The sequence below is a fragment of the Brevibacillus daliensis genome (genome assembly GCF_021245735.1).
Lineage (GTDB): Bacteria > Bacillota > Bacilli > Brevibacillales > Brevibacillaceae > Brevibacillus_B > Brevibacillus_B daliensis.
In genome coordinates this window covers 1-43,464 of the sequence record NZ_JAJISB010000015.1, presented here as the reverse complement: position 1 = coordinate 43,464, position 43,464 = coordinate 1, and the positions used below count along the sequence as shown (strand labels likewise).

Genomic DNA, 43,464 nt, shown 5'->3' with positions numbered 1-43,464 from the left:
AAGCAGGAACTACTGGAAGATGAATCAGAACTAAAGCAGGAGCTACTGGAAGATGAACTAGAACAAGGACTGGAACTACTGGAAGAGCTAGAGCTGGAATGACGAGGTTTATGGCATTTTGATTCTACAGCAACTACGACGCGGACGATAGCGCTAGAACTGCAGACTGGATCAATAGCAAGGACCGTAAATAAATCTTCTCCTCTAAAACCTTTCTGAGGTTTGTAAATATAACGACCATCTGATACCAGTATAATTCGACCGTGACTAGGTTGAGAAAGTAGTTCGTAAAGTAGTGGATTTCCCCCAGGGTTAGCAATTTTCACATAAGATTTTACAATTTTGCCCTCAGGTACGATGATACCGTTGTTCGTTCCGTAAAGTGGTATGCTTACTCCAGGGAATGGGCTGATTAACTCATTGGATAACACCGAAACAGGAATAGTTATACCGTTCCACAATAGTGTTCCTGATAAAGTTGCTTGAGATTTAATCAGTTCAGGATCAAGGGTTGATACAACCTGGAATTGATAGGAGACACTGATAAAATCGACTGCTTGAGGAATTGCGCCAATATTAATTCCAATTAAAGGCGAGGCTTCAAGCTGTGGAAATCCGTTTATAGTTACACTGTTTGGAACAAAAGTAGTGTCTGGTGGTGCAGGTATTACAAGCGTTGCATCTGTTAAAATCCCATCATTGTCATTAAACACCTGCACGGTATAAGTAATAATCGAACCTATCGTGACAGAAGATGTGTTGGCTGACAGTACGACGCGGATTCCATAATCATGATGTGGTAATTGATGAGAAAAAGATGAGTGACTCACGGGTTACTTTTCACCTCCGAGAATGGTGTTTCTTGTCGATTAGATCATGTAGCATGGGGACTTAATCGACTGCATGAAAAGGAGACTAGTAGTGATCCTATTCCTTGCGATGTTACTGTAAACGGTAGGTAGAGAGTCCCTCTGAACCTCGTCTCATGTCCTAGCTAATTTCATAGCCTAGTAGAGAGTCTAAGGATACATTTCCTACCTACATGAATTCAGTTTATTATGTATATGTGAGCCTTTAGTAGAGCGGTCACGGCCGTTATACAAGGTAAGCAAAAATAGTTCTTTATCCAATATATTGAAAAGAGTAAAAATTGGTTACTTTATTCAAACCTATTGTAGCCAGCAGAATTTGCAGCTTTCTTTAGCAATGCAGTTGCAATAGGCCTCAGGATTGGTTCAGTTACCGTTACTGCACAATTGTATAGTTCATCGACACCTAACAATCTTTTCGATCCTATACATGGAACTGCGGTTGCGTTAACACCTTCGCTCACAGGCCTTGTAAGTGTAGGCGTAACAATCGAATAATGGTGAAGATACTAACACATTAGAATGAATGTAGAAGATATCCCCCTGATTTAAGGGGGATTTTTTTGATTAATAAAAGGCTATTCTTTTTAAAAAACGATATAACATAATTAGAAAATCTAAAAAATAAAAATATTTGTTCGTAAGTTAAACACATCACTAAACTTTAGGTTATTTGTGGATAAAGTATAAAAAATATTGTGTTTTGCTTTTTCTCCTTATAAGATAGTAGATGTGATGAAAATAAAAATAAATAAATGAAATGAAAATAAGAAATCTAATATTTCTAATTTTTAGTTTCGATATTTCCCTCATGTTTATTTATTTTTATTTGTTGAAACCCCTACTTATATCTGTATTTCGACGTTTTTTCGTTTTATTCCTAAGTTCAGTCTATTTTTTGCAATTAACTTTATTAAGTTTTATGTTGAGAGGTGTTCAGATGAAAAAATATGGTTTAGCGGTTCAGATCATTATTGGTCTTATCCTAGGTATCATCGTAGGGGCAATTTTTTATGGTAATCCTAAAGCAGCTGAGTTTCTGCAACCAATAGGAGATATCTTTCTTCACCTGATCAAAATGATTGTTGTCCCAATCGTTATTGCTAGCTTGATTGTAGGGGTTGCCGGAGTAGGCGACATTAAGAAACTTGGAAAAATTGGTGGGAAGACAATTCTCTATTTTGAGATAATTACTACCATTGCTATCGTAGTTGGATTGTTAGCTGCAAACATTTTCCAACCTGGCGTTGGTGTTGATATGAATGCATTAGAAACTACTGATATTGGATCCTATGTAGATTCAGCTGAACAAAAAGAAAACTATTCTACAGTTGATATGATTGTAGATATTGTTCCTACCAATGTGTTCGCAGCTATTGCCAAAGGGGACATGCTAGCGATTATCTTTTTCTCTGTCTTATTTGGTTTAGGCGTAGCAGCCGTTGGAGAAAGAGGAAAACCCGTTTTACACTTTTTCCAGGGTGTTGCTGACGCCATGTTTTGGGTGACGAACCTGATCATGAAATTTGCTCCGTTTGGTGTCTTTGCATTAATTGGAATAACAGTATCCAAGTTTGGTTTGAAATCTCTCATTCCACTTGGACAACTAATGATTTTAGTTTATGCAGCGATGATTTTCTTCGTATTTATAGTATTAGGGATAGTAGCGAAGTGGGCTGGAATCAGCATCTTTCAAATTATCAAGATACTGCGAAATGAAATCTTGCTTGCCTATTCAACAGCAAGCTCTGAAACAGTACTACCAAAAATGATGGAAAAAATGGAGAAGTTCGGTTGTCCTAAAGCGATTACTTCCTTTGTAGTCCCAACCGGCTACTCTTTTAACCTGGATGGGTCTACCTTATATCAAGCTATTGCAGCACTTTTTATTGCTCAAATGTATGGGATTAATCTTTCCATCGTAGAACAAGTAACACTGATGCTTGTCCTGATGGTTACATCTAAGGGGATTGCTGGTGTGCCTGGTGTTTCCTTCGTTGTACTGCTAGCTACATTGGGTTCTGTAGGTATCCCTGTAGAAGGATTGGCATTTATTGCCGGTATTGATCGTCTGCTAGATATGGCGCGAACAGTCGTTAATGTAATCGGGAATTCTTTGGCTGTAGTTGTTATTTCCAAATGGGAAGGCGAGTACGACCAAGAAAAGGGTAAAAAGTATTTAGCAAGTATCTAAATCTAATATTTTGGTGTGAACGATTAAGGAAATGGAAAAAGAAGCTAATTGTTGTAATAATGAAAAGTAGTCTATTAAAGGTTGCCGATATATCTTCCGGCAACCTTTTCCTATTTCAAATCAGCTTCTAAGCTATTATTCTTGCTTATGGTATTTTCCATTCCTAATTGAAAAGGTATGATGGTAAAGGAAAAAGAAGAAGGGATGTCGAGATGGTATGACTATATTAAAAAACGACTGGGCTCCCATTCTGGAGGGTGAGTTTGAGAAGCCATATTACCTCCAGTTGAGAGATTTTTTGAAGAAAGAGTATCAATCGAAAACAATTTATCCAGACAAATACGATATTTTTAATGCACTACACCATACATCCTATAAGGAAATTAAGGTAGTCATTCTCGGACAAGATCCGTACCACGGTCCTAATCAAGCACACGGATTAAGCTTTTCTGTTAAGCCTGGTGTGGCTATTCCTCCGTCCTTGCTTAATATCTATAAGGAGTTACAGAGTGATCTGAATATCTCAATACCTAATCATGGTCATCTGACATCGTGGGCAGAGCAAGGTGTATTAATGTTAAATACGGGATTAACTGTGCGTGCAGGGGAGGCTAATTCCCACCGTGGCATGGGTTGGGAGATTTTTACGAACGAAGTAATCAAAGCTGTGAATGAAAAGGATGAGCCAGTAGTGTTCATCTTGTGGGGAAGGAATGCACAAGAGAAGAGAAGCATGATTGACACGAAAAAGCACTGTGTTCTTGAATCTGTTCACCCTAGTCCGTTATCAGCAAGAAGAGGTTTCTTTGGCTCTAAGCCATTCTCGAAAGCAAACGAATTTTTACAAAGTAATGGAAGAGACCCGATCGGTTGGCAACTTCCAGATTTGTAAAAAAGTTAATTTGCTACAAAGTATTGTCTTGAATACGCTTTCCTGCTACTATTATGACAAATATGTGAATAATATTGATGAACTGGTAGTAATAAAAAAGTTTTTTGATAAGGAATAGGTTACTGTCACCTATTAAAGAGCTTTTTTATAAGGAAGAAACTGTTGGTATAAAGGCAGCGTCCCTGTTTTTACACTAACCGTCCGTAATGCTAGAGTGAGAGGACTCTCATTTTAAGCAATTATGCGACGGTTTTTTTTCTGTGAAAAACGTCTCGACGTTTTTCATAAAATTGGATGTGACCGCTTGCGGTCCAACAAAACGGTTATGACCATTTTGTTTTGGTCTTAATCCAACAGGTTAGAACTAATTTAAAAAGGAGGAATATTATGAATGTTAAGAACCGTTGGTTGATTGCCGCGTCCGCTGTAGGAATCCATATTTCAATCGGCTCGGTGTATGCTTGGAGTGTCTATTCTAAGCCACTTCAGAAGGAATTTGGGTGGAATCCAAGTGATGTTTCCCTCACCTTTAGTATCGCAATCTTTTTTCTAGGTTTATCAGCAGCCTTTCTTGGTCACTTCGTAGAGAAGCACGGACCTCGTAAATCTGGTACGCTATCATCTATCTTTTTTGGAGTGGGTATGATCGGAGCAGGTGTCGCTACTCAATTTGGCAATCTCTATCTTCTTTATCTGTGTTACGGAGTATTAGGAGGTATTGGGCTTGGAGTGGGTTATATTACGCCTGTTTCTACTTTGGTTAAATGGTTCCCGGACCGACGAGGTCTTGCCACTGGAATGGCAATCATGGGCTTCGGATTTGCTTCACTGATTGCAGGTCCGATTATTCAAAAGCTAATTAGTAACGTAGGCATACCTAATACTTTCTATATTCTGGGTAGTATTTATTTTATTGTTATGTTTTCCTCTGCACAGTATCTTGCACCGCCACCTAAGGACTGGGCTCCAGAAGGAATCAAGGAAAAAGTGGAGTCGGGAGCAAAGGAAAAAGTGGCAGATCTATCTCAGTTAACTGCGAATGAGGCGATCAAGACAAAGCGTTTCTATTATCTCTGGCTTATGTTGTTCATCAATATAACCTGTGGAATCGCAATTCTGTCTGAAGCTTCACCAATGGCACAGGAGATTGCCGGAATGACAGCAGTACAGGCAGCTGCGATGGTAGGTTTGGCAGGTTTGTTTAACGGAGGCGGACGAATTGCCTGGGCATCCTTCTCTGACTACATTGGCAGACCTAATACGTACACCGCATTTTTTGCGATTCAAATGGTAGCATTCTTCCTGCTTCCAAGTATTCAGTCAGCACTTTTATTCCAAGTCGTAATCTTTATTATCATGACCTGTTATGGAGGGGGTTTTGCTTCTATTCCAGCTTACATTGGAGACTTGTTTGGAACGAAGCAGCTGGGGGCAATCCATGGTTACATCCTTACTGCATGGTCTGCGGCAGGCCTGGTAGGTCCTATTTTCGCTACATGGGTTCGTGAAACAACTGGCAGTTACATTGGTTCCATGTCCATCTTTGCCGGGATGTTTGTGGTTGCTTTCGCCATCTCTCTATTAATTCGTCTAGATATCAAGAGATTGCGCCATGAAAACAGTAAAATAAAAGCAACAACCCAGACTGTGTAAGGTCTACTGTATGTGCTAGGGACGATTGATATGAATTGCTAATTCTTACGTCTAATGATAATATTTTTATAATATTTGTAAAAAGACGAAGCGAGTTGACTAGAATGGCGAACTATGAAGCAGAATTCAGCAATCTGGTGCGATCGTTCCGAAAAAGGCATATGGGTAAAGGACCCAGTCAGATTAAGACGACCTTCTGTAAAAACTGGGCCATATGTGAAATGCAAGGTAATTTGTCTCCTGTTGAAAAATTTATAGCCACAGCAGATACTGGAAAACAAATGCTTCGTTCTGCTCGGACAGAGATGGTGAAGGATATGTATCACAAAAACAGACCTGTCGAGATGGAAGAGTTATTGGGAGCAACTTTTCAGGATCTATTTGTAGATATTGATATAGAACGAGACTTCGGAATGACCATCTTTGTATTTGATCAGGATCTGGAAAAAAAGTTTAGTTCAGATCGGTAAATGCATGTATGGACTTTTGTCAGCAGTTGGGACTTGGTAGTGTGATCCTGCTAAAGACTAGCCACCGCAAGCATCCTTCCCTCCTGACAAGAAGGGATGCTTGCGGTTTTTTTCTATATAGATTCAAATAACGATGGAATAAATGAAGAGGTGAATGAAGATGTCTAAGGAAATTTCTACAATGCGTCCTATTCATAAATATGATGGGAGCCAGTTTTACACCAAAAATGACGAGATTGCCTCAGAATTTCCGCTTACTTTACAAGTAAATAACATTGAATTTGCTACTATGGTTTGCACACCTGATCAGATGGAAGAGTTGGTAATCGGCTTTCTTGCATCAGAAGGAGTGATTCGTACTGCAGATGAAATTAAATCCTTGTCCATTCAGGAAGAGACAGGATTTGCCTATATTCAGTTGAATAGAGAAGTAGACTTGTCCCCCGTTCACTCCAAACGTTTTATCGGCTCCTGTTGCGGAAAAAGCCGTCAATTTTACTTGCAAAGCGATGTGCGTACAGCCAAAACCATCATGAGCAGGCAGGTAATCACCGTTCAGGATTGCCAGCGATTGATGCGGCAGGTTAACTCCAAGTTTTTTCAGCAGACAGGTGGCGTGCATAACGCAATGCTTGCAAGTAAGGATGGAGTTGTGGTTATCCGAATGGACATTGGCAGGCATAATGCTCTTGATAAGATTTACGGCTATTGCCTGAGTAACCGTATTTCTTTAAAGGATAAAGTTATTGCTTTTAGTGGGCGTATTTCCTCCGAGGTCCTTTTAAAAGTGGCTAAGATCGGAGTGGGTATTATTCTCTCCAAATCAGCTCCAACTGATCTGGCACTAGATCTAGCTGAGGAGCTTGGAATTACTGCTGTAGGCTTTATTCGGGGAGATACCTTAAACGTTTATACCCATCCCGAGCGAATAGAGGGAACCGGACATACCGTTCAACCATAAGAACGAATCGATTAACACCGATACAAGCAGAAAAAGGAAGTGTGATCTTCCATGAACAGGACACATCGATTCAAGCGTACTTCTATAACAGTGACAGAGGCGCAAAAACGTGTACTTCAACATGCAGCCCTCTTGTCTCTATCAGTGGAAGAGATATCGCTTGAGCATAGCCTGAATCGCAGACTGGCAGAGACCATTACAGCCGGGCATCCAGTTCCTTCGTTTCAAAGAGCTGGAATGGATGGCTACGCGGTATGTTGTGAAACAGATGTAGCGGCCAGTCCCAATGAACCTGCTCTTTTTCAGATCGTGGGTGACATTGCTGCAGGTATGATATCTGATCAAACCCTGAAAGTCGGAGAGGCTGTACGAATCATGACAGGTGCGTCTGTGCCAGAAGGGGCCGATGCCGTCGTGATGTTTGAGCAGACTGAGGAGATTACTAAGACACAAGAGATGCGTATTCTGGTTAAAGTGAAGCATTCGATCCGTATCGGACAAAATATTGCCCCTGTTGGGGAAGAGATAGAAGAAGGACAGACCTTACTAAAGGCAGGTTGTATTATTCAACCAGGACAAATGGCTCTGCTGGCTACTTTCGGATACAGTAAAGTACAGGTCTACAAACGACCAAAAGTGGGGATTTTTGCAACAGGTAGTGAGCTTATCCCTATCGATCAACCATTGTCGTATGGTAAAATTCGCAACAGTAATAGCTATATGATTCAGGCACAGGTGGAATGTGCAGGAGCAACAGCGTATCATTATGGCATTATTCCTGATGACATGGCCAAAACCAGAAAAATTCTGGCACAAGCATTGGCTGAGATGGATATTGTAATTACAACAGGTGGTGTTTCTGTGGGTGATTATGACATCATGGCTGATTATTTTCGTATGAATCAGGAGCAGATGTTATTTAATCGTATCTCCATGCGCCCGGGTAGTCCTACATCGGCTGCTTATCTGGAGCAGACGCTTCTGTTTGGTTTATCAGGTAATCCAGGTGCTTGTTTTGTGGGTTTTGAGTTACTGGTAGGACCTGTTATTCGAATGATGTTGGGTGCGACAAAACCTGTAGTCCAGACGATAACGGCTTCTCTGGAACAGGATTATCCCAAAGGATCACCGCATCCACGTTATGAACGTGGGAAGTTAGCTGTTACGAATGGAATCGTTTCCGTTAAAGCGGCAGGTGTGAATAAGTCAAGCTACATGCTCTCTATTCAGGATGCAGATTGTCTGATTCTGTTGCCATCTGGCAAAACGGGTGTAAAACAGGGGGATCAAGTGGAAGTGATTCCTCTCTCCTATCAAGTCACATAGGAAGGAGCTGTTGAAGGTGAATCAGGAGCAAAACAATCAAACAACAAAAGTAGTTGACCAATCACAGCGCCCATTGCGTGATTTGCGTATTTCTGTTACGGATAAATGCAATTTTCGTTGTCGTTATTGCATGCCAGAAGAGATTTTTCATAAGGATTATCAGTTTTTGCAAAAAGACAAACTGCTCACCTTTGAAGAGATGGAACGGATGGTACGAGTTTTCGTTCAGTTAGGTGTGGAGAAGATCAGATTAACTGGTGGGGAGCCATTACTTCGAAAAGACCTTCCTGTCCTAATTGAAAAGATCAATCAGATTGAGCAAATTAAAGACATTGCCCTGACCACAAATGGGTCTTTATTGAAGAAACACGCACAGGCTTTGAAGGATGCCGGATTGCATCGGGTTTCGGTTAGTCTGGATAGCCTGGATGATGAGCGTTTTGGTCGGATAAACGGTCGTGGCATTTCGGTAAGCACAGTCCTTGCTGGCATTGAAGAAGCTGCCCGTGTCGGTCTGGGGATTAAAGTGAACATGGTTGTGCAAAAAGGGGTTAATGATCAGGATATTGTGCCAATGGCCCGTTATTTTGCTGAACAAGGGCATACACTCCGGTTCATTGAGTTCATGGACGTAGGGAATAGCAATAGCTGGGAGTTGAATCAGGTTGTTCCTAGCAGACAGATTCTGGAGATGATTCATGAAGAAATGCCGCTAGAGCCTGTTGCTTCCGATTACTTCGGTGAAGTAGCCAAGCGATATCGGTACCAAGGTTCAGACACGGAAATTGGCTTTATTTCTTCGGTAACACAAGCGTTTTGCTCCAGTTGTACCCGTGCCCGCTTATCTGCAGAAGGTTTTTTGTACATGTGTCTTTTTGCGACGAAGGGTTATGATCTACGTACGTCTCTTCGTGATGGTACATCCGATGAGGGGTTGTTCAGGTACTTGAGGGGATTATGGGACGGACGGACGGACCGCTACTCGGAAGAACGGTTGAGTATGACTAAGGGTATTTCAGATAAAAAAGTGGAGATGTCACATATAGGTGGATGAGAAAAACAGGTTAACCACTGGATGGTTAATCTGTTTTTTTCTATGCGTATAAAGCTTTACCTAAAATAGATCTAACCATTTAAAAAAGGTTTTTCCTACTTTGTGATTCGAATCACAAACATTATCTGGCTCTCTATGTAAAATGAGGTCATCAGTTAACAACATATGCACAGTGTTAATCGTGCTAATCAAAAAGTAGATTCAAGGAGGAAACACTTTTATGATGAAAGATCTTAAGATCTCACAAGATATACACTGGATAGGAAAAATCGATGACAGAGCGGTACCTTTCCACCGTTTAACGTTGGCGAAAGGAACCACATACAACTCTTATTTACTTAAAACAGAAAAACCTACGGTAATTGATACCGTGGACATTGATTACGGACGAGAATTCGTTGAACATTTGAGCCAACTTATAGATCCAGAAGAAATTGCCTATATCGTAATTAACCATACCGAACCAGATCATTCCGGTGGTTTAGCAGCACTTGCTGCTCGTGCCACGAACGCTACGATCGTCTGCACAGAGATTGCGGTTCCAGAACTTCAGGAAATGTACAAGCTTCATCATCGAAACTTCTTGATTGTTCGTGATGGAGACCAACTGGATATTGGCGGTAAAACGCTTTACTTCCGTGAAACGCCGTACCTACATACAGAAGAAACGATGATTACCTACTGTGAAGAGGATAAGATTTTGTTCCCCTGTGACATTTTTAGTACACATGTAGCAGCCTATAACATTTTTAATGATGAAGCAAACGAAGACATCACCGAAGATTATATTTTCTACTACACTGCTATCATGCACCCGCACAGAAGATATGTACGCGCGATGATGAATGTAGTTAAGGATCTTGATATACAGATGATCGCACCTTCTCATGGCTACATCCTACGAAAAGATGTACAGAAATTCATCGATTTGTATGGGACCATGAGCCATGATACCGTTCAGGACAAAAAAGTAACAATCATTTACACCACGATTAAAGGGAATACTCGCAAGATTTCTAATTTACTCGCAAATATTATGACTGAAAATAACATTGAGGCAACTATTTTCAACGTAGATAAAGTAGAAAAAGCAGAGGTTCTGGCAAGTATCCAGGAAGCAGATGCCGTACTGATCGGAAGCTCCACCCGCTATGCAGATATGATCGGCAATTTGGAAGAAATACTTAAAGATTTGAAGGAGATGAACCTGGAAGGCAAATTGGCTGCTGCATTCGGTTCCTATGGCTGGAGTGGAGAATCGATCGAGGTGATCCAGGATTACCTCAATGAGACGAATATGACGGTTCTCAGTACATCCCATGTAATCAAAACAACTGGTATGACACATGTAGAGTTCCCAGTGCGCATCAGATTTGCACCAAAGGGAGACTCCTTGAAAAAAATTGAACATGCCGGAGCATTCATAGCTGATTTACTGCTAAGCTCCTTATAATTAGCAACAAAAAATCCGGACTAACCAGGTGATCACAATGAGTAAACAATATGTCATCATCGGGGGTGGCGTCTCTGCTGTCCATGCAGCCAAAGCCATTCGCGATCAAGATCAGGCGGCAACTATCCTTCTGTTCACAGAAGAATATTCCCTCCCCTACAACCGAATTAAGCTTTCCAAAGATCTTTATTCCGATCTTGGTAGCGAAAAGGTATTAATAAAAAAACAAAAATTTTATCACGATAATCAAATTAATGTTCGTACTAACATCAAAATCGAGAAAATCGACACCGATCATCAAACGATTGTTACTGCTAGTAAGGAGCAAGTGACTTATGACAAATTGCTTATTTGTACAGGTGCTACCAATCGTAAACTTCCCGTAGAAGGCGTAAATCTGAGTGGCGTTTACTCCATCCGTAACATGCAAGAAGCGAATGATTGTAAAGCTTATCTGCAAGACAAAAAGCATGTAGTGGTAATTGGTGGTGGCGTGCAGGGACTGGAAACTGCCTGTTCCTTTTATAAAGCTGACAAAATGGTATCCATGATTGAACTGGACTCACATCTGATGAGCAGACAGCTAGATGAGAAGACTTCTTTACTAATGAAGAAAAAAGTAGAAGATGCAGGCATCCATCTATACCTGAACATAGGCATAAATAGTATTCTAGGGAACGAACAAGTAGAAGCTGTACAGTTGCAAGATGGTCGAATAATCCCTTGTGATGCTGTTGTCTATTCAATCGGTATTATTCCTAATACAGAGATCGTTGAAGGAACCAAGATAAACACTAACAGAGGTATTATCGTCAACGACTATTTGGAAACCAGTGAAAAACATGTATTCGCAGCTGGTGACGTTTCCGAATGGAATGGAAAAGTAGAAGGACTCTGGGGTCGTGCAATGGACCAGGGGAAAATTGCGGGAATCAACATGGCAGGTACACCTACTCCTTATGAACCTACCATACCTGTTACCATCTTCAATGCCTTTGATCTCTCATTGTTCTCTATTGGAATGGTAAATGAGAATCAGTACGATAAGAGTATTGCCTGTGAATCAAGTAACGAATGCTATACAAGAGTATTTATTAAGAATAACAAGATGGTTGGCGTTATCTCTTTGGAAGGCGTTGCTGCTTCTACCCCTTATCTTTCTGCAATCAAACAGGGAGTTTCTTTAGAAGGTATTAATCTAGAGCAATGTAGTATTTCCGATTTAATGAAGGAAGTAAAAGATAGATTAAAAAATTGCTAGCAAAAAATTAGTAAGGAGGAGCCATACATGAAAATGAAAAAATACATCTGCTTACCATGTGGCTACATTTATAATCCAGAGCTTGGAGATCCCGATGAAGATGTAGCTCCAGGTACAAGCTTTGAGGATTTGCCAGAAGACTGGGTCTGCCCAGTTTGCGGTGAGGAACAGGACCAGTTTGCACCTGTAGAAGAGTAGATTTTTGCTGAACGAAGATAAAAAAGGGAGTGCTGCCTCATAGCAAGCACTTCCTTTTTTACTTTCCTCGCTCTTCTGCGTAGTGGACAGTTTCGGCTTCCCTCTCAATTATTTGAAAAACTTCTTAACCAACTGTAACGCATTTTTAGTCGTATGATAACGAACCGGAATATCAAACAGCGTCGTATGTTTTAATACACTCTTCTGATGAGAAAACGTTTTGAAACTGCTCTGCCCATGATAGCTACCTGTTCCGCTATTACCTACTCCGCCAAACGGTAGATTCGGATTGGTAATATGGTAAATGGTATCGTTTATGCAACCCCCACCAAAAGAAAGCTGGGACATAATTTGCTCCTGAACCTGACTGCTCTCACTAAAAATATAGAGAGCAAGTGGTTTGGGGTGTTCCTGTACCATTTTAATAGCATCCTCTAGGTGTTCATAAGTAAGGACAGGAAGAATGGGACCGAAGATCTCCTCTTGCATAACCTTGTCCTGCCATGTCACCTGATCCAGCACGGTTGGCTCTATCGCCAGGCTCGACTCGTTACTCTTTCCCCCAGTCAGCACTTTCTCTTGATCAATCATCTCTGTCAGTCGATCAAAGTGGTTTTTATTAATGATATGAGAAAAATGCGAGTTGGTAAGAGCATCAGGGTACATCCCTTTAATCTCATTAATCAATATGGACAGGAATTCTTCCTTAATAGCGGCATTTATCAGTAGATAGTCTGGCGCGATGCAGGTCTGCCCGGCATTCATGAATTTTCCCCACGCGATTCGCTTGGCTGCCACTTTTAGATTGGCGTCCCGATGAATGATACAAGGGCTTTTGCCCCCAAGTTCTAACGTTAGAGGGGTAAGATGTTTGGCTGCTGCTTCCATGACCACTTTACCGACATGAGCGCTTCCTGTGAAAAATATATAATCGAATGGTTCCGCTAATAACCGCTGACTCGTCTCCCTTCCCCCTTCTACAACCGCTACGAACTCAGGTGGAAATGCTTCTGACACAATCTTATTTACCACTGCTGCTGTGTGAGGAGCCATCTCTGAAGGCTTGATGATGGCACAGTTACCGGCAGCAATAGCTCCAATCAGTGGCCCAATGGCTAACTGAAAGGGATAATTCCACGGCGCAATAATGAGTGCGACCCCGTATGGATCATGATGAATCCAACCGCTGGTGCCAAAATGGGTAAGCGGAGTTTTCACGCGCATTGGACTAGCCCAGGAACGGAGATGTTTGCAGGTATACCCTATTTCACTGAGAATAAACCCTATTTCGGTGGAGTACGATTCGAACTCTGATTTATGCAAATCGGCGTGGAGTGCTTCCGTTATTTCAATCTCGTACTTTTTGATAACTTGACGCAAAGTTTGTAGTGATTGTATACGAAATGAGAGATCTTTTGTTTGGTGAGAATAAAAGAACTTTCGTTGTGCATCTGTTAATGATTGAATGCTAGTCATAGCTATAGCTCCCTCCTTATTTGGAAGTTGTTTACCCTTTTATCATGCCTGAGAATAACGGTGAAAAGCAACTTGAGTTAGTAAGGAGATCAGTTTATGGAGGATAAATCATCACAAATAATAAAATAGTGAAAAAAGAGTGATTTCGACAGAAAATTACAATATTATTATAGGTTTTATGATATAGTACAACAAACAAAGATTTAGGACAATTAGTCTATAGAGGCGTGCAAAGTTGTGAATCAGATTTGAAATTAATTATCTTAGGCCTGTCCATTCAGAATAAACCCAATACGGGTACTTCCATAGAACTGCGCTTTACCAAAAAGGCAGGAGAGAAATGAGAGTTGGGGGTGGAGAAGTTGAAGGTGTTACTGATCGATGATGAACGCTTGGCGCTACGGTATCTAGAAAATATGCTACAGGATATAAAAGACCTGCAGATTGTGGGGAAATTTCAAGATCCTCGTCAGGCTCTTGAGGAGATGCAACAGGTAAAGCCCGACCTTGTGTTTCTGGATGTGGAGATGCCGGAAATGAACGGGATTGAGACTGCGGAGCAGATCCTCCGCTATCTGCCTGATACTGACGTGGTTTTTGTAACTGCTTATGAGGATTATGCGGTTAAGGCATTTGAATTGAATGCACTTGATTACGTATTGAAGCCTGTGCAACGAGAGAGGCTGCAAAAAACGTTGCTCCGGATACAAAAAGAAAAAGAAACGAAGAATGCTATTACCCCATCAGGTCCATTACTACATATACGTTGTTTTCAATCGCTGCAGATTGAAGTATCGGGTCGTCACGGTCCAGAGACCATCCACTGGCGCACGACGAAGGCTCAGGAATTGTTTGCCTATCTCATTCATCGGCGGGGGCAACCAGTGCGAAAAGATCTCCTATTGGAGTTGTTTTGGGCTGACGTGGAGTGGAAGAAAGGGTACGCCCAACTATATACAACTGTGTATCAAATCCGCAAAACACTGGATCAGCTAGAGATCGGATTGAAAATTACCAACTGTGATGACGGCTATTTGCTGGAGATGAGCGATGTCAGTTTCGATGTGGACGCATGGGAGAGTGGCTTGCGAAAAGCGCCGCCGATCACGAATGAGAGTGTAATCGAACATATGCGGCTAGTCGAACTCTATCGAGGTGATTATTTTTCCGAATATGACTACATGTGGGCGGAAAGTGAACGGCAGCGGCTACGAGCAGACTGGTATAATCACGCTGCTCAAGTCGGGAACTTTCTTGTCATCAATGGCGAATATTCGAAAGCAATCGCTTTCTATCTTCGGATGCAACAGTTCCATCCTCATTTGGAGGAGTTATTCTTCACATTGATGAAGCTGTACGATACAATGGGCGACCGGGAAGCGGTAGAAGGGCAGTATAACAGTTTGACGGATATGCTACGAGAGGAATTTGAAATGGCACCACATGCGGATGTAAGAGAATGGTATAAACAATGGAAGAGTAGCAAATGAATTAGATAGACGAGTCGAGAGGAGGGTTCCTTCTCTCGGCTTTTTTCATAAAATTGGATGTGACCGCTTGCGGTCCAACAAAACGGTAGCCAATCGTATTCAGAAAGCGGTTCAGATTGTTTTGCTGCTCTCCGTCTTTTGGAAAGCGTGCCGGAGTATTTGGTCCAAGCCAACTGACATGAGTTGATTTGGCTTGATCGATCAACTGGTCAATGAAAGAAGAGTCAAAATAGCTGTTCAACGAATCAGAAGGAGCAAACTCTCTACCACTCGGTGCGTGCTTCCAAAAGTCGGGCATCGCCGGCATTTGTTCTTCGGTAAGCCACGAGATGTATCCTTGTTGCATCCAGGACATCCATAATGATTCGAATAATAAATGTAACGCCTTTTTCAGCCCATTCATCAAAGTGTAGCTCTTCCTCTATCTGATCGAATTGGTACTCTCCTTTTTCAGGTTCAATCTCTCTCCAGGTGATATTGGCGTATACCAATGTGTGCTCCTGCGTATACGGAACGTACCGTTCAGGCGCAAGACCCATATACGGATTGTGTATGGGCCTCGGGGAATACGCAACTTTTGTCTTGCCGACCGCAGCTATTGAGGAAGGCATGAGGCAAGGAATGTGAACATGATGGCACACAGGCCGTATAGCCAAATCTTTACCATGAATAACCTCCTGCAAGAAATTGAGTAATTGTTCTGATTGAATTGCAGCTAGTAAAAAGATTCGACAAAATTTATCAAGATAGGGAGTATGTTTTATCATAATTTGCAGTTGAGCTTACTTGTTCAAGTTTCCGTCTCATTTTTTCACAATAAAGGTAATAGTAGTACCTACATCAGGAGAGCTTTGGATTTGTAGGCCCTTACCGAAGATTTGTTTCAATCGTCGGTCTGTATTAATTAAACCGATTCCCGACCTGTTGTCTGATCGACTTTCGAGTACTCGTTGCAGAGTTTTCTCATCCATCCCCACACCGTCATCTATGATCGCTACTTCTGCGTAATCTGCATAGTCGGTGATACGGATATGGATCTTTCCACCTCTTGATCGCTTCAAAACGCCATGTCTTATTGCATTCTCTACAAGAGGCTGGATGGAAAGGGGAGGGATCTGCAACTGAATGCTTTCGTCCACCTCCCAGACTATTTGCAGTCTTTCTTCAAAACGTTCCTTTTCGATAAACAGATAAGAACGGACGAGGTCAAGCTCATGCTTAAGTGGAACTAATCGCTCTGAGTTTTTGAAATCAAAGCTTGACCGCAAATAACTACCAAACACTTCAAGTAAAGTTCGCATTCTTGCATGATCGAAATCACTGAGAGCAGCAATCGAGTTTAGGGTGTTGAATAAAAAATGTGGTTGAATCTGCGCCTGAAGCCACGCGGCTTCCAGGCGTAGTCGTTCGCCAACGGATTTTTTTAATTCGGTTAAAGCTCGTACCCGGGACTTCAACTCCATCGTATCGACCGGTTTCGTTACGTAATCGTTAGCACCAGAGAGGAACCCTGCGTTGATATCCTCAGGTCGATTGCGTGCGGTCAGGAGCAAGATGGGTAATTCCGATATCGAGAAACGCTCGCGAATGGTGCGTGACAATTCATAGCCGGACATCTGCGGCATCATGACATCGGAAATGATCAAATCCCATTCTCTTGAACCCAGAATGGATAGGGCTTCCTTACCACTTGTAGCCGTGATGATGTCATAGCATTCTAATGAAAGGACGTTGACCAGCACATTTAAATTCACTGGATCATCGTCGATAGCCAATATGCTGGGTCTCTCTGTAGCGAACTCGGATTTTGGTTCAGAGATCGCACTAAAAATGGCTGCTGCTGTTTCTGAATGAGCGATGGAAACAGGAGCTAACCTCGTTGTTTCGTCCGGTAGAATGGCTGGATCGGACAGTTGCAAGGTAAAGGTGAATACTGAGCCTTGGCCTGGCGTCGAGCTGACCGCCAATGTACCGCCATGGAGCTCCACCAGTTGCTTGCATATACTTAATCCAAGCCCAAATCCACTTACGTTTGCTGTTATGCCGAAGCTGCCTTGTTCGTAAGGCTGGAATATTCTTTGTTGCGTCTCTATGTCCATCCCGATCCCGGTATCCAAGATGAGAATCACTGCCTTGCCCTCCTTCACTTGGGCTTGGATGGTGATATTCCCTTCGTTCGTAAATTTTACAGCGTTGTGAAGCAGATTGAACAAGATTTGAATAAGCCGGTTTTCGTCGGCGATGACATTGGGGAAGGTATCCGGGATATTATTGATTAGTTGGATGGGTTTTCCTTCTGTCATGAAACGAATCATATCGAATACGCCCGAAGCCACCGTTTGAAGCCGAAGACTCGTGACCTGTAGACGGATACGGTTTTCCTTAAGACGATTCAAATCAAGCAGGTCATTCAACATAAAGGACATGCGCTTTCCCACGGAAATCAGCAGGTTCATGTTTTCTTTGTTCTTGTCGTCGCGAACGCTTCCACCACTATCCAATACCGTCTGTGCAATTGTAAGAATGCCGTGAAGTGGATTTCGCAATTCATGGGAGGTGTTCACTAAGAAGTCGTCTTTCAACTTGTCCGCCTTTTGCAGCTTATCGGCAAGCATGGCCGTTTGGGCGGAGGTTCGAAAATAGCGTTTAAACCAGAATGAAGCAAAAGCGACAAAAGTAACAATCATATCAACCGGGTAGTAATACATCTCGATCATGCCTGTGTTTTTGATAATGCCCCATATGAGATTGAGCGTGATGCTGATTGCGCCGAGAAACAAATAAATGGCGTCATGATCGCCATTCAAGGTCATACGTAACATGAACACCGGAATAACCAGATAAGGTATTAAAACAATGAGACTATGCAGGTAGTCTACGAACATTATGTGTGTAACGGGCGTCAATAGAATGAAGATCGAATAGATCGCGCACACGGCGGAATACCATCGAGTAGCTCTGACTGTCGGGTACTCAGGCATTTGGTGCTTGATATACTGGATCAGGAATACGGCGACTCCGAGATACGATAGATAAAAAAGTTTTATTTGCCATTCGTAACTGATCGGCAACAACGTCATTAGGATCCGGTCATCGTCGATGAGGATCGCGGCAATCGCGGTCATGGTCAACAAAGAGAAATAGATCAGCGCTTTTTGACGAACCCCGATAAAATATAAAATGCAGGTGTATATAGCATGCATAAACAGAATGAGACACACAACTAGCTGCATGCCGATGGAAAACTGTGTGGCGCGACTTACCGCTTGATCAGTTCCGAACCAGATAGGTGTGACGATGCCACCTTTGCTGTGGTTATCATGGTTCGCTACGTGAATCACGATTTCAATCTCATTTTGATCCGTCGTGAAGGAGGCGGAATATGGGATGTCTTGCGCCCTGTATTGATCGCCATACGGTGCCGGGTAGCCTGAATGCGCAAGCAAACGACCATTCACGAACAGTTCTGAGGATGATGGAATATTCGTAACTCGAATGCCGTAGGATTGCTCATGGCCAGGAGTGACCAGAATACGCAAACGATAAGACCCGTAGCCAAATGCTGAATCCTGCCGCGGGGAGATGTAATTTTTCCAATTGCCAGGAACCTGAACGATCTCACTTTTATTGATGAATGGGATTGTGCCAGCGTCGCTTTCTTTTAGAAGTGCATTGGGGTAGAATTCCCAGTCGCCATTCAGAGAGATCGCACGCTCCGTCGCAATGTCCCAATTTTGCAAATCCAATACGCCTTGAACTGCGTAGGGTTGATCAGATGGTGATAGAAAGGAAATCCAAAGAATCCGGATACTTGTAAGTATAAGAATGAGCAAGCAGGTTACGAGAAGAACTTTTCTTTTTATCATAATATATTGAATAATTCTATTTATCATAGCGCTATTCCTTTAATCAGTATGTAAGATTGTCCGACACGAGTGACGAATAGCCAGCCCTGAAATCGTCCATTGATAGGCGTACCCCTAAATGGCGTAAAAGCTTCAGTTGCCTCATAATGTCCTCCAAATCGTAGAACACCATTGATTCCGTAATCTCAATTTCCAATAACTCGGGAGGCAGCCCAGTATCGTGGAGTACTTTTTGGACCATTTCGACCAAGCAATGGCTCTGGAACACGCGAGCCGACAAATTCACCGATATGGGCAGATGCAGCACCCCTTCCTGAATCCACCGCTTGTTTTGACTGCAAGCTTCTTCCAGGATCCAGCGTGTCATGGAGACAATCAGTCCCGTTTCTTCGACACTCGGGATAAATTCCACAGGGGAGACTAGTCCGAGCTTCGAATGATTCCAGCGAAGTAACGCTTTAAGTCCAACGGGGCGGTTCGTCTGTTCATTCCACTTCGGCTGATATACAACGAAAAACTCCTGATGAGTCATTGCTTTACGCAAACCTTTTTCCAGTTCCATTCCACGATTCAGGTATTTATCTTTTTCTTCGTTATAGAAGCAGTACTGGTTTTTTCCCGCGTTTTTGGCATTGTACATCGCCGTATCCGCCGATTTCAGCAGCGTGGATTGATCCTTGCCGTGCTGAGGGTACAAGCTGATCCCGATGCTTGCCGTTATGTGAAGCTCATTTTCCTGAATATGATAAGGGAGGGTGATTGCGTTCAGAACATCTTCTGCCAATTGCTCGGCTAGAGTCGACTCACAATCTCCCATTATCACCAAATACTCGTCTCCTCCGATACGGAATACCTGACGTTTTTCTCCCAGAAACGTTTGTAGCCGCTCCCCTACCTGTTGTACCAACAAGTCGCCAACATCGTGTCCAAGCGTATCATTAATCTTCTTAAATTGATCCAAATCTATTAATAACAGAGCAGTACCGGACAAATTTTCGGTATGTTCTTCAAAGTAGCGGTTCATTTCATGCCGGTTTGGTAGCCCTGTTAGGGAATCGCTATAAGCCAATTTCTCCAGGATATGTCGGTCGAAAAACATCGCCACCCAGGAAATAATCAATATAAACAACATTGCTAGCAAAACACCGATCAACAAAAACCAGTTAATTTCGTCTGAGCCGTCTTGGTTTACAGGTGAAGATCCGTACCAAAACAAGGCTGCCTTCATGCCGGTATAATGCATGGTGACAATTCCACTACCCATAAAAAAACCACCAATGGCAAATTTCCATCTGTTGATATTCTGCGGCATCGCAATAAGGAGTGCGATATAGGAAGAAATAACACTCGCTACCATGGACAGGATAGCAACGTTGTAGCTCACTTGCATGTCCATATGTAAGACTAGCATTCCTACGAAGCTTCCTATCACAAAGGCGACTGAAAACGGCCAGCCTATTTTTGTGCGACCCTGTGCTCGTGATATTTTGGTAGTGAGGTTTAAGGCGGAATAAGAAGTTAGTATAGCGATAATGAATGAGAGTAACACAATCCAATAATTGTAATGGCCTTGCAAATACATTGTTATAATCACCTCAGAATGGTTCGTGGTTATTCAACCGAAATATCAATATACCCTATATATCTCGACAATATCTGAACAACCAGACCTTTCTCGTTAGATATCATGGAATGTAGTGAGTGTAGAACTATTGATAAGACAAGCAATTATGAATTCGATTCATGAAATTGATCCAATTAAAAAAATTTTGAATGTTATTGACTATGTCGTTTTTTTCAGTTAATATTTGGTAATCTAATACGATGATTCAAAGAAAGGGGAGATTATGATGAAGATGTTTATTGAAATGACTCATGACAACTTCATACAGAAACGTAACCTCCTTCTAGTTACTGACACACGTAGCTAATTTTCATCATGAACAAAGTAATGTGAGCGCAGGTTACAGCCATTGTAGCGTGCGATTTTTTTATTCAGACATGTCGCGGTTCAGTGACATGTTTTTTTGTCTCTATTACAAATTCTACATAGATAATTTTGTACTCTTACTTACTATTACAAAAGGGGAGATCAGTAGTGATAACCGTAATGAATAAGCTGGGATGGTTCTTCCGAGATGAATGGAAACGCTATTCCATAGCCGTTGTTTTTTTGATTCTGAACGGTGCGGTTGAGGTAATCCCACCCAAAATCTTAGGAACAGCAATCGATAATATTATTCAGGGTCTTATGACTGTGGAAATGCTGATTTTGGCTGTTGGTGGCATGATTGTAATTGCTCTTTTTAACTACTGGGTGACGTATGTCTGGATGAGAAGGTTATTCGGCGGTGCGTTTCTGCTTAGTAAAATCCTACGTACCAAGCTGATGCGACATTTCATGGGCATGACCCCTACCTTTTATGAGCGAAACCGGACGGGGGATTTAATGGCACGGGCAACCAACGATATACAGGCGATCTCACTGACGGCTGGTTTTGGAATTTTAACGTTGGTCGACTCCACCGTTTACCTTGGAGTGATTCTGATTACGATGGCATTTTTGATCAGTTGGAAACTGACATTAATCGCCGTTATTCCTCTACCTATCGCTGCCTATATATTGAGCAAATACGGAAATATGCTTCATAAACGATTTACCATTTCGCAAGATGCCTTTGGTGTCATGAATGACCAGGTGCTGGAGAATATTTCAGGGGTGCGGGTTATTCGTGCCTACGTGCAGGAAGAAGCTAGTCGGGAAAATTTCCGTAAGATTTCGGAGGATACCTATCAGAAAAACCTCGCTGTTGCCCGCATTGATGCCTTGTTTGAACCAACCATGCGTATCCTCACGGGACTTAGTTTTATTTTGGGAATTGGATTTGGCGCTTATTACGTCTACCATCAGGAGATTACCATCGGAGAGCTCTTTTCCTTTAACCTGTATCTAGCTATGTTGACCTGGCCAATGTTTGCAATTGGTGAGCTAGTAAACATTATGCAGAGAGGAAATGCATCTCTTGATCGGGTTAACGAAACATTGGCGTATGAAGCTGATGTACAAGACAGTGACAAAACCACAGATGTGAAAATTCCGACAGAGATTACCTTTGACCATGTAACATTCCGCTATCCGACTTCGGAAGTAGATAACTTGAAAGATGTTACGTTCAATATCAAGCGTGGAGAAACATTGGGGATTGTTGGTCGAACAGGTAGTGGAAAGACGACACTTCTCAGACAGTTATTGAGGGAATACCCACTAGGTAGCGGTACTATCTCTGTTTCCAGTGTTCCGCTTGCCCATATTAAACTGGATCAGGTGATCGGCTGGCTTGGCTATGTACCACAGAGCCAGATTCTTTTCTCTAAAACGGTGTTGCAAAACATTTTGTTTGGGAAGCCCGAAGGAAGTATGGAAGAAGTAGAGCATGCGTTAGATATGTCTGCCTTTAAGAAGGACGTTGTCTTTCTGCCTGAAGGGTTGGAGACATTGGTTGGGGAGAAGGGTGTCTCATTGTCAGGGGGGCAAAAACAGCGAGTCTCCATTGCCAGAGCATTTATCTCAGAACCAGAAATATTGATGCTAGATGATTCACTCTCAGCGGTAGACGCCAAAACAGAGGCGGAGATCGTCAAGCATATCCGGAGAGAACGAGTAGATAAAACCACAATCATCACGACACATCGCATGTCCGCTGTTGCGCATGCTGACCTGATTCTGGTCATGGATGAAGGACGAATTGTGGAACGGGGAACGCACGAAGAGTTGATGAAATTGAATGGTTGGTACAAAGAGCAATACGAGTGCCAGCAGATAGAAGCAAACCTAACAGACGGAGAGTGAGAACATGGAAAGGCCTGCAAAGAGGTTGTATCAGTATGCGTTATATTTTAAAAAAGCGCTCATCTTGGCACTGATCACCTTGGCTTGCGGAGTGGCTGCCGATCTGGTTGGTCCTGTGTTGGTCAAAAAGATGATCGATGTGCATATACGAGGCATTGAATTTAGTTGGTATGAGAGTAAGGAAGGTGGTGCAGCTGTTCCTTACCATGATCAGTTTTTTAAGCGTATTGATCATTTTAGCCCAGATGAACAAAAAGGTGGGGAAGTACGGATTCTTCAAGTAGATCGGGAGTATTATTTTATTGATCAGCCTGTAAGTTTTGATGGTCAACGTTCTATACAGAATGGCGAGTTACTCATTACACAAGGTTCACAGCAACAATCATATGAAGCAACAAAGCTGACTGGAGATGAAATTTATTCCTTCTATCGTCCAGAAATAGCCCCGATGCTTCAGCTTTGCCTTATATATTTTGGGCTGATTGGTGTAACCGCATTGTTTTTATATGCAAAAAAATTTCTGCTACAAATCGCCTCCAATCAGATCATTCAAAAGATGAGGACAGATGTTTTTGATCATATTCAGCGACTGCCCATTTCCTATTTTGATAATTTGCCTGCTGGAAAAGTCGTTGCCCGAGTAACCAACGATACGGAGGCGATTCGGGAGCTGTATGTAAATGTACTCTCCAACTTTTTTACCGGGATCATTTATATTACAGGTGTATTGATCGCCATGTTTTTCCTGAATCCTGTGTTAGGTGCGATTTGTACGTTGATCATTCCAATTTTGGTGGTATGGATCTATATCTATAGACATTTTGCTTCTCGTTATAACAAGGTGATACGAGCGAGAATCAGTGATATAAATGGGATGATTAATGAGTCTATTCAGGGAATGACAATTATTCAGGCGTTCCGACGTCAAAAAGAGACGGGGCAGGAATTCGAGGAACTGAACCATGATCATTACGTGTACCAAAATAAATTATTGCTGGTCAATTCTCTTACTTCGTTTAACTTTGCCCACTTTTTACGAATTTTGACCTTTGCCCTGGTGCTATGGTATTTCGGAGCTAATGCGCTCACGCTTAATAGTGTACTTACAGCAGGGGTTATGTACGCTTTCGTTGAATATGTAGTGCGCTTGTTTAATCCGATTACAGGCATTGTGAATCAACTGCCACAGTTAGAGCAAGCGTTGGTTGCGGCAGAGCGTGTATTTGAATTAATGGATGAACCGGGGATTCCTGTAACCGATGGGAAAATGGAGCGCTACCGGGGCAATGTATCGTTTCAAAATGTCTGGTTTGCCTATAAGGATGAGGAATACGTCCTAAAGAATATTGATTTTGAAGCAAAAGAGGGGCAAACAGTAGCGTTGGTAGGTCATACGGGATCAGGGAAAAGCTCGATTATGAACGTATTATTCCGTTTTTATGATTATCAAAAGGGGACCATTACCATCGATGGTACTAATATTCTAGATTGGCCGAAGCAACATCTGCGTCAGCATATGGGAATCGTGTTGCAGGACCCGTTCTTGTTTACAGGCACGATCGCTTCAAATGTAAATCTGGATAACCCTTCTATCTCTCGGGAGACTGTGGAAAAAGCCCTGCAGGATGTGGGTGCAGATAAACTATTTGCTCATCTTAGTAAAGGGTATGACGAACCGGTTATCGAAAAAGGAAGTACATTGTCAGCAGGGCAACGGCAATTAATTTCCTTTGCGAGGGCGTTAGCGTTTGACCCAGCCATTCTTATACTGGATGAGGCAACAGCTTCTATCGATACAGAGACGGAGACTATTATTCAGAATGCGCTTGAGGTTGTAAAAAAAGGACGTACGACATTTATCATTGCCCATCGCTTATCTACAATACGACAGGCAGACTTGATTCTTGTTCTGGATCGAGGGGAAATTGTGGAGCGTGGAAACCATGATGAGCTGATGAAAAAAGAAGGACGATACTATCAGATGTACCAGCTGCAACAAGGTGAAATTCCTGAAGTAATGGCGTAAGATAATAGGATAGAGAGGGGGATAAAAATGAGTATAGTTCAGTCAAAGTTGCAAGAGCTTGAAATTACTGATAATGTGCAACTTTGTAACGAAAATGGTGAGTTGAGACCAGAAGCGATTGGCTGGTCAAGACACCCCCTCCATATCTGTGCCATACCCAAGCGCTTTGGACGAAAAAAGAAATGGAACTTCTGGTTTGTGACGTCAAATGAGATTGTAGTAACGCTGGCAGTTGTATCGCTTGATTATATAGGCCTAGTATTTTTTCATAGTGTTGATCTCGCCACAGGTAAAAAGGTAGATCGGACGGTTCAGTTGCCTTTTGCTAAAGGAATACAGTTGCCTGATGAACTGGAAGGAGATGTATTGTTTACCCATCCCAAACTGAGCTTCTCATTCAAGCAAGCCTCTTCGCACACCCAATTAGATGCAGAGGGCATGGGGGAAGGGGGCGAAGCGTTCTCGTTGGCTCTCAGGGCTAAAAAACGGGAGGAATCATTACATGTCGTAATTCCTTGGGATAAAAAACGGTTTCAATATACCTCCAAGCAAGCAGGTCGCGCTACGAACGGACTAGTAACGATTGACGATAAGACTCATCAGATAGAGGCGAATACGGCAGCTTCCAGCTTGGACTTTGGCAGAGGGGTCTGGCCTTATCAGACAGAGTGGAACTGGACAACCTGCTCGTTTATTCATAATAACAAATGGTGCGGGTTTAATTTTGGAGCTGGCTGGACGGATGGAACGGGTATGACAGAGAATGCGATCATGGTTGGAGAAAAAGTTGAAAAAATCTCTGAGCAAATTGAGTTCATCTATGACCAGAATGACAAAAGTAAACCTTGGTTACTAAACAGTACAGAAAGTAATCGGATTCAATTGATGTTTACCCCCGTGCATATTCAAATGAAGGACGAGAATTATGGTCTGATCCGATCACGTTTGGAACAATACATAGGAAAATATTCAGGAAAAATCATAACGGAAGACGGTTCGATCCTACAGCTCCAAGACATCTGGGGGATTTGTGAGGAGCAAAAGGCAAAGTGGTGAAGGCAATGATCACAGGAAAAATAAGGAGCGGGCAATGTATAAGATCATGATTGTAGAAGATGATGCCAAGCTTACCAACATACTAAGGAATTATCTGGAGCGATATGGTTACAATGTATCCGTTGTAACTGACTTGAAACAGATTAAAACCGAATTCGTAGAACTAGAGCCTCATTTGGTCCTGTTGGACATCAATCTGCCTTATTATGACGGCTTCTATTGGTGCAGACAGATTCGTACAATTTCTAATGTGCCTATTATCTTCATCTCTGCTCGGGTGGGTGAGATGGATCAGGTAATGGCTATCGAAAACGGTGGGGATGATTATGTAACCAAGCCTTTTTCCTTGGACGTAGTAATGGCAAAGGTAAAAGGAGTATTACGCCGTGTATACGGTGAGTACGCAGGGAGTTCTATCCGTGAGTTGCGTGAATGGAACGGACTTTATCTTGATACGGCTAAAGGACAGGTTGATTCGGGAGAAAAAAGGGTTTTTCTTAGCAAAAATGAGACGTTATTACTAGATGCACTCATGCAGCGTGGAGGCTCGATCGTTTCAAGGGAGGAGCTTCTCGAAACGCTATGGGATGATACTCATTTTGTCGATGATAATACGCTAACAGTAAACGTAACTAGACTACGAAAACGTTTGGAAGAGCTCGGCATTCAGAATGCGATAGAGACATGTAGAGGGCAAGGATATCGGTTAATTGATGAGTGGGGGTGTGCAAAATGACGTGGCGTCAGTATCTGACGGATCGTTTCTGGTACATCCTTCTTTTTGTTGGAGGAATTGTCTTCACGCTCTTAGTGGTCAGTCTGGATATGGGGCAGCATGGGCTTGCACTGCAAACAGAGAATTATTTTTATATTTCTTTGGTAATGGTAGCCGCCCTTCTGTTGTTACTTGTCCTTGATTATATGCGTCAACGTCGTTTTTACCAGGGGCTTATCGCCATGCTAAAGCAGAACGACCATCTACAAAACATCATTCATCTATCTAACGGAAAAACGGAAGAACATAAGGTATTTAGTAAATTGCTAGAGGACCAGTATCGGGCGTATTGCTATACGCTGAAGGATTATCAGGAGAGACAGGAACAACATCATATATTTATCAATCAATGGGTGCATCACATGAAAACGCCGCTTTCTGTTACCCACTTATTGCTGCAACAATCAAGAGAGTGGAATAGCCTGGAGGAGGCGAGTGCAGCTGTACGTGATCTTCAAATTGAGCAGGAACGATTGGAGTATGGACTACAAACTATGCTTTATACGGCGAGATTGGACAAGTTCGAGCTGGATGTGAACATGAAGCAGGTTAAGCTACTTCCCTTGTTAAGAGAAGTCATCAATCACTATAAAAAAGCGTGTATCCGTCATTCTATCTATCCAAGAATTGAGACTGAATGGGAAGAAATAAGTGTGCTAACTGATGAAAAGTGGCTCCTCTTTATCTTTCATCAACTGCTGACGAATGCAATCAAGTACTCGTCTGCGGTTCATAAGGAATCGAAGCAGATTGTATGGACGATTAAACGGGACGACAGAGGGACATTTGTGCAGATTAGAGATGAAGGGATCGGAATAGCGCCCGAGGATCTTCCCAGGGTCTTTGACGCCTTCTTTACAGGAGAAAATGGAAGAGTGGTTACTGAGTCAACAGGGATGGGATTATATTTGGTCAAACAAGTGTGTCAGCGCCTCAATCACGCTGTAAACATTGAATCGCAGCTAGGGACGGGAACTACCGTGACTTTGTTTTTTTCAGATGAAGCTTCTTATTATCAGGTAGCTGAATAATGAAGGTGACAAGATTGTAAGCTATCCCTCTCAATTTGAAAGCTAGATCGATGAGAGGGAATTAGACTTCCCCTTATACTAAAAGCAAATGAGCCCTACGAGGAGGGGAAAAATAGTGAAAGTACTAGAAGCTGATCGATTAACCAAGATTTATAGCACGAAAGGAAGTAGTTTATCCTATCACGCTTTGGAAGATTTCTCGATCTCCGTTGAAAATGGGGAATTCGTGGGTATTATGGGACCATCGGGGAGCGGGAAGACAACGTTGCTTAATTTGCTAGCAACCATTGATAAACCAACATCTGGCCGTGTAAAAATAAATGGAACTGAGCCGTACCAATTAAAAAATGAAGAGTTGGCTCTATTTAGGAGAAGAGAGCTAGGTTTTGTCTTCCAGGATTTTAACTTGCTCGATACGATGTCGATTAAGGATAACATTCTACTACCACTAGTTTTAGAAAATATACCGGTAAGAGAATTGGAAGAACGAGTACTGGAGGTAGCACACCTTCTTGGAATTGAATCCATTCTGTCAAAACGTACGTATGAGGTATCAGGTGGTCAACAGCAGCGTGCTGCCATTGCACGTGCTATGATTCATCGTCCAGCAATCCTGCTTGCCGATGAATTGACAGGGAATCTGGATTCCAAATCTGCAAAAAGCGTAATGGAATCATTAGTTAGACTGAATGTGGAACGTGAAGCTACCATTCTGATGGTGACACATGATCCCTTTGCTGCTAGCTTCTGTAAACGCATCTTGTTTATAAAGGATGGACATTTTTTCAGTGAGATTCGACGTGGGGAGAATCGACAAGCGTTTTTCCAAAAGATCCTGGACTCACTAAGTGTGCTTGGAGGGGATTTACATGAAATTTCTCCAACTTACCCTTAAGAATCTGCAGGGAAATTGGCACCGATATATAGCTTTTTACCTAAGTAGTCTGTTTTCTGTGATGATGTTCTATATTTATGCTGCGATCATTTATCATCCAGATGTTATTAACGGTCAATTTCGAGCAGCTTATTTCGTGCGTCCGGGGATGATCGCTGCGGAATATATTGTATTCATCTTCTCTTTCTTCTTCATCCTGTATTCTTGTTCTGCATTTCTCAAGACTAGAAAAAAAGAGTTCGGGTTACTCACCCTGTTTGGGTTTACCAAACGTCAGCTGGTGAAGATGGTTTTCATTGAGAACATGGTAATATCAATATCTGCAATCATTGTGGGTATCTTGCTAGGTGCTGTCTTTTCAAAATTGTTCTTTATGGCGTTATCAAATCTGCTGAATGTAGACAGTCCTATTAGGTTTATGCTTCCTCTTCAAGCTGTTTTATTGACGTTTTTTGGATTTCTTTTACTGTTTGGTATCATTACGATAGTTATGGCTTTTCGAGTTGGAAAGAGCGAAATTATTGATCTGATTCGTGAGGCAAGGAAGCCGAAGAAGCCACCTGTGTACTCTCGTTGGTTAGTGGCACTGGCGGTTCTTTCACTAGGTACTGGATATGGGATGGCTGCAATCCTAGATATAGCTGGGCTGATTAACGGGTTAATTACTATTGTGTTGGTAACGACTCTGGGTACATACTTCTTTTTCACCCAGGGTAGTATAGCTTTTCTTGGCTGGTTAACTAAGAGAAAAAAGCTTTACTATCGTAATATTTCTATGGTTGTTATTTCACAAATGGGCTTCAAAATAAAGGATAATGCCAGGACGTTATTCTCTGTTGCGATCATCAGCGCCATTATATTAACGGCTATCGGTTCTGTTTCGCTGTTGTTCGATGATTTAAAGGCAGGGTCGTCTGTTTTGGTGCCTCATTCTTTCGCTTATCTGGATGATCGGAGAGAGAATAAAGCGCTTGTTCCTGACCAGATAAGAGGAGTGCTGGAAAAAGAACAGCTCTCGATAAACTACGAGGCTCAGGTTGAAATGCTTCCCTTCCAGGTTAATGGGAATAATTTCGGTGTACTGATGAAGGAAAGTGATTATAATCATTTGGCAAAGCTGAAAGAAAGGACTCCGATAGAGGTAATTTCCGGGCAGTCGATTCTTGTTAACTCAGGTAGGCCATCTGACAATAAGTTAGAAGGTAACATTCAATTACAAATAGGTAATCAAACAGAGCAGCTCATGCTTACCGGTAAAATTGAAGAAGCGATAATCGCACCATTTAAGCAAACAGAACAAGTCCTTGTGGTGAACGATAAAGACTATCAGAAGTGGCTACAGACCATACCGGAGAAGAATATACTCGTCTATCATGGAATAGAAGTGGATGATTGGATGAAATCGGGAGCGGCTGCGACCTTATTGAAAGAACAGGTAGGAAATGAATCAACCGAGTTCTTTCTTACTCGCTACGAGATTGCTGGTGAATATATGCAAATAAGCGCTCTCACTTTCTTCGTTGGCTTTTTGATTTGTATCCTGTTTTTCCTTGCAGCAGGCAGCTTGTTATACTTCCGCTTGTTTACCGAGCTGCAAGAGGATCGCCAACAGTATAATATGTTAAGTAAAATAGGTGTATCGGCCAAAGAAATTAATAGAATCGTTAGAAGACAAATAGCGTTTATTTTCTATGCACCATGTATAGTAGGGATCATCCACGCGGTATTTGCTTTTATTGCAATTGGTACTGTTTTATCCGATACAAGTGTCTGGGGCACGTTCCTGTTGGTAATTGGAATATTTCTCGGATTACAAACCATTTATTATTTGATTGCCAAGCATACTTATAAAAAAGTATTACTACCAGAATAGTGAGGAAAACCTTCTTACATCAAAGTGTAAGAGGGTTTTTTTACTTGCATTGAAGTTGTAACCAATTTTTCGGAGTGAAATCACTTACTGAATTATAAGATTGAACCGATAATTTAAATAATTGGCAAATTTTATGCAGGATTTGAAGGGACAAGCGAATAAGAATCAACAGGGGGATATTTATGGGTTCTACAATCAGAAAAAAAATCATGGCAGGTTTTATGGTTGTGCTCATCTTGCTTACCTTACTGGGTATAGCAGGACATTTTGGTATGGCTAAGATGGAGCAAGAGTATTCACATTTGATCAATGCCCGATACAAAAAAGTAATTCTTCTCCAGGACATGATTGATAAGGTGAGACAGGAGCAATCAGCTGGATTAAATTATATTATTACCAGAGACAGCTCTTACTTGGTAATGTCATATGATTTTCGTGATCAATTTTTCATTCATCTGGAAGATCTTAAATTATCTGCTGTATCAAAAGAGAGCCAGGAGCTATTGCTAGGCGTTGAGAAATCCCATGCTGAATTCGCGAAAATATATGAAGAAATTTTTTCATTGGTTGAAATAGGCGAGAATGATCAAGTAGCTGAGATAATGAAGACCGATTTGGACCTAGCACTAAATAATTTAACGATTGCTGCTTCCCAATTTAAGAAGGTGCAGTTGGAAAAGTTGGATAATGACATCGCTAATACAAAAGAACTGACTGAAAGCGTTAAGTTTTCGAATATTGTAGTTATTATTGTAGCGATCGTCCTCAGCTTTATTATGGCAGTGTTCATCAGCAATCGAATTTCAAAACCACTTAAAAAGATTACGGAAGCAGCCAAGGAGATCGCTGCAGGCAATTTACAGTCAGAGGCAATCGTTGTGAAGAGTAAAGATGAAATCGGGCAGTTAGCAGTTGCTTTTACGCAAATGCAGGATAACTTGCGTGAATTGATCACAACGATTCGCGAGGATTCTATGCAGGTTGCAGCAGCTTCTGAACAGCTATATGCCAGTGCTGAGCAGAATTCCCAAGCTACTGAGCAGATAGCTTCTCAGAATCAAAATATTGTACTTGGTGCAGAAGATCAATTACATCAGGTACAAAAAGCTACTTCCATGAACATTCAAGTGGGTGAAGAAATCCAAAAAGTATTTGAAAATGGAGAACTTGCAACAACCTTAACCCAGAAAGCAGCGGACTCTGCCGTGACAGGAACGCATGCAGTAGGTGATGTTGTTGATCAAATGAACAATATTTATATGACCGTGGGAGAAATGGCAACCATCATGGAGACGTTAAACGGTCAATCGAAGGAAATTGGAACCATAGTAGGAATGATGTCAGATATCGCTGCGCAAACGAATTTGCTTGCCTTAAATGCTGCGATTGAAGCAGCACGTGCGGGTGAACAGGGAAGAGGGTTTGCAGTAGTTGCGGATGAGGTGCGTAAGTTAGCTGAACAGTCGGAGAGATCTGCAGACCAAATTGCAGAGTTGATCAAAGGCATCCAAGTCAAGGTGGAAGAAGCAGTGGTCTCCATGAATGCAGGATCGGAGAAGGTGCTTGTAGGGCTGGATAAAACGATGGTGGTTCAAGATGCTTTTTCCCAAATTCACACTTCTGTTGATGAGGTTGTTTACAAGGTAAAAGAGGTTACTAATTCCGTCAATGATATATGGCAAGGAAACCGGGGCATTATGCAATCCTTTGAAATCGTACAAGAAAAAGCCCAAGAAGGGGCAAGCTCCAGTCAGGAAAATGCTGCTGCCAGTGAAGAGCAGCTAGCCTCTATGGAAGAGATTGCATCATCAGCGCAATCTCTGTCTCGATTGGCAGATCATATGCAAGAGCGTCTGCACAAATTTACTATTTAAATAGTGCTGAATACCACTAAAAGCCGATGGTAATGCTGTTGGCTTTTAGCTATTTTGGAAATGATTGAGAAAGATGAATGCTTCAATATAAAAATATGTAAAATTTTTTTAATTAAAATGTCCTATGCGATAGACAAGAGATTCTACAAGTTGTAGGATAGGGAGAAAAACAGACAGAAAAGCGTGATTCTGGAGGGAACGTACATGAAAGTTTGCAAGTTTGGCGGGACATCACTGGCTAACGCAGAGCAGATAAAAAAGGTTTGTCAGATCATTCTGAATGATGAAACTCGAAAGTTAATTGTCGTATCGGCACCTGGAAAAAGATATAAGGAGGATACGAAGGTAACTGATCTCCTTATCCTGTTTGGAACCAAGCAAATTGAGCAAGGACGTGCGGAAGATAAACTGCAAAGAGTGATTGACCGTTATGCTGAGATTGCCGACGAGCTTCAATTACCTTCAACTTGCATTGAACGTATAACGACAGATTTGAAAGTTTTGCTGCAATGGGATGGGGAAGATAAGGATGCTTTTCTGGACATGGTTAAAGCAGCGGGAGAAGATAACTGTGCTAAGCTGGTAACAGAATATTTATTTAAGTTAGGTGCGAAGGCAACGTATATTAACCCCAAAGATGCTGGTCTTTTGGTAAGTGGTCAGTTTGGAAATGCGCAAGTGTTGCCTGAAGCTTATGAAAGATTAGCAGAATTGCGAGAAAAAGATGGATTACTTGTTTTCCCAGGATTCTTTGGTTATACCCCAGAGGGTGAATTAGTGACGTTTTCTCGAGGTGGTTCTGATGTAACAGGGTCCATCCTGGCAGCTGCAGTAAAAGCTGAGCAATATGAAAATTTTACCGATGTCGATTCCGTTTATGCCGTTAATCCGAATCTTGTGCCAAATCCGTGTGAAATAAAAGAAATTACGTATCGTGAAATGCGTGAATTATCATATGCAGGGTTCTCTGTTTTTCATGAGGAAGCCTTGATTCCTGCTTTCCGTGCAGGTATTCCAGTATGCATTAAGAATACTAATAACCCAACAGCACCAGGAACAAAAATCGTGGAAAAAAGAACGCAGACATCCCAAATCGTAGCTGGGATAGCCAGTGATTCAGGTTTTTGCAGTATTTATGTCAGCAAGTATTTGATGAACAAAGAAATTGGTTTTGGACGCAAGCTGTTACAAATTTTAGAAGATGAAAATATTTCCTATGAGCATAGTCCATCCGGGATTGATGATATTACCGTTATTCTTCGCCAGCATCAGCTTGATGCAAAAAAAGAGGTGCGTATCATCAACCGCATAAAAAATGAACTTAATGTGGATGATATCCACGTTGTATATAATATGGCATTAGTGATGATGGTTGGGGAAGGAATGCGCCAATCAGTCGGTGTAACAGCACGTGCAGCCAACGCGTTGGCGGAAGCAGGTATTAATATTGAAATGATCAACCAAGGATCTTCTGAAGTAAACCTGATGTTCGGAGTAAAAGCAGTCGATGCAGACCATGCAGTTATAGCATTATATCAAGAATTTTATAACAAGGAAGAGGTTCCGGTTGGAATATGCTAGAATAGAAAAGGTAACTTTTAGTCTGTAATCTGGACTTTCCTATCCCTTTGCCATATGATAGTTCATGGAAGAGTTGGATATCTTAAAATGGAACAATGAACAGACGGCCACAAGCTTTGATATTCAACGGAAGAAGGGTGATTTATGTCTACAATGAGATGCATTACGGTATACACCAATAATTACAGCACGTTCTCGGAGATCTATGAGGATGTATTGAAAACTCCACTTGGAGACCACGAAGAAAAAGAAGTAGAGGGAATTACCATCAGTGATGCCGGCGGAGTACCAGATGAATATATCGAAATGATGAAACAAAAGCCGGAAGTAGCTGTAATGCGTATCAAAAAACGTGATATCACGATCCTACAGCATGGTGATGTTTTTGAAATTTTGGTGCCAACAGAAGAATCAGCGTAAAACAGAACAAATAGAAATGAATGAAGAGCAGTATCGTGATCTTTTGATCCGGTGCTGTTTTTGTTTTTTCCACTAAAGTAGGAATTAACTGATCATTTAAGGATAAAACAAGCAACGAACAGATCCTCGTTTCATATAGTAAGGAAATAACGATCTAGGATGGTTATACTTTAGCTTACGTATGAGGTGACGAGACGTGCACATTTATCTTGATTATCCGGTACATCCTGAACCGAGGCACGGGTTTGGAAAGCCTGTACACAGGAAATTAGAGCAGATTATAGAGAGCGGACGGGATACGTACAGAGAATACATGCAAGAAAGTATGAATCACTTGGAGCTTCTGGCACAGATATCATTAGATACGCCAGCCGAGGAAAAGGAGCCGTTTTACCGTAATAATTGGTTCCCCCTTTTAGATGGGATAGCCATTTATGCCTTTTTGGCAAAACATAAACCAAAACTGTATGTAGAGATAGGATCGGGTAACTCTACCAAATTCGCTAGAAAAGCTGTTACTGATCTGAAGCTCTCTACTCAGATTATTTCCATTGATCCCCATCCGAGAGCGCAAATTGATCAATTATGCGATGTGGTTATACGACAATCATTAGAAACAGTCTCTTTGCAAATTTTTAATATGTTACAACCGGGCGATATCTTATTCATTGATAGCTCCCATCGCTCTTTTACTAATTCAGATGTTACGGTTGCCTTTTTGGAAGTGCTGCCTATCTTAAAACCTGGTGTAATTGTTCAATTTCATGATATTTTTATTCCCTATGATTACCCGCCCGCCTACATGAACCGGTATTATTCCGAGCAATACCTGTTAGCTTCTTATCTGCTAGGAGGAGCAAAAATAAAAATCTTGTTACCCAATTTTTTTGTAGCAGAGGATAAGGAATTTTTCCAGATGGTACAGCCTCTTTACAATAGACTAGGAGTTACCCAAACGAATCCAGTATGTGAAGGCTGCTCGATTTGGCTTGAAGTAGGAGAGGAAGCATAAGTGATATTGGCTATCTTAAATAGAAAAGCTGACCTAGAAAAAATTCCAGGTCAGCTTTTTTTGCGCTCTTATGTTAGTCTAAGTTGTACATTAACGACCGCTCTTTAATTCCGTCCAGAGGCGATCATATACTTTTAGATTTTCTCCAACATCCCCTAGCCATTCAGTACGGCTTAGTTCCTCTGGAGATAAGTTGATCATTGTATTGTTCCGATATTCTTCGGAGTGTAGAGGAAGTGCTTTTGCATTCGGGTTACTGTAACCAATGTACTCATAGTTTTTTACGGAAACTTCTGGGTCCATCATATAGTTAATGAACTCATGTGCAAGCTCTTTGTTCTTACCAGCCTTAGGAATTGCATAGGTGTCAGCGAAGATCGTACCGCCTTCTTTTGGAACTACGTAGCCAATATCAGGGTTCTCAGCAGCGATAAAGGATGCATCACCTGACCATACGGTACCAATCCAGGTTTCTTCCGTGATAAATTTCTGCTTGATTGTATTCGTATCAAAAGCAAGAATGTTAGGCACTAACGCTTTTAGATCTACAAAGGCTTTATTCAATTCAGTCTCCTCGACGGAACTGTTGGAGAAACCATTTTTCTTCAGTGACATACCGATTACTTCACGATTATCGTCCATGAGAACAACGCGACCTTTGTATTCTGGATTCCATAGGTCTTCCCAGCTATCAGGTGCTTCTTTTATATACTTTTTGTTATAAGCAATTCCTGTTACACCGGACATGTATACGATGGAATGTTTACTTTCCGGATCGTATGGTGGGTTCTTGAAGTTATCTTGCAAGTTTTCGACGTTAGGAATTTTGGATTTATCCAGTTCTTCTAACAGGTTCAGATTAATCATGGCTTTTACCATGTAATCAGAAGGCTGGATCAAATCGTATTGACCGCCACCTGCTTGGAGCTTAGCAAGCATTTCTTCATTACTTCCGAAGGTATCGTAGTTAACTTTTGCTCCGAATTTTTGCTCGAAGTCTTTTATTACATCAGGGTTGAAGTTATCAGCCCAACTATAGATGTTGAGGACTTTTTTCTCCTCACCGCCAGAACCAGATCCAGCGCAACCGGTTAAAACAAGAATAGTAGACATTACAATTGGCACAAAGGCCTTTGCGAGACGCATAGCATATCCTCCTCCATGAACATAGAATAATCAACTTATATAAGAACGCCTGTTTACTGGGAGCGCTTCGTTCCTTTAAAAGCAAGCGATTCTGCAATGACAATCATTACGATAATAGCCAGTATTAAGATGGTTGATAACGCATTGATCTCTGGTGATACGCCACGTTTTACCATTCCGTAAATATAGAGTGGCAAAGTGGTTGAGTTCGGTCCAGATACGAAGAAACTGATAACGAAATCGTCCAAAGACATGGTAAATGTCATCAATGCCGCTGCGATCAAACCTGGTGAGATGATAGGTAAAGTCACATGGCGAAACGTTTGCCAAGGTGAAGCACCTAAATCTTCTGCAGCCTCTTCCAGATCCTGACCCATTCCTGACAAACGTGCCATGATAATCACAATTGCAAATGAGAGACAGAAGGTAATATGGGCAATGATAAGAGTGGTCTTGCCCATATTAATTTCAAATTGGCTAAACATAACGAGCATGGAAAGACCCATCAGGATTTCCGGAATCAGAATGGGTAAATAGATGAGCCCGTTGAATACTTTGCCAAAGCGAAATTTATAACGGTGTAATGCCAGTGCCAATAGCGCCGCTAAAATGGTCGTAACAACGGTGGTAATAACGGCAACAGTGAGACTATTATAAAGGGCTTCTAGTACACGATCGTTTTGGAACAGGGACTGATACCATTTCAAGGTGAATCCTTCCCATGTTGCATTAATCCTCGAATCATTAAAAGAGTAGAGGATGAGTACGGCAATCGGCAGATACAGGAAAGCCACAATCATCATGGAGTAGGCAAACAGTAAATGTTTTCGCATTTTCATCATGATCCTCATCCTCTCCCTTCAAGTTTCTCTTGAGACTGAGTAGCCCGATAATACAGGAAGATAAGAATAATCGAGAAGAGAACCACGACCATAGACAATGCTGAACCGAACGGCCAATCACGAGCCGACAGGAATTGATTCTGTATAATGTTCCCGAACAATGCTGACTTAGCTCCACCCATGATATCAGGTACAACAAACATACCCAGTGAAGAAACGAATACAAGAATACTGCCACTAATTACGCCAGGCATACTGAGCGGTAGGGTAACATGCCAAAAAGCTTTGAGTGGAGAAGCTCCCAAATCGTAAGCCGCCTCCAGCTTTTTGCGATCCAACTGCTCCAATGAGACGTAAATCGGCAAAATAATAAATGGTAACAACGCATAGACCATCCCGAGCAATACGGCTCCAGGTGTGTACAAGAGCGTAAGCGGTTGGTCGATGAGTCCGATAGATTGTAAGAAAGTATTGACCAAGCCTTGCGACCGAAGAATAATCACCCATGCGTACGAACGCACCAAGAAGTTAATCCAGAATGGTAGCATCACGATAAGAAGCCACGCATTTTGCCATTTTGGATTAACGCGAGTAATCATATAGGCAAGCGGATAGCCTAGTAACAAGCAAATTAATGTCGTAGCAACCGCGACAATTAATGACTCGAAAAAGATTTGAATATAGAGCGGCTCAAAGAACCGAGAAAAATTTTCTAAGGTGAATGTATAGATAATTTCTCCATACACGCCTCGTTGACTAAAAGCGAGAATAACGACGAATAGCAACGGGATAACAAAGAAGATTCCTAACCAGAGCAATCCTGGCACTGCTAAAAGCTTTCCTTTATTTTTCAACGCAGGATCACCTCATCTTCTTTTGCCCAAGCTACACCAACTCTCTCGCCTTTGTACCAGGTGCTTTTTTCATATAAATGAGCGGTTATTACGATGTCGTCCTCGGCGCGAACCGACACTTTATAGATATTACCTAAGAAGACAATATCCTCAATAACCCCATATTGTTTATGGTGAGGAGCCTGTGCATCAGCCTTGTGCAAACTGATTTTCTCAGGGCGCACGCCGATCAGGTCCGAATTTATTTTCATAATATTATTTTCACCGATAAAAGTAGCCACAAATAGGCTAGACGGTTTGTAATAGATTTCTTCTGGTGTACCAATCTGCTCGATTTTACCCTGGTGGACAACGGCAATTCGATCAGACATCGACATTGCTTCATCCTGGTCATGTGTTACGTAAATAAACGTAATGCCCAGGTTGCGTTGTATGTTCTTCAGTTCTACTTGCAGGTTTTTACGGAGTTGGTAATCAAGAGCACCTAATGGCTCGTCCAAAAGTAGTACTCTTGGATTGTTAATAATAGCACGGGCAATTGCCACACGCTGCTGTTGGCCGCCAGACAGTTGTTGAGGCTTGCGCTTCTGGTATTCAGTCAATTGAGTAAAGTGCAGAACTTCTTCCAAGCGTTGTTTTTGCTCACTTTGCGGCACTTTTTTCATTTTTAGACCGAACAAAATATTGTCGGCGACGGTCATATGCGGGAAAAGAGCGTAATGTTGGAATACCATGTTCATATCACGTTGATAAGGGGGGATGCTCGTTACATCATTACCATCTAAGTAGATATGTCCAGAAGTTGGCTCTTCAAACCCTGAAATCATACGCATAAGCGTCGTTTTTCCGCATCCGCTTGGTCCTAGTAAGGTAATGAATTCACCTTCCTGAATAGACAACGAAAATGCGGGAATGACCACATGATCACCAAAGCTTTTTTCCACAGAATCCAAGTGTATGATCGTCTTCATTTATCATTTCCCATCTCTACATATTTTAGTTTTTCTCACCTTTTTCTTCTAAAAAACGCTAAATATTAAGATATATCATTGAGACAATAATTTCAATGAAATAACAAATAAAAAAGCAAGAAAAAATCCCCATCTGGCAGACGGAGACCTATTTTATAGTTCTACATGGAGGATTGTAACGTGAATAGACCCAAATGTCGAGGAATTACCGATTTTCTTTCTAAATTTAATGTGTAATATATGTGATTTTGTGACGAAAAGACACGAACTTGTTCTGATTCACTATTGAATACAAAGTATTCAAAAGGTACAATGTTGCGAGCAAATTTTAAAAATGTATAGAGCGGAGGTTTTACACGTGATGTTTATCTGGCGATAGTAGGTAATAGCGTGTAAAAAAATCCTGTTCATTTCATAATAAGTAAAATAACATCCGCTAAAGAAGAACCAGCTTCTTCGAAAGGACTTCGATAGAAGTTTTTCATAAGAAAGTATACTATAATAAATGAGCTAATAAATGAGAGCGACGAGATCATGTCACTCTTTATTAAGGAGAAAACACGTTAGACGTGATTGAAATAGAATAGAGTACAGACAGGAGAAGAAAACTTATGTTAGATAAAGTTGAATTAATTGCTACGTCTGCTTTCGGATTAGAGGCGGTTGTTGCGGAGGAAGTGCGTAATTTAGGCTATGACAAGGTCCAAGTTGATAATGGTAAAGTAACGTTTACTGCTGACGTTTCCGCCATTCCACGTACAAATATGTGGCTGCGCACTGCTGATCGGGTTCGCCTGAAGGTGGGTGAATTCAGAGCAACATCGTTTGACGAATTATTTGAGAAAACAAAGGCGTTACCGTGGGCAGACATCCTGCCTGAAAATGCTCATTTTCCGGTAGAAGGTAAGTCAGTAAAATCGGAGCTATACAGCGTACCTGATTGTCAGGCTATCGTGAAAAAGGCTGTCGTTGAAAGTATGCGAAAACAATATGATACCGATTGGTTCACAGAAGATGGGCCTACTTACAAAATTGAGGTAGCTCTGTTAAAGGATATTGCTACGCTCACCATTGATACGTCGGGACCGGGCCTGCACAAGCGTGGTTATCGAGATTGGATTGGAACAGCCCCATTGAAAGAAACGATGGCAGCCGCACTCGTCATCTTATCGCGCTGGAAGCCAGATCGTGTTCTTATGGACCCATTCTGTGGATCAGGTACAATTCCGATTGAAGCAGCTTTAATAGGACTAAACATTGCGCCTGGGATGAACCGTGAATTTGTTTCAGAGAAATGGCCTAATATTCCACGCGAAGTATGGAGACAAGCTCGAGCAGAGACACACGAGTTAGCTCGCTACGATCGTCAATTAGAAATTATCGGTACCGACTATGATGATGAAATCATTAAAGTAGCGAGACGTAATGCAGAGGAAGCTGGCGTAGAGGATCAGATTCATTTTCAGCGTATGGATATGAGAGATATCAGCTCTAAGAAAAAATATGGCTATTTGATCTGTAATCCCCCATATGGTGAACGTCTGAGTAATCATAAAGAAGTAGAGCGTTTGTATCGCCAAATGGGTGAATCGTTTGCCAAGCTGGACACATGGTCTTCTTATGTCATTACATCAGATGAGAACTTTGAAGAGTTTTTCGGAAAAAAAGCAAGCAAAAAACGCAAATTATTTAATGGTATGATCAAGGTGGATTACTATCAGTTTTTTGGACCAAGACCACCTCGTCCAAAAAAGGAAGTCGCACCTATCGATACAAAAGAATAAGTAAATAGAGGATAAACCGGGGAAGCAACAAGGAGTGTGCATGTTGCAACGTAATAGAGAACACAAGAGTCGAACAAGGAAAGTACTTGGGTTACTTGTTCTATTATTGATAACCTGGGGAGCAGAAGCGGGAGAAAAAGGACAAGCCTTTTCGCCCGCTTTTTTTCACCCTACATATTCCTCAGTCATGTCTCAAACAACGAATACTGATGAAGTCTTTTCTGTTTATCCTAGGGCTTTGAAGCTACTGGCAGGAATTACAGCTAAGCTTCAGGTTACTTCAGGTGCCCACCCATCTAAAGGAAGCCATACCCTTTCTTATACGCCAATGTTTGGCTTTGACCATCCAGAGATTGGCGCAATTACGGCGGATGGAACGTTTGTGGCAGGGCTTGAACCAGGTCATGGTGTCATTACGGTAACAGTAGGGTACCAGACAAGAAGAATTCCAGTCGAAGTAGAGGCGTTAACGGTGAATAATCCAGAGGAGAGCAGAATTCATTCAGTCGCAGGGATAGAAAACGAATGGATCAATCTTAGTCAAACTGCCTCTTATCAAGTGGAATATCTTGATCCTATCGACCCTCTTTTTCAGCAAATCGAGAAGGGAGATGCGCTTCATAAGCAAGGGTTATTGCTAGGTGATTCAGCTGAATGGACCAGATTTTACAGACAAAGAGGAAGAGAAATTACGATTCAATTAGATAGAATGAGATACCTCACTTCCATCGAGATGACATTTCAACAGAGAAAGGCAAAAGGAATTACGATCCCCCCGGAAATTGAGATTGAGGTATCAAATGATGCCAAAGAATGGAGCTACGCCGGAAAAGTAACCCATCTGGTACCCTTTTCAACGAAAGAAGTGGTGGAGAGGACATTGCGACTAAGTCTGCCAGAACTGCAAGTACAGTACGTGCGTATAAGGTTCCCTGTCTCTGTATTTGCCTATGGAAAAAACCTTCATATTTATGGAACCAATCTACATCAGGAAAAGAAGGATCATGCTTCGATTACTCTACCAAAGGAAAGATCAAACGTAGTATATGAAGACAGACAGGCAGAACAACAGATAAAAAATATGCTTCTTGTATTTCATGGTGCCCACGGTGAACAGGGGAGTTGGACAAAGTCAGACTTCTTGCCAATGGTTAGCTATGTGAAGGGTAATGGAACGATTGCCGATCAGCTTTTTGATACAATGCTTTTTCTACCCTATCCTCAGATGGTAACAACGAAAGGGGAGTGGGAAGCATACATGGATAATCTATTTCTTCCTCATCAGCAATTGCATGCACTGGATCAAGCGATGGAGGATATCAACATGCACCTATCCGGTAAGCCAAGAATAGAGGGGGTCGTACTCACACTTCCCTATCCTTCTCCTAAACTGAGAAACTGGGGCAAATTAGATGAGCTGGATGAAGTGTTATCTTTTCATCCCTCGCAGGCAGATGTCCATACCGCCCAGCGTAATCGACTGGAGGCCCTGAAGTGGTATATGGCAGAGGTACGTAAGCGTTGGGATGAGGCGGATTTTCGCTATCTGAAGCTTCTAGGGATGTACTGGTATCATGAGTACGTGGACGAATCACTCCCATCTGATAAGGAATTACTCGTGAAGATGGCTGCTCAGATTCATACGGGCGGACTACGATTCTACTGGATTCCTTATTTCGGAGCTCCCGGGATTTATGAGTGGAGGAAATATGGCTTTGATTATGCATTCCTACAACCTAACTATTATCAGACGCGGGAAGTCCCCATAGAGCGGATGCGTGTTGTAGCTGACATCGCCACAAGATATGGAATGGGTATGGAGTTGGAAGGTGACGAGCGCATGTTGTCCGATATGAGATATTATCGAACCTATTACAATCAGCTAATTGCGGCACAACAGGCAGGAATAGACAAGAAAAAGGTGTACGCATATTATTTTGGTTCCAAAAATCTTCTTCGTGCTGCTACGAGCCGTGAACCAAATGTGAGAGCAATTTACGACCTCACCTATCAATGGATAAAAGGGGAATTTACGCAAGAGGATCTTTTAGTACCCGAGTTACCACCTTTTCTTGATAGATAAGAGGTTATAAGTTTTTAGTGATTTCATTTTATGGAAGCTACTTATAATGACTACTGTAGTGGACAGGCAGAAGAAGCACATTTTTTGTCTGCAAACTCGTTAAGGTCCAGCGAGGGAGAGAATACTGTCCGCTAAGCAGCAAAGAGTGCGGAAAGTGCAAAAGGTGTGATGCTACGTAGTGTCTCATGGGTTGCACTTTTTTACCCGCCCTCTTTGCTGTGTAGCTAG

General features: G+C 41.9%; 34 protein-coding genes. 24 read left to right on the top strand and 10 right to left on the bottom strand.

Annotated features, from left to right (window positions below):
* The coding region (locus LM917_RS13195; protein ID WP_232697992.1) for an Ig-like domain-containing protein at nt 1-830 on the bottom strand (830 nt) is incomplete at its 3' end.
* 979 nt (nt 831-1,809) lie between these two features.
* Here LM917_RS13195 and LM917_RS13190 point away from each other — a divergent pair.
* From LM917_RS13190 to rd, 10 genes are all read left to right on the top strand, one after another.
* Nucleotides 1,810-3,063, top strand: coding sequence for a cation:dicarboxylate symporter family transporter (locus LM917_RS13190; protein ID WP_232697991.1), 1,254 nt, complete (start codon nt 1,810-1,812; stop codon nt 3,061-3,063).
* A 217-nt stretch (nt 3,064-3,280) separates the two neighbouring features.
* Entirely contained in the window at nt 3,281-3,955 is a 675-nt protein-coding gene (locus tag LM917_RS13185; protein WP_232697990.1) for a uracil-DNA glycosylase, read from the top strand.
* A 387-nt stretch (nt 3,956-4,342) separates the two neighbouring features.
* Nucleotides 4,343-5,608, top strand: a complete 1,266-nt coding sequence (locus LM917_RS13180) for an L-lactate MFS transporter (protein ID WP_232697989.1) — start codon at nt 4,343-4,345, stop codon at nt 5,606-5,608.
* Between the two features lie 104 nt (nt 5,609-5,712).
* On the top strand, nt 5,713-6,078 hold the full coding sequence (locus LM917_RS13175; RefSeq protein ID WP_232697988.1) for a Na-translocating system protein MpsC family protein: 366 nt from the start codon (nt 5,713-5,715) through the stop codon (nt 6,076-6,078).
* A gap of 160 nt (nt 6,079-6,238) precedes the next feature.
* Nucleotides 6,239-7,039: a formate dehydrogenase accessory sulfurtransferase FdhD gene (gene fdhD, locus LM917_RS13170; RefSeq protein ID WP_232697987.1), complete on the top strand. Its 801-nt coding sequence runs from the start codon at nt 6,239-6,241 to the stop codon at nt 7,037-7,039.
* A gap of 51 nt (nt 7,040-7,090) precedes the next feature.
* Nucleotides 7,091-8,365 carry a molybdopterin molybdotransferase MoeA gene (locus LM917_RS13165; RefSeq protein WP_232697986.1) on the top strand — a complete coding sequence of 425 codons (1,275 nt, stop codon included), beginning with the start codon at nt 7,091-7,093 and terminating at the stop codon, nt 8,363-8,365.
* A gap of 16 nt (nt 8,366-8,381) precedes the next feature.
* Nucleotides 8,382-9,419, top strand: coding sequence for a GTP 3',8-cyclase MoaA (gene moaA, locus LM917_RS13160; protein ID WP_232697985.1), 1,038 nt, complete (start codon nt 8,382-8,384; stop codon nt 9,417-9,419).
* Between the two features lie 220 nt (nt 9,420-9,639).
* On the top strand, nt 9,640-10,872 hold the full coding sequence (locus LM917_RS13155) for an FprA family A-type flavoprotein (RefSeq protein WP_232697984.1): 1,233 nt from the start codon (nt 9,640-9,642) through the stop codon (nt 10,870-10,872).
* 37 nt (nt 10,873-10,909) lie between these two features.
* On the top strand, nt 10,910-12,133 hold the full coding sequence (locus LM917_RS13150; protein ID WP_232697983.1) for an NAD(P)/FAD-dependent oxidoreductase: 1,224 nt from the start codon (nt 10,910-10,912) through the stop codon (nt 12,131-12,133).
* Nucleotides 12,134-12,166: 33 nt separating this feature from the next.
* Nucleotides 12,167-12,331, top strand: coding sequence for a rubredoxin (gene rd / locus LM917_RS13145; protein ID WP_232697997.1), 165 nt, complete (start codon nt 12,167-12,169; stop codon nt 12,329-12,331).
* 108 nt (nt 12,332-12,439) lie between these two features.
* Here the strand turns inward: rd and LM917_RS13140 are convergent, their stop codons facing one another.
* Nucleotides 12,440-13,807 carry an aldehyde dehydrogenase gene (locus tag LM917_RS13140; RefSeq protein ID WP_232697982.1) on the bottom strand — a complete coding sequence of 456 codons (1,368 nt, stop codon included), beginning with the start codon at nt 13,805-13,807 and terminating at the stop codon, nt 12,440-12,442.
* A 368-nt stretch (nt 13,808-14,175) separates the two neighbouring features.
* On the opposite strand from LM917_RS13140, the gene LM917_RS13135 reads away from it, so the two are divergent.
* Nucleotides 14,176-15,297, top strand: a complete 1,122-nt coding sequence (locus LM917_RS13135) for a response regulator (RefSeq protein ID WP_232697996.1) — start codon at nt 14,176-14,178, stop codon at nt 15,295-15,297.
* Between the two features lies 1 nt (nt 15,298).
* Here LM917_RS13135 and LM917_RS13130 read toward each other — a convergent pair whose 3' ends face one another.
* From LM917_RS13130 to LM917_RS13115, 4 genes are read right to left on the bottom strand one after another with little or no spacing between them, the layout of a single operon-like run.
* Complete coding sequence (locus LM917_RS13130) at nt 15,299-15,595, bottom strand: hypothetical protein (protein ID WP_232697981.1); 297 nt, start codon at nt 15,593-15,595, stop codon at nt 15,299-15,301.
* A complete protein-coding gene (locus LM917_RS13125; protein WP_232697980.1) occupies nt 15,561-16,064 on the bottom strand; it encodes a hypothetical protein in 504 nt (167 codons plus the stop codon). The genes LM917_RS13130 and LM917_RS13125 overlap by 35 nt, the downstream gene beginning before the upstream one ends.
* Before the next feature lie 36 nt (nt 16,065-16,100).
* Nucleotides 16,101-19,190: an ATP-binding protein gene (locus tag LM917_RS13120; RefSeq protein ID WP_232697979.1), complete on the bottom strand. Its 3,090-nt coding sequence runs from the start codon at nt 19,188-19,190 to the stop codon at nt 16,101-16,103.
* 16 nt (nt 19,191-19,206) lie between these two features.
* Nucleotides 19,207-20,745: a bifunctional diguanylate cyclase/phosphodiesterase gene (locus LM917_RS13115; RefSeq protein WP_232697978.1), complete on the bottom strand. Its 1,539-nt coding sequence runs from the start codon at nt 20,743-20,745 to the stop codon at nt 19,207-19,209.
* Nucleotides 20,746-21,261: 516 nt separating this feature from the next.
* On the opposite strand from LM917_RS13115, the gene LM917_RS13110 reads away from it, so the two are divergent.
* From LM917_RS13110 to LM917_RS13060, 11 genes are all read left to right on the top strand, one after another.
* Nucleotides 21,262-23,013, top strand: coding sequence for an ABC transporter ATP-binding protein (locus LM917_RS13110; RefSeq protein ID WP_232697977.1), 1,752 nt, complete (start codon nt 21,262-21,264; stop codon nt 23,011-23,013).
* 4 nt (nt 23,014-23,017) lie between these two features.
* Entirely contained in the window at nt 23,018-25,039 is a 2,022-nt protein-coding gene (locus LM917_RS13105; protein WP_232697976.1) for an ABC transporter ATP-binding protein, read from the top strand.
* A gap of 27 nt (nt 25,040-25,066) precedes the next feature.
* A complete protein-coding gene (locus LM917_RS13100) occupies nt 25,067-26,095 on the top strand; it encodes a DUF2804 domain-containing protein (RefSeq protein ID WP_232697975.1) in 1,029 nt (342 codons plus the stop codon).
* A 34-nt stretch (nt 26,096-26,129) separates the two neighbouring features.
* The gene (locus tag LM917_RS13095) at nt 26,130-26,831 is read left to right on the top strand and encodes a response regulator transcription factor (RefSeq protein ID WP_232697974.1); all 702 of its coding nucleotides are present in this window, start codon (nt 26,130-26,132) and stop codon (nt 26,829-26,831) included.
* A complete protein-coding gene (locus LM917_RS13090) occupies nt 26,828-27,901 on the top strand; it encodes a sensor histidine kinase (protein ID WP_232697973.1) in 1,074 nt (357 codons plus the stop codon). Before LM917_RS13095 ends, LM917_RS13090 begins: the two co-directional genes overlap by 4 nt.
* Nucleotides 27,902-28,016: 115 nt before the next feature.
* Entirely contained in the window at nt 28,017-28,796 is a 780-nt protein-coding gene (locus LM917_RS13085) for an ABC transporter ATP-binding protein (RefSeq protein ID WP_232697972.1), read from the top strand.
* A complete protein-coding gene (locus LM917_RS13080; protein ID WP_232697971.1) occupies nt 28,771-30,669 on the top strand; it encodes an FtsX-like permease family protein in 1,899 nt (632 codons plus the stop codon). The genes LM917_RS13085 and LM917_RS13080 overlap by 26 nt, the downstream gene beginning before the upstream one ends.
* A 182-nt stretch (nt 30,670-30,851) precedes the next feature.
* A complete protein-coding gene (locus LM917_RS13075; protein ID WP_232697970.1) occupies nt 30,852-32,543 on the top strand; it encodes a methyl-accepting chemotaxis protein in 1,692 nt (563 codons plus the stop codon).
* 204 nt (nt 32,544-32,747) lie between these two features.
* A complete protein-coding gene (locus LM917_RS13070) occupies nt 32,748-34,124 on the top strand; it encodes an aspartate kinase (RefSeq protein ID WP_232697969.1) in 1,377 nt (458 codons plus the stop codon).
* A 153-nt stretch (nt 34,125-34,277) separates the two neighbouring features.
* The gene (locus tag LM917_RS13065) at nt 34,278-34,544 is read left to right on the top strand and encodes an NAD/NADP transhydrogenase alpha subunit (RefSeq protein ID WP_232697995.1); all 267 of its coding nucleotides are present in this window, start codon (nt 34,278-34,280) and stop codon (nt 34,542-34,544) included.
* A gap of 196 nt (nt 34,545-34,740) precedes the next feature.
* Nucleotides 34,741-35,556, top strand: a complete 816-nt coding sequence (locus LM917_RS13060; protein WP_232697968.1) for a class I SAM-dependent methyltransferase — start codon at nt 34,741-34,743, stop codon at nt 35,554-35,556.
* Nucleotides 35,557-35,646: 90 nt separating this feature from the next.
* Here LM917_RS13060 and LM917_RS13055 read toward each other — a convergent pair whose 3' ends face one another.
* From LM917_RS13055 to LM917_RS13040, 4 genes are read right to left on the bottom strand one after another with little or no spacing between them, the layout of a single operon-like run.
* Complete coding sequence (locus tag LM917_RS13055) at nt 35,647-36,702, bottom strand: ABC transporter substrate-binding protein (RefSeq protein WP_304502589.1); 1,056 nt, start codon at nt 36,700-36,702, stop codon at nt 35,647-35,649.
* Nucleotides 36,703-36,755: 53 nt separating this feature from the next.
* The gene (locus LM917_RS13050) at nt 36,756-37,535 is read right to left on the bottom strand and encodes an ABC transporter permease (RefSeq protein WP_232697993.1); all 780 of its coding nucleotides are present in this window, start codon (nt 37,533-37,535) and stop codon (nt 36,756-36,758) included.
* A 14-nt stretch (nt 37,536-37,549) separates the two neighbouring features.
* On the bottom strand, nt 37,550-38,398 hold the full coding sequence (locus LM917_RS13045) for an ABC transporter permease (protein ID WP_232697967.1): 849 nt from the start codon (nt 38,396-38,398) through the stop codon (nt 37,550-37,552).
* Nucleotides 38,395-39,369 (bottom strand): ABC transporter ATP-binding protein, encoded by a 975-nt coding sequence (locus tag LM917_RS13040; protein WP_232697966.1) that lies wholly within the window; start codon nt 39,367-39,369, stop codon nt 38,395-38,397. Before LM917_RS13040 ends, LM917_RS13045 begins: the two co-directional genes overlap by 4 nt.
* Before the next feature lie 611 nt (nt 39,370-39,980).
* Here LM917_RS13040 and LM917_RS13035 point away from each other — a divergent pair.
* Together LM917_RS13035 and LM917_RS13030 are read left to right on the top strand one after the other, a co-directional pair.
* Nucleotides 39,981-41,153, top strand: a complete 1,173-nt coding sequence (locus LM917_RS13035) for a THUMP domain-containing class I SAM-dependent RNA methyltransferase (RefSeq protein ID WP_232697965.1) — start codon at nt 39,981-39,983, stop codon at nt 41,151-41,153.
* A 40-nt stretch (nt 41,154-41,193) separates the two neighbouring features.
* Nucleotides 41,194-43,236 (top strand): DUF4855 domain-containing protein, encoded by a 2,043-nt coding sequence (locus LM917_RS13030; RefSeq protein WP_232697964.1) that lies wholly within the window; start codon nt 41,194-41,196, stop codon nt 43,234-43,236.
* Nucleotides 43,237-43,464: the final 228 nt, after the last annotated feature.

Excerpts from the sequence above, each read along its gene's own strand:
- LM917_RS13105 (WP_232697976.1), top strand. The coding sequence starts at position 23,018 with ATGGAAAGGCCTGCAAAGAGGTTGTATCAGTATGCGTTATATTTTAAA.
- LM917_RS13125 (WP_232697980.1), bottom strand. The coding sequence starts at position 16,064 with ATGATAAAACATACTCCCTATCTTGATAAATTTTGTCGAATCTTTTTA.
- LM917_RS13080 (WP_232697971.1), top strand. The coding sequence starts at position 28,771 with ATGAAATTTCTCCAACTTACCCTTAAGAATCTGCAGGGAAATTGGCAC.
- LM917_RS13095 (WP_232697974.1), top strand. The coding sequence starts at position 26,130 with ATGTATAAGATCATGATTGTAGAAGATGATGCCAAGCTTACCAACATA.
- LM917_RS13180 (WP_232697989.1), top strand. The coding sequence starts at position 4,343 with ATGAATGTTAAGAACCGTTGGTTGATTGCCGCGTCCGCTGTAGGAATC.
- LM917_RS13155 (WP_232697984.1), top strand. The coding sequence starts at position 9,640 with ATGATGAAAGATCTTAAGATCTCACAAGATATACACTGGATAGGAAAA.
- LM917_RS13140 (WP_232697982.1), bottom strand. The coding sequence starts at position 13,807 with ATGACTAGCATTCAATCATTAACAGATGCACAACGAAAGTTCTTTTAT.
- LM917_RS13150 (WP_232697983.1), top strand. The coding sequence starts at position 10,910 with ATGAGTAAACAATATGTCATCATCGGGGGTGGCGTCTCTGCTGTCCAT.
- fdhD (WP_232697987.1), top strand. The coding sequence starts at position 6,239 with ATGTCTAAGGAAATTTCTACAATGCGTCCTATTCATAAATATGATGGG.
- LM917_RS13065 (WP_232697995.1), top strand. The coding sequence starts at position 34,278 with ATGAGATGCATTACGGTATACACCAATAATTACAGCACGTTCTCGGAG.
- LM917_RS13035 (WP_232697965.1), top strand. The coding sequence starts at position 39,981 with ATGTTAGATAAAGTTGAATTAATTGCTACGTCTGCTTTCGGATTAGAG.
- LM917_RS13050 (WP_232697993.1), bottom strand. The coding sequence starts at position 37,535 with ATGCGAAAACATTTACTGTTTGCCTACTCCATGATGATTGTGGCTTTC.
- LM917_RS13075 (WP_232697970.1), top strand. The coding sequence starts at position 30,852 with ATGGGTTCTACAATCAGAAAAAAAATCATGGCAGGTTTTATGGTTGTG.
- rd (WP_232697997.1), top strand. The coding sequence starts at position 12,167 with ATGAAAAAATACATCTGCTTACCATGTGGCTACATTTATAATCCAGAG.
- LM917_RS13165 (WP_232697986.1), top strand. The coding sequence starts at position 7,091 with ATGAACAGGACACATCGATTCAAGCGTACTTCTATAACAGTGACAGAG.
- LM917_RS13190 (WP_232697991.1), top strand. The coding sequence starts at position 1,810 with ATGAAAAAATATGGTTTAGCGGTTCAGATCATTATTGGTCTTATCCTA.
- LM917_RS13175 (WP_232697988.1), top strand. The coding sequence starts at position 5,713 with ATGGCGAACTATGAAGCAGAATTCAGCAATCTGGTGCGATCGTTCCGA.
- LM917_RS13100 (WP_232697975.1), top strand. The coding sequence starts at position 25,067 with ATGAGTATAGTTCAGTCAAAGTTGCAAGAGCTTGAAATTACTGATAAT.
- LM917_RS13030 (WP_232697964.1), top strand. The coding sequence starts at position 41,194 with ATGTTGCAACGTAATAGAGAACACAAGAGTCGAACAAGGAAAGTACTT.
- LM917_RS13090 (WP_232697973.1), top strand. The coding sequence starts at position 26,828 with ATGACGTGGCGTCAGTATCTGACGGATCGTTTCTGGTACATCCTTCTT.
- LM917_RS13115 (WP_232697978.1), bottom strand. The coding sequence starts at position 20,745 with ATGTATTTGCAAGGCCATTACAATTATTGGATTGTGTTACTCTCATTC.
- LM917_RS13070 (WP_232697969.1), top strand. The coding sequence starts at position 32,748 with ATGAAAGTTTGCAAGTTTGGCGGGACATCACTGGCTAACGCAGAGCAG.
- LM917_RS13120 (WP_232697979.1), bottom strand. The coding sequence starts at position 19,190 with ATGATAAATAGAATTATTCAATATATTATGATAAAAAGAAAAGTTCTT.
- LM917_RS13130 (WP_232697981.1), bottom strand. The coding sequence starts at position 15,595 with ATGCCCGACTTTTGGAAGCACGCACCGAGTGGTAGAGAGTTTGCTCCT.
- LM917_RS13055 (WP_304502589.1), bottom strand. The coding sequence starts at position 36,702 with ATGCGTCTCGCAAAGGCCTTTGTGCCAATTGTAATGTCTACTATTCTT.
- LM917_RS13185 (WP_232697990.1), top strand. The coding sequence starts at position 3,281 with ATGACTATATTAAAAAACGACTGGGCTCCCATTCTGGAGGGTGAGTTT.
- LM917_RS13040 (WP_232697966.1), bottom strand. The coding sequence starts at position 39,369 with ATGAAGACGATCATACACTTGGATTCTGTGGAAAAAAGCTTTGGTGAT.